The 57,671-nt window shown below is 57.9% G+C and carries 53 protein-coding genes (2 of these 53 running past the window's edge); 22 read left to right on the top strand and 31 right to left on the bottom strand.

The annotated features are described in order from the left end of the window. From ACJO3M_RS02820 to ACJO3M_RS02850, 7 genes are all read right to left on the bottom strand, one after another. Nucleotides 1-364 carry the start of a mechanosensitive ion channel family protein gene (locus ACJO3M_RS02820; RefSeq protein WP_406999519.1) on the bottom strand. Its footprint begins 749 nt before the window's first position, so the window shows 364 of its 1,113 coding nt (coding positions 1-364); the start codon lies at nucleotides 362-364; its stop codon lies beyond the left edge, outside the window. Continuing rightward, nucleotides 330-746, bottom strand: coding sequence for a PilZ domain-containing protein (locus ACJO3M_RS02825; RefSeq protein WP_406999521.1), 417 nt, complete (start codon nucleotides 744-746; stop codon nucleotides 330-332). Before ACJO3M_RS02825 ends, ACJO3M_RS02820 begins: the two co-directional genes overlap by 35 nt. A gap of 54 nt (nucleotides 747-800) precedes the next feature. Next, nucleotides 801-1,241 (bottom strand): universal stress protein, encoded by a 441-nt coding sequence (locus tag ACJO3M_RS02830; RefSeq protein ID WP_406999523.1) that lies wholly within the window; start codon nucleotides 1,239-1,241, stop codon nucleotides 801-803. 243 nt (nucleotides 1,242-1,484) lie between these two features. Then, complete coding sequence (locus ACJO3M_RS02835) at nucleotides 1,485-2,183, bottom strand: crotonase/enoyl-CoA hydratase family protein (protein WP_406999525.1); 699 nt, start codon at nucleotides 2,181-2,183, stop codon at nucleotides 1,485-1,487. A 232-nt stretch (nucleotides 2,184-2,415) separates the two neighbouring features. Further along, a complete protein-coding gene (locus ACJO3M_RS02840) occupies nucleotides 2,416-3,867 on the bottom strand; it encodes an NAD-dependent succinate-semialdehyde dehydrogenase (RefSeq protein ID WP_406999527.1) in 1,452 nt (483 codons plus the stop codon). Nucleotides 3,868-3,883: 16 nt separating this feature from the next. Beyond that, nucleotides 3,884-4,927 carry an LLM class flavin-dependent oxidoreductase gene (locus tag ACJO3M_RS02845; RefSeq protein ID WP_406999529.1) on the bottom strand — a complete coding sequence of 348 codons (1,044 nt, stop codon included), beginning with the start codon at nucleotides 4,925-4,927 and terminating at the stop codon, nucleotides 3,884-3,886. Nucleotides 4,928-4,952: 25 nt separating this feature from the next. Then, nucleotides 4,953-6,530 carry a BCCT family transporter gene (locus tag ACJO3M_RS02850; protein WP_406999531.1) on the bottom strand — a complete coding sequence of 526 codons (1,578 nt, stop codon included), beginning with the start codon at nucleotides 6,528-6,530 and terminating at the stop codon, nucleotides 4,953-4,955. Between the two features lie 356 nt (nucleotides 6,531-6,886). On the opposite strand from ACJO3M_RS02850, the gene ACJO3M_RS02855 reads away from it, so the two are divergent. Genes ACJO3M_RS02855 through ACJO3M_RS02885 form a run of 7 tightly spaced genes read left to right on the top strand, consistent with a single transcriptional unit; the run spans nucleotide 6,887 to nucleotide 12,066 of the window. Beyond that, the gene (locus tag ACJO3M_RS02855; protein ID WP_406999533.1) at nucleotides 6,887-7,486 is read left to right on the top strand and encodes an amino acid synthesis family protein; all 600 of its coding nucleotides are present in this window, start codon (nucleotides 6,887-6,889) and stop codon (nucleotides 7,484-7,486) included. A 17-nt stretch (nucleotides 7,487-7,503) separates the two neighbouring features. Further along, entirely contained in the window at nucleotides 7,504-8,334 is an 831-nt protein-coding gene (locus ACJO3M_RS02860; protein ID WP_406999535.1) for an alpha/beta fold hydrolase, read from the top strand. Beyond that, nucleotides 8,331-9,809, top strand: a complete 1,479-nt coding sequence (locus ACJO3M_RS02865; protein ID WP_406999537.1) for an aldehyde dehydrogenase — start codon at nucleotides 8,331-8,333, stop codon at nucleotides 9,807-9,809. The genes ACJO3M_RS02860 and ACJO3M_RS02865 overlap by 4 nt, the downstream gene beginning before the upstream one ends. 14 nt (nucleotides 9,810-9,823) lie before the next feature. Further along, a complete protein-coding gene (locus tag ACJO3M_RS02870) occupies nucleotides 9,824-10,330 on the top strand; it encodes a flavin reductase family protein (protein ID WP_406999539.1) in 507 nt (168 codons plus the stop codon). Nucleotides 10,331-10,353: 23 nt separating this feature from the next. Further along, the gene (gene pcaC / locus ACJO3M_RS02875) at nucleotides 10,354-10,734 is read left to right on the top strand and encodes a 4-carboxymuconolactone decarboxylase (protein WP_406999541.1); all 381 of its coding nucleotides are present in this window, start codon (nucleotides 10,354-10,356) and stop codon (nucleotides 10,732-10,734) included. A gap of 25 nt (nucleotides 10,735-10,759) precedes the next feature. Continuing rightward, nucleotides 10,760-11,500: a GntR family transcriptional regulator gene (locus tag ACJO3M_RS02880; protein WP_406999543.1), complete on the top strand. Its 741-nt coding sequence runs from the start codon at nucleotides 10,760-10,762 to the stop codon at nucleotides 11,498-11,500. Between the two features lie 8 nt (nucleotides 11,501-11,508). Further along, nucleotides 11,509-12,066: an NUDIX hydrolase gene (locus tag ACJO3M_RS02885; RefSeq protein ID WP_406999545.1), complete on the top strand. Its 558-nt coding sequence runs from the start codon at nucleotides 11,509-11,511 to the stop codon at nucleotides 12,064-12,066. A 46-nt stretch (nucleotides 12,067-12,112) separates the two neighbouring features. Here the strand turns inward: ACJO3M_RS02885 and ribBA are convergent, their stop codons facing one another. Next, nucleotides 12,113-13,207, bottom strand: coding sequence for a bifunctional 3,4-dihydroxy-2-butanone-4-phosphate synthase/GTP cyclohydrolase II (gene ribBA / locus ACJO3M_RS02890; RefSeq protein WP_406987315.1), 1,095 nt, complete (start codon nucleotides 13,205-13,207; stop codon nucleotides 12,113-12,115). 100 nt (nucleotides 13,208-13,307) lie between these two features. On the opposite strand from ribBA, the gene ACJO3M_RS02895 reads away from it, so the two are divergent. The 7 genes from ACJO3M_RS02895 (at nucleotide 13,308) to ACJO3M_RS02925 (ending at nucleotide 22,158) form a co-directional block, all read left to right on the top strand. Continuing rightward, complete coding sequence (locus tag ACJO3M_RS02895; protein ID WP_406999547.1) at nucleotides 13,308-13,598, top strand: DUF1330 domain-containing protein; 291 nt, start codon at nucleotides 13,308-13,310, stop codon at nucleotides 13,596-13,598. Nucleotides 13,599-13,830: 232 nt separating this feature from the next. Continuing rightward, nucleotides 13,831-16,263, top strand: coding sequence for a purple acid phosphatase family protein (locus ACJO3M_RS02900; RefSeq protein ID WP_406999548.1), 2,433 nt, complete (start codon nucleotides 13,831-13,833; stop codon nucleotides 16,261-16,263). 154 nt (nucleotides 16,264-16,417) lie between these two features. Beyond that, nucleotides 16,418-17,149, top strand: coding sequence for a UTRA domain-containing protein (locus tag ACJO3M_RS02905; protein ID WP_406999551.1), 732 nt, complete (start codon nucleotides 16,418-16,420; stop codon nucleotides 17,147-17,149). Between the two features lie 174 nt (nucleotides 17,150-17,323). Beyond that, nucleotides 17,324-18,337 carry a putative 2-aminoethylphosphonate ABC transporter substrate-binding protein gene (locus ACJO3M_RS02910; RefSeq protein ID WP_406999553.1) on the top strand — a complete coding sequence of 338 codons (1,014 nt, stop codon included), beginning with the start codon at nucleotides 17,324-17,326 and terminating at the stop codon, nucleotides 18,335-18,337. A gap of 68 nt (nucleotides 18,338-18,405) precedes the next feature. Further along, nucleotides 18,406-19,476, top strand: a complete 1,071-nt coding sequence (locus tag ACJO3M_RS02915; RefSeq protein WP_406999555.1) for a putative 2-aminoethylphosphonate ABC transporter ATP-binding protein — start codon at nucleotides 18,406-18,408, stop codon at nucleotides 19,474-19,476. A 38-nt stretch (nucleotides 19,477-19,514) separates the two neighbouring features. After that, a complete protein-coding gene (locus tag ACJO3M_RS02920; RefSeq protein WP_406999556.1) occupies nucleotides 19,515-21,230 on the top strand; it encodes a putative 2-aminoethylphosphonate ABC transporter permease subunit in 1,716 nt (571 codons plus the stop codon). Nucleotides 21,231-21,252: 22 nt separating this feature from the next. Continuing rightward, nucleotides 21,253-22,158 (top strand): EamA family transporter, encoded by a 906-nt coding sequence (locus ACJO3M_RS02925; RefSeq protein ID WP_406999558.1) that lies wholly within the window; start codon nucleotides 21,253-21,255, stop codon nucleotides 22,156-22,158. Here ACJO3M_RS02925 and ACJO3M_RS02930 read toward each other — a convergent pair. From ACJO3M_RS02930 to ACJO3M_RS02970, 9 genes are all read right to left on the bottom strand, one after another. Then, nucleotides 22,127-22,795, bottom strand: coding sequence for an HAD family hydrolase (locus ACJO3M_RS02930; protein WP_406999560.1), 669 nt, complete (start codon nucleotides 22,793-22,795; stop codon nucleotides 22,127-22,129). The genes ACJO3M_RS02925 and ACJO3M_RS02930 overlap by 32 nt on opposite strands. A gap of 79 nt (nucleotides 22,796-22,874) precedes the next feature. Beyond that, the gene (locus ACJO3M_RS02935; protein ID WP_406999562.1) at nucleotides 22,875-23,780 is read right to left on the bottom strand and encodes an alpha/beta fold hydrolase; all 906 of its coding nucleotides are present in this window, start codon (nucleotides 23,778-23,780) and stop codon (nucleotides 22,875-22,877) included. A gap of 108 nt (nucleotides 23,781-23,888) precedes the next feature. Next, nucleotides 23,889-24,407, bottom strand: a complete 519-nt coding sequence (locus ACJO3M_RS02940) for a DUF2141 domain-containing protein (protein WP_406999564.1) — start codon at nucleotides 24,405-24,407, stop codon at nucleotides 23,889-23,891. Between the two features lie 112 nt (nucleotides 24,408-24,519). Beyond that, nucleotides 24,520-25,902, bottom strand: a complete 1,383-nt coding sequence (locus ACJO3M_RS02945; protein WP_406999566.1) for an ABC transporter ATP-binding protein — start codon at nucleotides 25,900-25,902, stop codon at nucleotides 24,520-24,522. Further along, a complete protein-coding gene (locus tag ACJO3M_RS02950; RefSeq protein ID WP_406999568.1) occupies nucleotides 25,899-26,699 on the bottom strand; it encodes an ABC transporter permease in 801 nt (266 codons plus the stop codon). The genes ACJO3M_RS02945 and ACJO3M_RS02950 overlap by 4 nt, the downstream gene beginning before the upstream one ends. After that, nucleotides 26,696-27,631, bottom strand: a complete 936-nt coding sequence (locus ACJO3M_RS02955; RefSeq protein WP_406999570.1) for an ABC transporter permease — start codon at nucleotides 27,629-27,631, stop codon at nucleotides 26,696-26,698. The genes ACJO3M_RS02950 and ACJO3M_RS02955 overlap by 4 nt, the downstream gene beginning before the upstream one ends. A gap of 2 nt (nucleotides 27,632-27,633) precedes the next feature. After that, nucleotides 27,634-29,169 (bottom strand): ABC transporter substrate-binding protein, encoded by a 1,536-nt coding sequence (locus tag ACJO3M_RS02960; protein WP_406999572.1) that lies wholly within the window; start codon nucleotides 29,167-29,169, stop codon nucleotides 27,634-27,636. Between the two features lie 140 nt (nucleotides 29,170-29,309). After that, nucleotides 29,310-29,741, bottom strand: a complete 432-nt coding sequence (locus ACJO3M_RS02965; protein ID WP_406999710.1) for a DUF3010 family protein — start codon at nucleotides 29,739-29,741, stop codon at nucleotides 29,310-29,312. Nucleotides 29,742-29,787: 46 nt separating this feature from the next. Next, on the bottom strand, nucleotides 29,788-30,132 hold the full coding sequence (locus ACJO3M_RS02970; protein WP_406999574.1) for a PBPRA1643 family SWIM/SEC-C metal-binding motif protein: 345 nt from the start codon (nucleotides 30,130-30,132) through the stop codon (nucleotides 29,788-29,790). 226 nt (nucleotides 30,133-30,358) lie between these two features. On the opposite strand from ACJO3M_RS02970, the gene ACJO3M_RS02975 reads away from it, so the two are divergent. The 3 genes from ACJO3M_RS02975 (at nucleotide 30,359) to ACJO3M_RS02985 (ending at nucleotide 35,738) form a co-directional block, all read left to right on the top strand. Next, on the top strand, nucleotides 30,359-31,687 hold the full coding sequence (locus ACJO3M_RS02975; protein WP_406999576.1) for a PilZ domain-containing protein: 1,329 nt from the start codon (nucleotides 30,359-30,361) through the stop codon (nucleotides 31,685-31,687). 9 nt (nucleotides 31,688-31,696) lie between these two features. Continuing rightward, on the top strand, nucleotides 31,697-34,255 hold the full coding sequence (locus ACJO3M_RS02980; protein ID WP_406999578.1) for an EAL domain-containing protein: 2,559 nt from the start codon (nucleotides 31,697-31,699) through the stop codon (nucleotides 34,253-34,255). A 301-nt stretch (nucleotides 34,256-34,556) separates the two neighbouring features. Beyond that, nucleotides 34,557-35,738, top strand: a complete 1,182-nt coding sequence (locus ACJO3M_RS02985; RefSeq protein ID WP_406999580.1) for an AAA family ATPase — start codon at nucleotides 34,557-34,559, stop codon at nucleotides 35,736-35,738. A 17-nt stretch (nucleotides 35,739-35,755) separates the two neighbouring features. Here the strand turns inward: ACJO3M_RS02985 and uraD are convergent, their stop codons facing one another. Continuing rightward, nucleotides 35,756-36,271 (bottom strand): 2-oxo-4-hydroxy-4-carboxy-5-ureidoimidazoline decarboxylase, encoded by a 516-nt coding sequence (gene uraD / locus ACJO3M_RS02990; protein WP_406999581.1) that lies wholly within the window; start codon nucleotides 36,269-36,271, stop codon nucleotides 35,756-35,758. A gap of 500 nt (nucleotides 36,272-36,771) precedes the next feature. Here uraD and ACJO3M_RS02995 point away from each other — a divergent pair, with 500 nt between their 5' ends. Then, the gene (locus ACJO3M_RS02995) at nucleotides 36,772-37,527 is read left to right on the top strand and encodes a GntR family transcriptional regulator (protein ID WP_406999583.1); all 756 of its coding nucleotides are present in this window, start codon (nucleotides 36,772-36,774) and stop codon (nucleotides 37,525-37,527) included. A 34-nt stretch (nucleotides 37,528-37,561) separates the two neighbouring features. Here ACJO3M_RS02995 and ACJO3M_RS03000 read toward each other — a convergent pair whose 3' ends face one another. The 13 genes from ACJO3M_RS03000 to ACJO3M_RS03060 form a co-directional block, all read right to left on the bottom strand. Next, nucleotides 37,562-38,875 (bottom strand): glycerate kinase type-2 family protein, encoded by a 1,314-nt coding sequence (locus tag ACJO3M_RS03000; protein WP_406999585.1) that lies wholly within the window; start codon nucleotides 38,873-38,875, stop codon nucleotides 37,562-37,564. Between the two features lie 128 nt (nucleotides 38,876-39,003). Then, the gene (locus ACJO3M_RS03005) at nucleotides 39,004-39,891 is read right to left on the bottom strand and encodes a 2-hydroxy-3-oxopropionate reductase (protein WP_406999587.1); all 888 of its coding nucleotides are present in this window, start codon (nucleotides 39,889-39,891) and stop codon (nucleotides 39,004-39,006) included. Nucleotides 39,892-39,927: 36 nt separating this feature from the next. Beyond that, on the bottom strand, nucleotides 39,928-40,704 hold the full coding sequence (gene hyi, locus ACJO3M_RS03010; RefSeq protein ID WP_406999589.1) for a hydroxypyruvate isomerase: 777 nt from the start codon (nucleotides 40,702-40,704) through the stop codon (nucleotides 39,928-39,930). 86 nt (nucleotides 40,705-40,790) lie between these two features. After that, nucleotides 40,791-42,566 (bottom strand): glyoxylate carboligase, encoded by a 1,776-nt coding sequence (gene gcl, locus ACJO3M_RS03015; RefSeq protein ID WP_406999591.1) that lies wholly within the window; start codon nucleotides 42,564-42,566, stop codon nucleotides 40,791-40,793. Between the two features lie 63 nt (nucleotides 42,567-42,629). After that, nucleotides 42,630-43,127 (bottom strand): ureidoglycolate lyase, encoded by a 498-nt coding sequence (locus ACJO3M_RS03020; protein ID WP_406999593.1) that lies wholly within the window; start codon nucleotides 43,125-43,127, stop codon nucleotides 42,630-42,632. Nucleotides 43,128-43,147: 20 nt separating this feature from the next. Then, nucleotides 43,148-43,984 carry a bifunctional allantoicase/(S)-ureidoglycine aminohydrolase gene (locus ACJO3M_RS03025; RefSeq protein WP_406987317.1) on the bottom strand — a complete coding sequence of 279 codons (837 nt, stop codon included), beginning with the start codon at nucleotides 43,982-43,984 and terminating at the stop codon, nucleotides 43,148-43,150. A gap of 14 nt (nucleotides 43,985-43,998) precedes the next feature. Beyond that, on the bottom strand, nucleotides 43,999-44,946 hold the full coding sequence (gene puuE, locus ACJO3M_RS03030) for an allantoinase PuuE (RefSeq protein ID WP_406999595.1): 948 nt from the start codon (nucleotides 44,944-44,946) through the stop codon (nucleotides 43,999-44,001). Nucleotides 44,947-45,058: 112 nt separating this feature from the next. Then, nucleotides 45,059-46,309 carry a urate hydroxylase PuuD gene (locus ACJO3M_RS03035; RefSeq protein ID WP_406999597.1) on the bottom strand — a complete coding sequence of 417 codons (1,251 nt, stop codon included), beginning with the start codon at nucleotides 46,307-46,309 and terminating at the stop codon, nucleotides 45,059-45,061. A gap of 48 nt (nucleotides 46,310-46,357) precedes the next feature. Next, nucleotides 46,358-46,711: a hydroxyisourate hydrolase gene (gene uraH, locus ACJO3M_RS03040; RefSeq protein ID WP_406987153.1), complete on the bottom strand. Its 354-nt coding sequence runs from the start codon at nucleotides 46,709-46,711 to the stop codon at nucleotides 46,358-46,360. A 20-nt stretch (nucleotides 46,712-46,731) separates the two neighbouring features. Continuing rightward, nucleotides 46,732-47,490 carry an outer membrane protein OmpK gene (locus ACJO3M_RS03045; RefSeq protein WP_406999599.1) on the bottom strand — a complete coding sequence of 253 codons (759 nt, stop codon included), beginning with the start codon at nucleotides 47,488-47,490 and terminating at the stop codon, nucleotides 46,732-46,734. A gap of 114 nt (nucleotides 47,491-47,604) precedes the next feature. Then, on the bottom strand, nucleotides 47,605-48,837 hold the full coding sequence (locus ACJO3M_RS03050) for an NCS2 family permease (protein WP_406987319.1): 1,233 nt from the start codon (nucleotides 48,835-48,837) through the stop codon (nucleotides 47,605-47,607). Nucleotides 48,838-49,230: 393 nt separating this feature from the next. After that, nucleotides 49,231-50,532 (bottom strand): guanine deaminase, encoded by a 1,302-nt coding sequence (gene guaD, locus ACJO3M_RS03055; protein ID WP_406999601.1) that lies wholly within the window; start codon nucleotides 50,530-50,532, stop codon nucleotides 49,231-49,233. 224 nt (nucleotides 50,533-50,756) lie between these two features. Continuing rightward, nucleotides 50,757-51,479 carry a TetR/AcrR family transcriptional regulator gene (locus ACJO3M_RS03060; protein ID WP_406999602.1) on the bottom strand — a complete coding sequence of 241 codons (723 nt, stop codon included), beginning with the start codon at nucleotides 51,477-51,479 and terminating at the stop codon, nucleotides 50,757-50,759. 278 nt (nucleotides 51,480-51,757) lie between these two features. Between ACJO3M_RS03060 and xdhA the strand changes: the two genes are divergently transcribed. From xdhA to ACJO3M_RS03080, 4 genes are all read left to right on the top strand, one after another. Next, nucleotides 51,758-53,317, top strand: coding sequence for a xanthine dehydrogenase small subunit (xdhA, locus tag ACJO3M_RS03065; protein ID WP_406999603.1), 1,560 nt, complete (start codon nucleotides 51,758-51,760; stop codon nucleotides 53,315-53,317). Next, the gene (xdhB, locus tag ACJO3M_RS03070; RefSeq protein ID WP_406999605.1) at nucleotides 53,310-55,703 is read left to right on the top strand and encodes a xanthine dehydrogenase molybdopterin binding subunit; all 2,394 of its coding nucleotides are present in this window, start codon (nucleotides 53,310-53,312) and stop codon (nucleotides 55,701-55,703) included. Before xdhA ends, xdhB begins: the two co-directional genes overlap by 8 nt. Then, nucleotides 55,688-56,566, top strand: a complete 879-nt coding sequence (gene xdhC, locus ACJO3M_RS03075; RefSeq protein WP_406999607.1) for a xanthine dehydrogenase accessory protein XdhC — start codon at nucleotides 55,688-55,690, stop codon at nucleotides 56,564-56,566. The genes xdhB and xdhC overlap by 16 nt, the downstream gene beginning before the upstream one ends. 174 nt (nucleotides 56,567-56,740) lie before the next feature. After that, on the top strand, nucleotides 56,741-57,671 hold the 5' portion of the coding sequence (locus ACJO3M_RS03080; RefSeq protein ID WP_406999609.1) for an 8-oxoguanine deaminase. Its footprint extends 425 nt past the window's final position; only the first 931 of its 1,356 coding nucleotides appear in the window; it begins with the start codon at nucleotides 56,741-56,743; its stop codon lies beyond the right edge, outside the window.

Here is a 57,671-nt window from a genome sequence, read left to right on the forward strand (position 1 = left end):
GGACCGCCGCCCAGGTTAAAGCAAGAATGAGCAATAACGTCGTGAATTGCTGAATTCCGGCCATCCATGGCAAATCGTCTGGCGCCGCATTTAACGCCCCTGTCAGTGCCAGCAGGCAGACCACCACACCAAGAGCCCTGGCTGCAGCATCGAGAAACAATCTCGGCACCGCTCTCGACTCGGAGAAATGACGAACCAGTGCCAGAGCCAGCCGGTAGATTACAAACGTAACAACCACGGCAAGAATGGCCGATAACCCGGGCCATAACCATGCTTTGAAACCGAGCTCAAATACTTCCAATAACAAGCCTCCTTGAGCCCACTGATATCTAACCTGAAAAGATATCCGCAAACTGACTGCCATAGCGCTCAATCCATTCACGCGCCGCAGCTTCAATATCTATTTCACAGCCATCCCGGCAGAGTTCCCTGCGGAAGTGCTCTATCTGACAGACCTGCTCGACCATTTTGCTTTTAAAAGCCTCGGTTTCATCGCTGAACTGGATCCCGACCCTGTACCCCTTGCCACAGCGTCTGCATCTCACAATCTGGCCCGAAATCCGGTAGTCCTGTTGTAGTGAGGGAATCCCCAGCGCGACCGTTTCACCAGGCCGGAGCTTTCTTTTAAGACTGCAGGCCAAGCCACCCTGACTAATGTCACACAAGCTGGCTTCGTCGCCGTGGGAGCTATCATTTGAAAAAACAAGAATCGGGAAATCCGTGGGGTGACGTATAAAGCGCCGCATATGCATTCCCCCTTGCCGCTATACTCCCATGGCGAGCGAAAGCCCGGGACAGGTTTATGGCCCTACCACGGTAACGGGGCCGGTGGCGTGCCTGACTATCTTTTCGCTTACGCTGCCAAGCGTTAGGCTGCGCACCGCCGAGTAACCGCGTCGACCCAGTACCAGGTGGGTGCCGGGGTTGCTGTGTATATACTCGATGATTTCATGCGCCGGATCTCCGCTGAGTAGAATCTCTTCCGCGGAGTCAGCCCGACCACCCAGAGCCTCCTTGGTGGTATCGAACACTTTGCGGCCATATTGTTCCTTGGCAGCATCAACCTTGGTTTGCTCGTAGCCGGCAATCACCAGTGTCTCGGTCTGTGAATAAGGCGACACCGCTAACAGTTTCAGTGGATGACCCGTGGCATCAGCCAGGTCAGCGGCCATTTTTGCCGCGCTTAGCGATTGATCCGAACCATCACAGGCAACAACAATGCTTTGGGTACCTTTGTCCATGACGAGACCTCTTTCCTGTGCATGTGTTATCAGAGTAGCACTGATCTGGAGATCGCAACGTTGATCGGAGTCAACACAAACACTACTACCAGCAACTGGCAGCCCCCATTAAGGCCGCCAGCGGCCGCGATGATGCCGCCTGCCTTCATTTTCTGATGCAATGCCTGCAGGCGCTGAACGACACCTTTCAGAAGGGATAATTAACAGCCGGGCAACGACTCACCCGGCAATCCGGCAAGGCTCTCAGCCGTTCAACCCCAGACTCTCGGCATCCTGCTGGATACACCGGTCCAGCAACGCCAGGTAGTCCGCCTTGGCTTTCACCTTGGTTTCGCGGTGCGCGCGCATGTTGAGCTGCTTGAACTGAGTGGCCAGCGCCCCGGCCCGTTCAAGCAATGCGTCCTGGGGGACCACCTCGTCCAGAAAACCGGCTTCGACGGCACCTTCCGGGTTGTAGATTTCCGCATTCACCACCGAGCGGTAGAAGTGCGCCGGCGCCAGTCGATGACGTGCAATCTCGATGCCTGCATGGTGCATGGTCATGCCTATTGCCACTTCGTTCAGACCCAGCTTGAATGGCCCCTCGACCCCGATTCGGTGGTCCACGGACAACAGGATAAACGCGCCTTTAGCGATCGCATGACCACTGCAGGCACCAATCACCGGCAGGGGGAAGGCTGCCAGGCGACGCGTCAATGTGGAACCGACCTTGACCAGTTCGGCGGCTTCCTGAGGGCCCTTTTGCATCTGTTTCAGATCATAGCCAGCGGAGAATACGCCCGGCTGACCGGTCAGGATAACCACCGCCTTGTCCTGTTCCGCCTGATCCAGTGCGCTGTTCAAGCCCTCGAATACGTCATGACTCAATGCATTAGCTTTACCGTTGGTCAGCGTAATCGTGGCAATTCCGTCGTTCAGTTCATAACTAACAAGTTCGGTCACGGGTCCATTCTCCTGCGCGGCTGGCATTAAAGTGAGTGTTTGGATACACAGTAGGCACAAAGATCCCAGCACGCCCCTTTTCCGTCAAGTTGTTTGCTCTGATCAAACGGGCTGGAACCCCTGACCCAGCGTTCTGATACAGGCCAGGGGCTGATCGATATGGACATAGCGACGAACACCACGTGCTCCATATAGCACAGTGGCTTGATCGCGCCCATGGAAATGTCGCCGTTCAAAGCCCTCCCAGACAGGCGTATTTCAGCTCCGTAAACTCGTCAAGGCCATGGTGGGAACCTTCCCGTCCCAGACCCGACTCCTTGATACCTCCAAACGGTGCCAATTCGGTCGAAATCAGCCCTTCATTGACGCCAACCATGCCATACTCAAGTGCTTCGAGCGTTCGGAAAACGCGACCATAGTCCCTGGTGTAAAAATAGGCAGCCAACCCGGACGGCGTGTTATTAGCCAGCTCAATGGCCTCAGCCTCCGTTTCGAAACGGAAAACCGCCGCCAGGGGACCAAAGGTTTCCTCCGAAGCCACGAGCATATCTGCCGTCACGTCTGCCATGACAGTCGGAGCAAAGAAGTTCCCACCCAATTCATGGGCGTGACCACCAAATAAAAGCCGGCCCCCCTTGAGCAGACCATCATTGATGTGGCTCTTCACTTTCTCCACGGCTGCCGCGTTAATGAGCGGACCAATAGCGACACCATCATCCAGTCCGCTGCCGACTGTCAGGCCACTCACCCGGTCAACAAGTCTCTCCAGAAAGGCGTCATAGACATCCGCCTGCACCAGGAACCGGTTAGTACAGACACAGGTCTGCCCGGCATTGCGGAATTTGGAGGCTATGGCGCCATCCACGGCAGCGTCCAGGTCGGCATCGTTGAAAACGATAAATGGAGCGTTCCCACCCAGTTCCATGGCCGTTTTCTTGACCGTGCCGGCACACTGAGACAACAGGTACTTGCCGACCTGAGTCGAGCCTGTAAACGATACCTTCCGTACACGGCTATCCGTCGTCAGAACATCGCCTACTTCGGCGGGGCTGGAACAGGTAACCACATTTATCAAGCCTTCCGGTATACCCGCCTGCAGAGCCAGGCGGGCCAGGGCCAGCGCCGTCAGCGGGGTAGCCTCAGCTGGCTTGATCACAACGCTGCAGCCGGCAGCCAGGGCCGGCGCGCATTTGCGGGTAATCATGGCCAGAGGGAAATTCCAGGGCGTAATCGCTGCGACAACGCCAACCGGCTCTCGCGTCACCAATAGGCGCTTGCTGGTGTCAGGGGCCGGCAAAACTTCCCCCGCCATCCTTTTGCTTTCCTCGCCGAAGAACTCAATGAACGAAGCCCCATAGGCCACTTCACCACGTGCTTCTGCAAGGGGCTTACCCTGCTCGATTGTCATAATCCGGGCGAGGGCCTCGGTTTCATCCACGACCAGCTCGAACCAGCGCTTGAGCAGCCGGGCGCGCTCTTTCGCTGACACTTTGCGCCACGCTTTCCCCGCACGCTCGGCCGCAACTACGGCCTCGCGCGCGTCTTCCGCCCCCATATCCGCCACCTGGGCAACCGTTTCACCCGTGGCGGGATTGACCACATCGAAATTCTTAGCGCTCAGGCGCCATTCACTGCCAATCAGCGCAGCAACTTTTCCGCCGCTAACGAGATCCAATAGATTCATGGTACGTCCTCATTGATCAACCGAAGTGCGGCATCACCTCTTTGATGAACAGCTCCAGTGACCGCTTCTTCTCCTCGAAAGGCAGCGTGTTATCGGTCCAGTAGCTGTATTCGGTAATGCCCAGCTTTTCGTAACCCTTGAGCCGTTCTACCAGCTCCGAGGGCGTACCAATCATCATGTTGCGGTGCAGGCTGTCGAGAGCGAACTCCGGGTTGTCGGCCACGGTTTCTTCCGATACCGGTTCAAAAAAGCCATCCACTGCCTGCTGGTCATTCTTGAACCACGCCATGAAGTAGCGGTAGAAGCGATTGAGAGCTTCCGCACCGGGCCGCCAGCCATCTGGATCACTCTCCTCATGCACGTAGGTTTGGCGCAGGAACATCAATTCCGGGCGGTCCACTTCCGGGTGGTCGGCACAGGCGGTGTTGAACTTGCGAGCCAGATCGGCCACTTCTTCGTCGCCTTTCATCAGAGCCGTAACCATCACGTTGCAGCCGTTCTTGACCGCAAAATCATGGGAAGCCGGGTCCCGCGCGGCGATCCAGATTGGCGGCAGCGGTTGCTGCAGCGGTTTGGGTACGCTGGTGGTGGTCGGGAAGTTATAGACGTTGCCCTGATGAGCATAGTCGCCTTGCCACAGGCCGCGGATGGCCGGGACCATCTCGCGCAGAGCCTCGCCACCCTCAGAGGCCTGGAGGCCATCGGTCAGGCGATCGAATTCGAACTGATAGGCACCGCGGGCGATGCCGAACTCAAGCCGGCCGCCGCTGATGACATCCAGCAGTGCCGCCTCGCCCGCCAGGCGGATGGGATCCCAGAAGGGCGCGACAAATGTTCCCGCCCCCAAGCGGATTCGCTCGGTTTTGGCCGCCAGATAGGAAAGTTGGGCAATCGGACTGGGCGACGAGGTGAACTGCATGCCGTGATGCTCACCGATCCAGGCCGCCCGGAAACCGCCATCTTCGGCAATCTTCACCAGTTCGCAGAGTTCCTCGAACAGCTGCTGATGGCTCTTGTCGCCCGGATAGCGCTCCATATGAAGGAATAAAGAAAACTGCATTGTAGGATCTCCTCGGTATTCGTCGTTAAGACGCTTCAGATTGTTCAACTGCAACCACACCACCAACCTGCTCACTGGCCAGCGCCTTGAACATGCAATAGCACATCACTAGCAGGACCACGGAGAAAGGCAAGGCGGCCGCAATCGCAGCGGTTTGCAGGGCCTGCAAACCACCGGCCAGCAACAGCACGGCAGACGTCGCGCCCAGGCCCAACCCCCAGATCACTCGGTACGCTTGGGGCGGATGCGGATTGCCCTGGGACAGGATGGTGCAGATAACCAGGGTTCCGGAATCGGCTGAGGTTACGAACCAGGTCACGATCATTAACGTGGCCATACCAACCATGAAACTGGAGGCCCAAGGCACATCGAGAGCTTCGATAGTCTGGAACAACACCTGCGTCACGTTGTCGTTGGCGACCGTCGCCAGGTCGACACCGCCGAACAGTTGAAGGTGAAGAGCAGTGCCGCCAAAGATCACAATCCAGGACATCGCACCCAGAGTGGCTGCCATCATCCCGCCGAACAGCACTTCGCGAATCGTGCGTCCTCGCGAAATACGTGCAACGAACATTCCCACGTACGGGCCCCAGGACAGCCACCAACCCCAATAGAACAGCGTCCACCAACCCTGCCACTGGCTTTCGGGATCGGGATTGGTCCAGAACCCCATTGGCAACAGATTGCCCAGATAGTCACCTACGCTGGTGGTAAAAATGGTTAACAGGAAAACGGTGGGACCCGCCAGGATAAAGAACGCAAACAGGATCATGCTGAGGTGAATGTTCCATTCACTAAGGAACCGGATGCCTTTCTTCAAACCGGACACGGCAGACAATGTAGCTGCCACAGTCACACCCATGACCAGTAACACCTGATTGGTACTGGAAATCTCCATACCGAACAGATTGTTTAGCCCCGCGTTCATCTGTGAGACACCCAGACCCAGCGTGGTGGCCGTCCCGAACAGGGTGGCAAAGATCGCCAGCAGATCGATGGCATGGCCGATCGGGCCGTAGATGCGTTCACCGAGCAGCGGATAGAAGGCTGAGCGAATCGTCAGCGGCAGTCCACGCCGATAGGCGAAATACGCGAGGATGGTGCCGACCAGGATATAGACCGCCCAGCCGTGGAAACCCCAATGGAAGATCGTGACGCGAAGAGCCGTTTGTGCCGCATCCAGGGTATTGGGCGCAATCCCCTCCGTCGCCATGAACGGATTCCCCTGCAGGTGGCTCAAGGGCTCGGCGATACTCCAGAACAGAAGCCCCGTGCCGACCGCCGCGCTGAACAGCATGGCAAACCAGGTGAAATTGGAGAATTCCGGGCGCTCGTCGTCTTTCCCGAGGCGCAGTTTGCCGTAGGGGCTGACAACGATCGCAATGGAAACAAAGAGCACCACATTCACCGTGAGAATGTAGTACCAGCCAAGCTCACTCTCGATGTACTGCTTGACCCCGGTGTAGATCGTGTTGGCCAGTTCCGGCTGCAACACTGTGAACAGCACGAAAGCCGCCACCATGGTGATGGAAGCGATGGCCATCGTCTTATTTACCCCGGCAAAGAGGCCTTGCCCGGGCATACTGGGTTGAGGATTGTGCATTCAGGCTCTCCTGAGTTCCGTCGTTGGCGTTCTTGTTGATTTTCAGCGGCCTGCCGAGCGCTAACGCTCGTTTTTCATACACAGGCCATCTGAGGATCTCTCAAATATCTTGGTATACCATAATACCGAATGCAAATATTTTCTCAGACAGGAAACTTAAAAAATCAAGACGAAAAACATAACCTACTGTTTTTTATTAATTTAAAATTTACAAAGCAAGCTCAATCGGTAGCAGGAATCAGATCTTAACTACTCAAACATTGTCGAAACTCATTTTCTGTATTATGGTATACCAAAACCAAGGATCGCCCGACACACCGGCCAGGTCCGCGCCAAAAACCACGAGGAGAGCGCAAATGAGCTTAGAGATTCGCAAGATCGCCACCTTTCGAGAGACCACCTACATCGAAGGCGGTAAAAGGGGAGACAAGCCCGTAACCATGGTCGGTGTGGCGGCTGTGGTGACTAATCCGTGGGGTGGCCAGGGCTTTGTTGAAGACCTGTCGCCGGAAATCCGCAGTGGCTGTTCGGAGCTGGGCGAACTGATCGTCAGGCACATACTGAACGAAATTGGCAGCGAGCAGATCGAGGCTTACGGCAAAGCCGCCGTCGTTGGTGCTGAAGGGGAGATCGAACATGCATCTGCCATCATTCACACTCTGCGCTTTGGCAATCACTACCGGGAAGCTGTTGGTGCGAAGAGCTACCTGAGCTTTACCAACAAACGCGGTGCGCCGGGCACGTCCATCCAGATCCCGATGATGCACAAGGACGATGAGGGCTTCCGCTCCCACTACATTACCCTGGAGATGCGTATCGAGGACGCTCCGCGCGCCAACGAGATTGTCGTAGCCCTGGGCGCCTCGGACGGCGGCCGCCTGCACCCACGCATCGGCAACCGCTACCAGGATTTGAAGGAACTGGCCGAAGAAGCGGAACAGGCCGGCAACCAGTGAGCTTCAAGGGAGGTCAGATGAAACTCACTGACGCACAAAAGAGCCCCTCCGGGACCCGCTACTGGCGAGTCGGCCGGGGCGCGCCGGTCGTCCTGATCCACGGCGTTGGGCTGGATGCCACCTTGTGGCAGGCCCAGGTGGAGGCGCTTGCCGAGCATTATGACGTGATCGCCTACGATATGCTGGGCCATGGCGAGAGCGCCCTGCCAACAGACGACGCCACACTGGACGACTATGCCGACCAGCTGCGGGCCCTGCTCGACGATCTGAACCTGCCCGCCGCGACCATCGTGGGATTCTCGATGGGCGGACTGGTAGCGCGGGCTTTTGCCTTGCGCCATCCCGGCCGGCTAAACGCGATGGTGGTGCTGTCCAGTGTGTTTGAACGCAATGAGCGGCAACGCGCCGGAGCCCTCCGGCGGCTGGACGAGACCCGTAAACAGGGGCCGACAGCGAATGTAGATGGCGCCCTGGAACGCTGGTTCAGTCCGTCGTTTCGCGACGCTCACCCCGAGTGCATCGCTGCGGTTCGCGACCGGGTAACCAGCAACCACCCGGAAGGGTATTATCGGAGTTACGCACTGTTCGTGACCCAGGACAGTTTCGGACTGGATAAGCTCGCGTCGATCCGTGTGCCCGTGCTGATCGCCACCGGCGAGCTGGACCCGGGATCGACGCCCAAAATGGCGAGCGCACTGGCAGAACACCTGCCCAACGCCAGCGTGCACATTTTACACGGCCAGCGGCACATGGCCCCGGTGGAAGCAGCCAGTGAGGTCAACACCCTGCTGATCCGCTTTCTCGACAACGTCCACAACCATTCCCTGCAAGAGGAGACTCTCCAATGAACCTGGATTCGCTGACGATGTTCATTGATGGCGAGTGGCGGGGCGCCCGCTCCGGCGCCACCTTCGACAGTTACAACCCGGCCACCGGTGAGGTTTGGTGTCACGTGCCGAATGCTGACGAGACCGACGTCAACGACGCGGTCGAGGCAGCGAACCGCGCCTTCGAAAGTCGGGAATGGGCGGGCCTGACCGCCACCGCGCGGGGCAAGTTACTGTACCGTCTCGGCCAGTTGATTACCGACAACGCCGAGACGCTGGCCCAGCTGGAAAGCCGGGACAACGGCAAGCTCATTCGCGAGACCCGCGGCCAGGTCGGCTACCTGCCCGAGTTTTTCTATTACAACGCCGGCCTGGCGGACAAGGTGGTGGGCGAAACCCTGCCGCTGGACAAGCCGGATATGTTCGGTGCCACGGTGCGGGTACCCTTGGGCGTGGTGGCTGCCATCATCCCGTGGAACAGCCCGCTGTACCTGACCGCCATCAAGCTGGCCCCGGCCCTGGCGGCGGGCAACACCATCGTCATCAAACCCTCCGAGCACGCATCCGCGAGCCTGATCGAACTGATGCGTCTGGTGGAAATGGCGGGCTTCCCCAAGGGCGTGGTCAATCTGGTCACCGGCTTTGGTCCGTCCACCGGTGCCGCACTGACGGCCCACCCGCTGGTGCGAAAGATCGCCTTCACCGGCGGTGCCACGGCTGCCCGCCACGTGGTGCGAAACAGCGCTGAGAACTTCGCCAAGCTGTCCCTCGAACTGGGCGGTAAATCTCCTAACATCCTGTTCGAGGATGCGGACCTGGAAAGCGCCATCAACGGCGTGGTCGCCGGCGTCTTCGCGGCATCCGGTCAGAGCTGCGTAGCCGGCTCACGCCTTTTGGTACAACGCAGCATCTACGACGAGGTGGTCCAGAAACTGCACGATCGCGCCGCTGGCATCCGCATCGGCGACCCGGCAGAGACCAACACCGAGATGGGCCCCATCGCCACCGAAGCACAGCTGGAAACCATCGACCGCATGGTCACCCAGGCCAAAGCCGATGGCGCCAATCTGGTCTATGGCGGCGAACGCATCACAGACAGAGCCGGCTGGTACTACTCGCCCACTATCCTGGCCTGTGATTCCCACCAGATGCCCATCGTCCAGGAAGAAGTCTTCGGCCCGGTCGTGGCCGTTATCCCCTTCGATGACGAAGCGGAAGCCCTGCGCCTCGCCAACGATACCGAATTTGGCCTGGCTGCCGGCATCTGGACACAGAACGTGGGCCGCGCCCACCGCCTGGCCCGCGACGTACGCTCCGGCATCCTCTGGGTGAACACCTACCGGGCGGTATCGGCGATGGCCCCGATCGGTGGCTTCGGCGCCAGCGGTTACGGCCGCGAGTGCGGTATCGACGCGGTGCGGGACTACACCGACCTCAAGACCCTGTGGATCAACCTGTCCACAGATCCTATGCCCGACCCTTTCATTATGCGTTAATGCGGGAGAGAACCATGATCGAAACACAAGACTACAAGCAGGTCCTGGGTGCCTTTCCAAGCGGGGTTACCGTGGTTACTGCCATTGACGACGACGGTCGGCTGGTGGGATTTACCGCCAGCGCCTTTTCCGCGGTTTCCATGGAACCGCCGCTGGTATTGATCTGCCCGAGCCTGAACTCGGATTCCTATCCGGTCATCAAACGTATTGGCCGCTTTGCCATCCACATCCTGGGCCAGGATCAGCAGGCCATCGCCTACCGGTTCGCCGGCAAGGGTCGTGATAAAGGCGAAGGCATCGATTGGCACCGTTCCGAACTGGAAAATGCCCTGATCAACGGGTCGGCGGCCTGTCTTGAGTGTCGCATTTGGGAAGATTACCCGGGCGGCGATCACGCTATTCTGGTTGGCGAAGTACAAAAGCTGTGGTGCGGCGGTAACGAGGTCGACCCGCTCCTGTACTGCCGCGGCAAGATGGATCAACTGCCGGAGAACCTGCGCGCCCTGGCGCGCGCCTCCTGATTCACCTGAACGAGGACATTCTTATGTCAGAAGAACGTTTTGAACGCGGCCTGGCCAAACGCCGCCGGGTCCTGGGTGCGGACTACGTCGACCAGTCCATGCGCAACGCCGATGCTTTCAACCAGCCGCTCCAGGAACTGGTCACCGAATACTGCTGGGGAAACGTGTGGCAACGGGAAGGCCTCAGCGACCGTGATCGCAGCATGATAAACTTGGCGATGATTACCGCTCTCAATCGCCCACACGAGCTGCGCCTTCATGTAAGGGGCGCCATCAATAACGGCATGAGCGTTGATGAAATCCGTGAGGTGCTGATGCAGACGGCGATTTACTGCGGTGTTCCCGCCGCCATCGACGCCTTCCGTCAGGCCCGCGACGTGCTCAGCGAAATGGGCGAAATTTAGCCATTGCCTGTACCCAGGAGAAGAAATGCAACGGACCCCATTGGACGACAGCCTCAAAGTCACTCGCAATCAACCGACATTGCGGGAGATGGTGCTCGACAAGCTGCGCCAGGCCATCATGAGCTTTCAGCTTCTGCCCGGCGACCGCCTGGTGGAACGGGATCTCTGCGACAAACTGGGGGTCAGCCGAACCTCGGTGCGTGAAGCTCTGCGCCACCTTGAGGCCGAGGGTCTGGTCGAAAGCGAAAGCAGCCGTGGGCCCCGGGTTGCCGTCATTACCCTGGAAGACGCACGCGATATATACGAGTTGCGTTGCGTACTGGAAAGCATGGTGGTCCAGCTATTCACCCAGAAAGCCTCCCGGCAACAGATGGCAGAGTTCGATCACGCCTGGGAGATCCTCAAGGCAGCCCTGCGCAGCGGCGACACGGTCGCCATCGTCAATGCCGTGAGTGACTTCTACGGCGTTTTGTACGAAGGTGCGGGCAACCGCATCGCCGGACAGTTTCTGAGTCAACTGCAGGCCCGCGTCAACTACCTGCGCGCCACATCGGTGTCGCAGAAGGAACGCTACGTCGACAGCTTCAAGGAAATGACGAAAATCGTCGACGCCATTCAGGCACGGAATCCCGAAGCCGCCCATGAAGCCTGCGTTGAGCACATCAAGGCGGCCTCCAAGGTTGCCCTGGCAGCGCTCGCGGAAAAGCAGGGCAAAGCCGTTGACCCAATCACGCCCCCCCTTAGTCCGGCTCAAAGCCTGCGGTGAGGCAGCCTATGCCCAGGTACTGCACACAATGCGGCAGCGGCCCCCTTTCCCGGGGAGTTCCTGCCGGAGACACCCACGAGCGGGACTATTGCACCGCCTGTGGCGGCATTGTCTACGATAATCCCCGGGTTATAGCCGGCGCCATCATTGAACAGGAGGGGCGCCTGCTCCTTTGCCAACGGGGCATCCCACCTCGCGTGGGCACCTGGACGCTGCCAGCAGGCTTCATGGAACGTGGGGAATGCGTAGAGGAAGCGGCGCGGCGCGAAGTCTGGGAAGAAACCGGCATCGACGCTGAAGTGACCACCCCCTACTCCATCTTCAGTGTGCCGCCCACCAATGAGCTGTACATCATCTACCGGGCCAACGTGCTCGCCTGGAATGATCCCCCCGGTCACGAGACCCAGGCCGTTGACTGGTTTGCCCCCGAGCAGATTCCCTGGGAGCTGATCTTCTATCCAGCCATTCGCCAGATCCTGGAACGCTATATTGCCGAGCGTGCCGGCGGCACCTACGGCATCTACACCGGCAGCATGGAAACCGGCAACATTCACTTCATGCGCTGACCGCCCGGCAGGCAGCAGGCCTCCTGCCTGCCGGACCACTTCACCATTACGGCTCGACGATCTCAACCACTTCCAGATCGAACCCGGACAGCCCCTTATAGTTCAGCGGTGCGCCCATCAATCGCAGCTTGCGAATACCCAGGTCGGACAGAATCTGGGAGCCCGTTCCCACACTCGAATAGCGGATTGACGACGCATCCGGTGGCGGGGTGTTCTGCCGTGTCGCGCGCGACAGCAGGCTCTGGGAGGATTCATGGCTGGCCAGAATCACCACCGCGCCGTGCCCTGCCCGCGCCACGTTTTCCAATGCCGACCACAGGGACCAGGCCCTCGGCCCCTGGTAATCCGCCCCCACCAGGTCGCGCAGCGGGTCTACCGAGTGCACCCGGACCAGTGTAGGCTCCGGCCCGTTGACATCACCCATGGTCAAGGCCAGGTGCGCATCGCCGGTGATCAGATCCTCATAAGTGTGCAGGACGAAATCTCCGTGCGCGGTGGACAACGGTTGCTGACCGGTATGTTCGACAGTTTTCTCTCTCGCCAGCCGATACTGGATCAGGTCCGCAATGGTGCCAATCCTGATGCCGTGGCGTTGGGCAAAGGCCTCCAGATCCGGACGTCGCGCCATACTGCCGTCGTCGTTCATAACCTCGACAATCACCGCCGCCGGCTCCAGACCCGCCAGGCGCGTAAGATCGCAGCCCGCCTCGGTGTGGCCGGCGCGGCTCAGCACGCCGCCGTCGCGGGCCCGCAGCGGGAAAATGTGGCCCGGCTGGACCAGATCCCGGGGGTGAGCATCCGGGGCTACGGCGGCCTTCACCGTCGTCGCCCGGTCCGCCGCCGAGATGCCAGTTGTCACCCCTTCACGGGCTTCTATGGACACGGTAAACGCCGTCGCGAAGCTGGCCCCGTTATTGGCCACCATCGGCCACAGGTCCAGCTGTTCACAGCGTTCCCCGCTCAGCGTCAGACAGATCAGCCCCCGGGCATGGGTGGCCATAAAATTAATGGCATCCGGCGTGACGAACTCCGCGGCCATCACCAGGTCGCCTTCGTTCTCACGGTCTTCATCGTCCAGCAGGACCACCATGCGTCCGTTGCGGATGTCTTCAATCAGGCTCTCGGTCGGGTCGAAATTCATCATGTTCATCACTCTATGGAATCGATTGACACCGTCTTTGGTTCCCTGCAATCTTGGCATACCATAATACCAAATACCAAGGAAAATAAGGAAACCGAGGATGGCAAAAGCCTATTGGATCGCGAACGTCACCGTGACCGCCCCCGACAACTACGCCGCCTACCAGTCACTGGCCCCGGAAGCCTTTCGGGTGTACGGGGCCCGATTCATCGCCCGGGGCGGCCGTAACGACGCCCTTGAAGGCCGAAAAACGCCTCAGCGAACGGTGGTTATCGAGTTCCCCAGCTATCAGCATGCCTACGACTGCTACCATTCGGAAGCTTATAGCCAGGCAAGAAATGCGCGCCGGGATGCGGCGGAAGTGGACATTGTTATCGTTGAAGGGCTGTGACTCTGTCATGACGACGGGCTGGCCCGCGACCCCCTATGCAGTGCAAGGATCGCGGAAACCATTCCCTGTCACCTTCTTCTGGCGCTATAAAACCAAACCTTTTGGCATTCCTCCACGCAACCCAGTGTCATAAAGCCTTAAGCTATCCGCAACACAAACATCACTGTACTGACATGCTCCGACATTAAATTGGCATACACCAAAACTGGTATATACCAATAGGAGAGCCCAAATGTTCATCCGTTACCCGACCCTGCTGGCGCTTAGCGCCTCCGCGCTCATACTCGCCGGCTGCAACGATTCCAGTGAAACTGACTCTCCCCCCGTGAGCGGGGGCAATACGGATACTGAGATTCCGGATAAACCGGTTCAGGTGCCAGCGCCACAGTCTGACCTCAGCCCAAATTTCATTGTCCGGCCATATCTGCAAAACCCGGGGAGCGACACCATGACGGTGATGTTCGAAACCGAGGACAAGCAGCCGGAAGTGTGGGCGCGTGCATTCGGCTCCAGTGATGAGTTCCATAAAGTGAGCGCCGAAGTTCACTCAGGGGATGGACTCGTTTTTCGCAGCCAACTACAGAGCCTGACCTCTGACACGCTCTACGAGTACTATGTACTCACTCACGATGGCGATGGGAACCCGCAGGTCACTGAGCCGTTTGCCTTCAAGACCTGGCCCGACGCCGGCGACAACGTCACCGAAGCCAAGTTTATCGCCATCAGTGACACGCAGTTTGATCGCGAGATCTACGAGGTCGTGCTTAACAAAGTCGTCACGGATGGCTTCATGACGGCCGAATGCGATAGCGCAGACCCCGAAACCTGTGCCGAAAACATCGCCGCTATCACCATTTCCGGGGATGTAGTTCAAACCGGCGGTAACCGCTCCCACTGGCGCGATCAGCTGTTTGGACGCATGGCGGAGATCACCCCTTACGTACCGCTGATTACGGTGCCAGGGAACCATGACTATTACAGCAATGCGGAACTGCAGCTATACCGTACTTACATGTCGCCGCCAGACAATGGCTCGGTCGGCTACGAAGACCACTGGTACTTTCTGGACTACCTCGACCTGCGTCTGATCGGCCTCGACAGTTACCCTGTTTCTGGCGCCCACGGCAGCTTTAACCGAGAGACTCTGGCGGTGCAACGCCAGTGGCTTCGGGAGACCCTCAAAGATGCCGAAATCCAGAGCAAACAATTCGTCATGGGCATGTTCCACCACGGCTGCCTGTCAGAGTTGTGGAATGTCGGCGAGAGTATCGGCTCCTGTGAAATGGTGACCGAACTGGAACAATACAGCGAGAAGACAGGTGCGATCACCGGCCATTTCTTTGGCCACACCCATGCCTACTCGCGCGGACAATCACTGGATACACCTCATCTGTGGCTCAACGCCGCCAGCGCCTCCGGCTACATAGAGCCGCTGGATAACGCCGGGCATCAGAACAACCAGATCAGCGACTACGACACGTTCGAAGTGAGCCGCAGCGAATTCGGTTACAGCGTCCTGACGTATCGCTTTGGTGAGAATGCCGCAATAACCCTGCAACGCAAAAAAGGCGGCTACGACGGTGACACCGACTTCGACATCGTTGATGAAGTAACCTTTGCGGCAAGCCCCAACAGCAACCTGCCGCAAGCGACGAACGGCACCGGTGAGCTCCCCGCAACCGATATTGAACTGGCCATCCAGGTCGGGGCGCCGGAACAGACCCATGCAGTGCACTGGCAAATCTCGGAGGGCAATGAATTCAACGGCACGGTCTTTGATATCTGGGGCAACGACACACGCCGTCAAAACCTGTTCTACGACGAGCCAGCTCTGGTCGGCGGTGACGAGTACCTCGGGTACGACGCCATTGACACCCAGGAAGGCTCTGACATCTTTCGCCTTGATCTGTCCTCGATGCTGACCCGGAAAACGATTCGTCCGGGAGCGGACGATTACTACCGCTGGAACAAACGCTTCTCATCCCAGAACACACATACCTCGTCATACGACGAATACAATGGGCAGCCACGACCCACGCTGAACCTGAAACCCGGCACCACCTACCACTGGCGAGCTCGGGTGCGGGATAACACCATGAATTGGTCGGCCTGGAGCAACACCTACAGTTTCAGTCTGGAAGGCACCCGCACCGCCAACCTGCTGATCAATGGCGATGCCGAGGCTGGGGACCTGACAGGCTGGACACTCGCCAACGGCCTGGTCAGCGCCATCACCGCCGCCAACAACGGCGGGTTTGGCGCCTTCGAAGGGGACTATTATTTTGCCGGACGTGGCTTCGGCCAGGGCCAGCCCACGGAGTGCTGTACGGACATCGCAAGCCAGTTGGTGGACGTCGCTGAATACTCCACGGAAATTGACGCTGGCAAGGCATACGTCGAAATGTCGGCGCGAATGACCACCTGGGCCGGTGACGACAAGCCAGAGCTGCGAGTGGAACTACTGGATGCCAGTGACCAGCCGATCGACTGGGCCGGCTCAACGGCACGCACCTCCAGCACAGTGAAAAGCTGGGAAACGGTCACGGTGGATGGGTTCCTGCCAGCGGGGGCACGAAGCGTCAGGGTCTACATCGGCGGCGAGCGTAAGGCCGGCAGTGACAACGATGTCTATTTCGACAACCTGTCCCTGAACCTGCTGTACTAGTCTCCACAATCGCCAGGGCCTGCACCAGCACGACCTGGCGATTGTGACGCGCCCAACCCTATTGGCAACGTTCAAGGTCGTTGAAAGCCTGTCATAATTGGGCATCAAATGCCTGCTAGTCTTGAACGCTTTGTCTTCCATGGAGTCCGTTTGCATGCCTGAATCGATGCCTGGCACGAAGCTGGCCGCGCCGCTCTATCTGCGAGTCCGCGATGAGATCGCCGCCCGGATCACCCGCGGCGAAATGTCCCCCAACACCCGGCTGCCCTCCGAGCGGATCATTGCGGAAAATGCTGGCACCACCCGCGTGACGGCGAGGCTGGCCCTTTCCCAACTGGAGGCCGAAGGCCGTATCTACCGGTCCAACCGTCGGGGCTGGTTCGTGTCTCCGCCGCGGCTGGTCTACACCCCGGCCAAAGACTACAGCTTTACCGAGAACGTGACCTCACAGGGGCGTACTCCGAAAACAGAGACACTCGACGTTCAGGCCATGACTGCGTCGTCCTGGCTGGCCGCCAGAACGGGGCTGGCGGTTGATGATCCGGTGATAAAACTGCGGCGCAGACGGCATATCGACGGCCGCCCGGTGCTGGTGGAAAGCATTTACCTCAACGCCCGTCGATTACCGGGCATCGAAACCTTCGATTTCAACCAGTCACTCTGGAAACTGCTGCAGGAAGGCTACGGCGTCGACCTGGTGCGCAGGCACATCGAAATGTACCCCACCGCGCTGGTCAATCCTCACGCCGAGGCACTGGGAGTGAGCGCGGGCATTGCCGGCCTCTACGTTACGCGCTGCAGTCACGATGCAAATGGCGGCTTTATTGAGCTGGACGAGGAGTTCTGGCTCCACGACGCGCTCAGCATTCAGGTCGACGTTGGCTGACGTCCGGGACATTGACTCAAACACGATGATAGCCGAATCCTGCCGGGCTTCGGCCCTTTCCTTAACTGTCACGGGCGTGTCACGACACTGCAATGTATCGGGTTTACCTTGGTCGACAGCCATCTGGTATACACCAGAATAAACACCCCCATCAATGGAAGAGAGGAAAGCACCGTGAAAAGCCTGAAGAAAGCCATTGCTCTGACCTTAGGTACCTTTGCCGCATGCGCCAGCGCCCAGACCGAACTGACGGTATACACGGCCGTCGAAGCGGAAGACCTGAAAAAATATGCCGAGCGCTTCAACGAAGATCATCCTGACATCAAGATCAACTGGGTGCGTGACTCCACCGGCGTCGTGACGGCCCGCCTGATGGCTGAAAAAGAAAACCCCCGTGCCGATGTTATCTGGGGCCTTTCTGGTACGAGCCTGTTAGTACTGAAGAACGAGAACATGCTGGAGCCCTACGCGCCGAAAGGCCTCAGCGAGCTGTCGCCAAAGTTCCGTGACCGCGATGCCACCCCGTCGTGGGTTGGCATGGATGCCTACATGGCCGCACTGTGCGTCAACACCATCGAAGCGGAAAAACATGGATTGCCGATGCCGACCAGCTGGAGCGACCTGGCCAAGCCGGTCTACCAGGACCATGTCGTGATGCCAAACCCGAACTCCTCCGGTACCGGGTTCCTCGATGTATCAGCCTGGCTACAGATGATGGGTGAGCAAGAAGGCTGGGCATTTATGGACGGCCTGCATGACAACATCAGCCGCTACACCCACTCCGGTTCCAAGCCATGCAAGATGGCGGCATCGGGTGAAACCACCATCGGCGTGTCCTTCGCCTTCCGTGGCGCACGATTAAAAGATCAGGGCGCCCCCCTGGAAGTCGTGTTCCCGGAGGAAGGTCTGGGCTGGGAAGTGGAAGCCACATCCATCGTGAAGGGCACCGGGAATCTTGATGCCGCTCAAACCCTGGTGGACTGGTCGATCAGCCGCAAAGCCATGGAAATGTACAACGAAGGCTACGCCATTGTTGCCATGCCGGGCGTTGCCAAGCCGATCAAATACTTTCCGGATAACGCCGAAGAGCTGATCATCGATAACGACTTCGCCTGGGCGGCCACTCACCGCGAAGAGATCCTGGCGGAATGGCAGAGCCGTTACGACAGCAAATCCGAAGCAAAATAACGGCCTGATCCCGGCCTGCGGGCAAGTGGGCCGGAATCAACATTTGCAGCCTGAAGGAGTCAATATTCATGAATCAGACCATTCAAGGTAGTCGCCTGGTTGTTAAAGACGTCGGCAAACATTTCGGAAACTTTTGCGCGCTGAAGAACATCAACCTGGAAGTCGGGCCCGGCGAGCTGGTGTGCTTTCTCGGCCCCTCCGGGTGCGGTAAAACCACCCTGCTGAGAATCATCGCCGGCCTGGAACAGCAAACGTCCGGCCAGCTCATCCAGGGCAACACAGATGTTTCCCGAAAATCGCCTAAAGAGCGGGATTTCGGCATCGTGTTTCAGTCCTACGCCCTGTTCCCCAACATGATGGTTGCCGACAACGTCGCTTACGGCCTGCGCAGTATCGGAATGCCGAAAGCTGCGATACGCAGGCGCGTGGATGAGTTGCTGGCGACGGTCGGGCTGTCGGACCAGGCCCGCAAATACCCCGCACAACTATCTGGCGGCCAACAACAACGGGTGGCTCTGGCCAGAGCCCTGGCACCCAGCCCGGGGCTGTTGTTGCTGGATGAACCACTGTCTGCACTGGACGCAAAAGTCCGAAGCCACCTGCGTTCGGAAATCCGCCAGCTGCAGAAACAACTGGGCGTAACGACGATCCTGGTCACCCATGATCAGGAAGAGGCGCTGGCAATGGCGGATCGTGTCGTGGTTATGAACAACGGCGTCATTGAGCAGGTGGGCACGCCCATCGAGATCTACCAGGAACCGGCTTCGGCCTTCGTTGCCGACTTTATCGGTTCCATGAACTTTATGGATAGTGCTGCCGTGGGCGGTCAGCGGGTACGGGTCGGCAACCGGGAGCTGGATGTGCATAAACCGATGCCGGCCGGCCACGACCGTGTCCGGATTGCGATTCGTCCGGAGGACGTTCACCTTCAGCCAACAGGCGCCAATGGCTGGGAAGCCAGCGTGGACACCATGGATTACCTTGGCGCCTTCATCCGCACCGGGGTCACCCTGTCCGGTTGCGGCATGCGCCTGGTGGTTGACGTTGATCCTCGCTCAGCCCGTCAGTTGGCGCTGTGCTGCGGCGCGCGAGTGAATGTGACACTGCCCTCGGATGCGCTTCACTGCTTCGCAGCCTGAATGCACTTTTGTTCCCCAAAAACTGTAGTAACCTGCCCATGATTCTGTCCGATACCGTCCAAAAGTCAGCTTTCTTCTCCGGCATTTTCAAGCGCATCGGCGAGCGCTGGCTGTTTCCGATTCTGTTGCTTGCTGGCTGTGGGGTGCTGACGCTGCTGGTGCTGGCACCGCTGTACACCCTGTTGTCCAAAAGCGTTGAAAACAAAGCCGGCGAATTCGTCGGCCTGGAAAACTTTGCCCGATATCTCGGCTCCGGTGGCATCGAATCGGCGTTCTTCAATTCTCTCTGGGTTGCAGGGCTGAGTACAATTCTGGTGGTTCTGCTCGCTTTCATGGCGGCCTGGGCACTGACCCGTACCCGCCTACCGATAACCGGCTGGGTTCGTGGCGTACTGGTACTGCCGATCCTCGCCCCGTCCCTGTTGCCGGCCATCAGTCTGGTGTATCTGTTTGGCAACCAGGGCATCCTGAAAGGCTGGCTGTTCGGCGCCGAGATCTACGGCCCGATAGGGATCATCATGGGATCCTGCTTCTGGACCTTTCCGCACGCCCTGATGATTCTTCTGACTGCCATGGAGAATGCGGACGGCCGCCATTACGAAGCGGCCACCGCGCTCAAGGCCAGCCCCTGGCGCACGTTCTGGACGGTTACCATACCCGGCGCCCGCTACGGTCTGGTCAGTGCCGCCTTCGTGGTGTTCACCCTGGTGATTACCGATTTTGGGGTGCCGAAAGTGATTGGGGGCCAGTTTGATGTGCTGGCAACGGACATCTACAAGCAGGTCATCGGCCAGCAAAGGTTCGAAATGGGTGCCGTGGTCAGTGTGCTGCTATTGCTACCGGCACTGCTGGCCTTCGCCGCCGACCGCTACGTTCAGCGCAAGCAGTCCGCCAGCTTTACCGCGCGCTCGACCCCCTTTCAACCCACGGTGAACCGTCGCCGCGATCTGCTGGGCGGATTGATGCTGACACCCACCATGGCGTTCATTTTCGTCATCATCGGCATGGCGGTTTACGCATCTTTCGTGACCTTCTGGCCCTACAACCTCGACCTGAGCCTGAGAAACTATCAGTTCGATCTGATGGACGGCGGTGGCTGGGGGGCCTACACCAACAGTCTCCAGATGGCCCTGGGAACCATGGTGCTCGGTACGGTGCTGGTGTTCTTCAACGCCTGGCTGGTTGAGCGTACCCCGCAGCCCAAAGCCACAAAGAGTGCATTCCAGTTTCTGTCTCTGCTGCCGCTGGCGGTTCCCGGACTGGTGCTCGGGCTCTCCTACATATTCTTCTTTAACCACCCGGACAACCCTCTGAACTTCATCTATGGTTCATTATTCATCCTGATCCTCTGCACGGTGACGCACTTCTATTCCGTCTCCCACCTCACGGCGATGACCGCGCTCAAACAGCTGGACAGCGAATTCGAGGCCGCGGGTGAATCCCTGAAAGCCTCGCGCTGGAGGGTATTGGTGACCGTCACACTGCCGCTCTGCCTCCCGGCCGTGCTGGATGTGGCGCTTTATCTGTTCGTGAATGCCATGACGACGGTCTCTGCGGTGGTGTTTCTTTATGGGCACGATTCGCAGCTTGCGTCGGTTGCCGTACTGAACATGGACGAAGCCGGCGACATCGCCCCGGCTGCCGCTATGGCCGTGCTAATCACCCTCACCTGTGCCGGCGCCAAACTGGTGCAGGGGCTGCTCCGGTTCTGGCTGGATCGCGCCACGAAACCCTGGCGCCGGGGGACTGCATGAAGCGCAAACAGGGATTTGGCAGATGACCATCACCGCCACCCTGATTGTCCTGCTTTCAGCCCTTGCCCATGCCGGCTGGAACCTGTTCGGCAAAAGCGTCAGTCCCAGTGGGGCGTTTTTCTGGTACTGCACCTTATGGGGTGCAGTCATCACCTTGCCGGTGTTGGTTTTCTATCAGTCTGCGCTCACGGAGTTTACGCCGGCCATCTGGTGGATGGTGCTGCTGACCGGATTCTTCCAGGCGACCTACCTCAGTTCACTCGCCGCGGCCTATCGCTATGGTGAGATGTCCATTGTCTACCCCCTCGCCCGCTCATCGCCCCTGATCATTCTGTTAATCGGAGCGGTTTTTCTGGGAACGGTTGATCGAATCAGCCTGGCCGCGGTTGCCGGCATTCTGCTGATTGTAGCGGGATGCATGGTTCTGCCCATGCGACATCTGAAAGAATTCAGCTGGTCCAATTACCTGAACCTGGCCACGCTGTTCGCGTTGATGGCAGCCGCTAGCACTGCTGGGTATTCACTGGTGGATGACGCCGCCACCCGCTGGATCCGGGCATTGCCGGGTCACGGACTCAGCCAGGGTGAGACAGCCCTGCTGTTTGTGGTGCTGCAGGCCTGGTCCACGTTAGTGTGGCTGTCCGTGATCATTGCCCTTCAGGCCAGGGAGCGCCAACTGATGCCCGTTCTGGCCGCGAACTGGCGCAGCACGCTGGCCGCCGGCGTTCTGATCCTGGGTACCTACGGGCTGGTGGTCTGGGCCATGGCCTATGCCGACGACGTCAGTTACGTGGTCGCATTTCGTCAGATCAGCATCCCCATCGGGGTGGCCATGAGCTGGTTTTTCCTGAAGGAAACGCTCCATGGCCCGAAAATATTGGGAGTGGTGATCGTTCTTATTGGCCTGACGCTTGTGGTGCTCGGTTAATCGTCGACCATTGACGCCTCCGGGCGCACTCATGCAGCGTCGGGTCCGGGTTAACCGCAACGGGGTGGTCCGCACGTTCCAATAAGGGCAAATCGTTGTGGGAGTCCGAGTAGAACCAGATAGCCTCCGGATGCTCTGGCCGACGGGCCAGCCATTCATCCAGAGCGGTTACTTTTCCCTCCCGGAAAGGTCGTCGCTCGCCAATCTGGCCGGTCAGTTGATCGCCACTCCAGAGCACTTCAATGCCAATTCCGCAGGGAATGTCGAGCTCGTCGGCCACAGGCTCCACCAGGTGTTCGCCCGTGGCCGAAATAATCAGCAGATCATGCCCTTGGGCACGGTGCCACTCGAGCCTCTTTTTCATCGTCGAACAGACTCTGGGGCGAATGACTATCTCGATAAATTGCGCGACCACCCGGTCTACGTCAGTCCTCGACCAGCCTTTGAGAGGGTAGAGGCAAAACCTCATGTACTCTTCAAGATTCAGCGTTCCTGCGTGGTACGCCTCGAGAAACTGTGCGTCCCTGTGCGCAGCACCGCGATCCGGATTGAATCCCCGGTCGCGAAGAAATGCGGTGAAAAGGTTTGAACTGTCCCCATGGATCAATGTGTCATCCAGATCGAATATCGCTAACATTCCGGCCTCCTACTGGTATAGACCAGATGATTCCATAGCTTTATGACAATCAGGTTTCCGGGTTTGCAGCGCTGGTGAGCTAGGCGGGCTTTAACACCTCGCCAAGCGTCCTGATACAAGCCAGAGGTTGGTCGATTAAAGGCACATGGCCGCTGTTCTCAAGCGTCACCAACCTCACGTTGGGCATCAGATCCACCATGGCAGCCTGACCGGGCCAGGGGTACATTTCCGAGCGACGGCCCGCCATCACCGTGGTGGGCACCGTCAGTTCCGGCAGAAAAGAGCGGAAGTCATACTCCCGTTCAGCGTAAGCCCGCATGTGCTGGTACAGGGTGTACCAGTTGTCGACCGGCACCAGTTGATGAGCAACGCCGGGGATGCGCATCAACCGCCCCGCAGCCCATTTCATCCAGCGACGGCTGAGGGCAACTTCCATGAAGTCGGCCAGATCCTCACGAAACTGCAGGCGCAGGGGCCTGGGCAACTCCGCAAACGGCGTCTGCGGATCAATCCTTTCAAGTTTCTCCAGCAGTGGCCACCAACCGCGGATTCTCTGAGGCCCGTGCTCGCCAAAAATGCCCCAGGGCCAGCCCGGGCCATGGGCGATGCGAGGCGACTGATCGATATGAACGTAGTGACGAACAGCACGTGAGCCAAACAGCTCCATGTAGCGCAGTGACGTGCTCGCGCCCATGGAAATGCCCCCTAACCCAACCGGCTCGCCAACGCTATATTCGCGAATCACAGCGTCGAGATCCCGGGCGTGGCTGGTCAGCACACAGGGTTCGCTGCAGGTCAGGTGGGAAGATCCGCCAAACCCTCGCAAATCGGGAAGAACAAAACGGAAGCGATGCGCCAAAGGCAACACAATTGGCAACCAGTGGCGGCTGTCCATTCCAAAGCCGTGAAGCAGGATGATCACTGGACCCCGCCCCACTTCCCTTACCTTCAACCTGGCGCCATCGTGTGCTGTAACTCGTGCCATGTCTGTGTGGACTCCGCCTGAATGAAGGCGCCATTGTCCACATGGGAATGATCGTCGCCATGGGTTGGAGGGCCAGAATCCGGAAAACGGGGCTGGCTGTTTTCTGGTTCAGTAATTCAGTTTAATCGTCAGATCCAGGTTTCGCCCACCATACGAAAAGCTGGCTTCCTCGAACGAAGGCGCACTCATCGAAACCGTTGCGCCGCTTGAAAAACCGTAGCCTTCCGTGGGCACCCCTAGCCAGTTAGTGGCAAGCTTCCCATCCATATTTTCATCATGAATCACGGCCAACGCATAGGTTCCCGGGGGGATATCCAAAAAGTTGCAACGGGCCTGCGTATCCCGGATGGCTATCATCGTGATATTGGTCGCGGATTGCAGAAATTCAGTAGGGAAACCCTCTGGTGATTCGAAAAGCGCGCAAGCTACCGTCCCTGTGCTGTTTCTGATGTCCAGAATTCTCACGTGAATTCCGGGGCAGGATGGTTGGGCAAAGACGATGGCGGGAAGACTCGCAAACATCAGCACTGTCCAAAATGCGACAGCCTGAAACCCCATGGGAAGCCGCTTCACCGGATGCCAGACGGTGCGAGCCAACACGACCTTCCGATTGGCTGACTCACTCATGGCCTTACTCCTCATAGCTCTGATGGCAAGTGCAGCAAGGAAAATTTACGTGTTTCTTTTATTTCAGCGTAGACAGCGACGAAACCGCCGTCCAGATTTGTGTTGAACCTGTTCAGCGATCAAGCGAGATGACCCGGTCACAGCTTTTCTCGATGAGCTCCGGATGATGGCTCACAAGCATTACCGCACACCGGGTTTCCCGGGCTATATTGACCAGCCAATGGGTGACATCCCGTGCCGTCATGGGGTCCAGCCTGGAGGTCGGCTCATCGGCGAACAGGAACACCGGGTCCAGAATCATCGCGCGTAGTATGCAGAAGCGTTGCAACTCGCCTCCGGACACGCCGTCAGCCTTTCGATCCAGCAGTTCGTCCGTAAGCGCAAGCCGCGTCATCCAGCTTTTAACGACGCCTGAACTCACGCCATATTTTGCGACCACATCCTGCAACAGTACCCGCAACGTAACCGACTGCGAGACCGCCGCCGTCGGATCCTGATAAAGCTTCTGCCAACGGTGGGCGGGAGTCTGCTTCAGCCGCGTCACGCGTCCTGCCAGCGGCGCGCGCAACCCCAGCAACGTGTCGCCCAGCGTGCTCTTGCCGCAGCCACTGTCGCCCACCACGCCAATTACCTCTCCGGCGTGCACGGTCAGTGACAGATCCCGCAGCAGGGCCCGTTTTCCGTGCCCTACCGAGAGACCTCTGGCTTCAATCACCGGTGACTGGTCGATCTGTTGTGCGGGGCGATCCGGCCACTGGCTCGGGTCGGCTGCCATCAATTCACGGGTGAAAGTATGCTGAGGCGAAGACAGGACCGTCTCGCACCGCCCCTGCTCCACAATCTGACCCTCTTTCACGACCATCAGTTGGCCGCCAATTTGTTTCGCCACCTCCACATCATGAGTGATGGTCAGCAACGCCCCCTTCGCCGATTGCACAAGTAGCTGTCGCACCACCTGGTCACGACGGGACACATCCAGGCCTTTGGTAGGCTCATCCGCCAGCAACAACGGGGCACCGCCGGCCATGGCACAGGCAATCGCCACCCGCTGAGCCATACCTCCCGAGAGCTGATCCACCCGCTTTTCAGCACTGGATTTAAGGCCGAGCTCCGCCAGCGTTTGCCGCGCCTGTTGCCGGGCTTCAAGTGCCCCGCGACCGCACACAAACCGATAGGTTTCCGCCAGTTGGTTCACACTCGTCATCAGTGGATCCAGGGCATTCCATGGTTCCTGGGGGAGCATGCTGAGCTGCCGCCCCCACCACTGCCGACGGGACCTGGCCGGCGTTTCCGAACCGAACAGCCAGACATGCCCCCGGCTTACGAGGGAATCGGGAAGATTCCCCATGATGGCCTGGGCCAGCAGGCTCTTACCTGATCCTGTCTGCCCCAGAATCGTAAGCCGCTCACCCTCCCCCAATGCAAAGCTCACCGGAGCAACCAGAGTACGGGAGCCGACATGAACCGACAGGTTCTCAACACGAATAATGGTCATGATTCGCCCCTCCCTCCGATCAGGTGAAAGCTGAGAATCAACAGCGCCAGAGCGATCAACGGCTGGACCAACAGCCAAGGGGCATCACTGTAGTAGGGAAAATGCTCCACAATCATCAGACCAAGCTCGGCAGTGGGCGGCTGGATACCAACGTAGACAAACCCGAGCGCAGCCATCATGAGAATGGCGTTGGCAGCGCCGAACGCGGCGAGTGTCATTAACTGTGGTGCGATGGCCGGCCAAAAATGACGCTTGAATCGATACCATTGGCCAAAGCCAAGCAACCTGGACGCCTCAACCTCCGGCGAGTGGGCCAATCGTTGAGTGATCACCCGGGTTACCCGGAAATATTCGATCCACTGAATCAGTGAGATGGCCAGGTAGAGCATCCAGAAAGACCCTGGCGAAATCGCCGCGAACAACAGCACCAACACCAGTCCGGGCAGGGCCAGGATCAGCGTTGTCAGCCCATCAAGCAACCGGTCCAGCCACTTCGGACCGATGGCGGCCGCAACCCCGAGGCTCACGCCCAGAAACGCGGCTGTCGCGACGCACAGCAAGGCCATGGTCATTGAGCGCTGCAGGGCATCGGCCAACCGGACCCACATATCCCGACCAAAGTGATCCGTACCAAGCCAGTGCTCGGCCATCGGTGCCGCCAGGATATGGGACAGGTTCTGCGCACTGGCGTCCACGCTACTCAGGGCCGGGGCCATGACGGCATAGAACACCAGTGATGACAACAGGCCAATACCCAGGGCCTGGCTTACGGACGGCTTTAACTCACGAAGCCTCAACTGATTGCCCTCCCGCGTGGATCAAGGAAATGGCAGGCAATGTCCACCAGCGTATTGATGATCACAAACAGAGCGCCCATGGCCAGAGCCGCCCCCTGAATCACCGGGATATCGCGGCCAAAGACCGCATGGGCAAGGCCGTGACCAATCCCCGGCCAGGAAAAGAGCGATTCAATCATCACCATGCTTTCCACCACCGTGATCATCTGCACCCCGAAAAATGCCACAACCGGAGCCGACAGGTTACGCACGCCATGGCGAAGAAAGGTACGTCGGGCTGACAACCCCTTGGTCTGGGCGAACTCATAGTAGGGAGCGTTGATCACTCTGATGGTTTCATTGCGGATTACACGACTGGAGATGGCAGCGAGGCTCACCGCCAACGTCATCGCGGGAAGAATCAGGTGCTTCGGTTCACCAAAGCCTGCGACCGGCAGCCAGTTCAGATTCAACGCAAAAATCATCACGGCGATCAGACCAATCACAAATACCGGTACTGCCCGAATACCGGTTGAGAGCGCCAGGGTCAGCTGATCCAGCCAGCCACCCCGGAAGGCGCTGGCCGTACCGACGGGAATCGCAATCAGTGCAGACAAGACGACACCGGCCGCCGCCAGCACCAGCGAGTGACCAAGCATGTGCCAGATTTCCCCGGCCACGGGCAGGCCACTGACCAATGACGTGCCCAGATCCAGAGAGGCCAGATCCACCAGCCACTGCCAATAGGCATCCCAGGCACCGGTATCCAGGCCCAGCTCCTCACGAACCAGTTCAGCGGCCCGGGCATCCACCGCATCCATGCCATACCGGCTGGCCGCAATCCGATACGCCACATCGCCGGGCAGGGCCCGCATCATGACAAACGTCAGTGTGCCAACACCCCAGCACACCGCCAGTAACTGCAGAAGTCGTTTCACAAGCAATCGGCCCATGGTTACTTCCAGGCCAATTCGTTAAGGAAGAAGCTGCGCTCGTAGGGATCAAAACGGAAGCCCGTCAGGCGCCGGCTTACCGATGTCTGCTGCACATAACTGGCAACAGGAATCAGTGGTTTGTCGTCGTAAACAGACTGTGCCACGGCCTGAGCCTGCTGACGGTAAACCGCATCGTCGGATTCCCGGATCATGGAGTTCAGCGTTGCCTGGATGGTAGGGTTCGACCAGTTCATACTGCCCCAGTCACCACCCTTCCCAGACCCGAAATCCCGAATCATGATCGCCAGGGGGTCGGCGATGGTGCCATAGTTGCGGGCGATAAGGGCCACTTCCAGAGAACCGTCCTGATGGCCGGCGGGAATACTGCTGGAGTTGGTTATATTGACGTTCAGCTTGACTCCCAGCCGTCGCCATTGATCCTGAACAGCGGTTGCCACGGTTGTCAGTTCCGGGCGATCGGCGTAAGTGATCAGGTCCAATTCGAACCGGTCGCCATTCTTTTCCAGCCACCCTTCTGCATTTTTTTCCCAACCCAGGCCGGCCATCAGCGCTTCGGCCCGGGCCAGGTTGAAGCCGGCTTCGCCGGTGTCCAGGTGCCAGGCCCCCATATGCGCGGGAAACAGTTGAGTCGTGCCAGCTCCCGGCGTGCGGAGTATCGCCGTTGCTATGCCGCTGCGGTTAATGGCGAGGCTTAGTGCCTGACGCGCGTCCCCATCCGACAAGTAAGGGTGCGCCAGGTTCAGTTTCAGAGCCAGGGTGCGCGGCAGCTCGGAGCGGACAACCTGAAGATTCGGCAGGCGCTCCAGCATCGGCACGGCGGCCGGATCGAGCCCGAACACCAAATCACCCTGACCACTGCGGGCCTGCAATACCCGGGCCTCCGCGCGATGCCCCGTCAGATAACGGGCGTATTCAACCTCTGCGACCTTACCCCAATAGTCCTGGAAACGCTGAACAACCAGGCGATGCGGTACCGCAATTTCGTATACCTTGTAAGGTCCGGTGCCGATCAGAGCTTTCACGCTGCCCTCTTCATCGTAGGCCCCGGGAGCGAGCATAGCGGTGGAATAGTTGGCAAGCACCCCACCCAGAGGACGATAAGGTTCGGCCAGGGTGATCCGGAGAGCTCGCTCCCCCACCGCCTCAATCCGTTCTATCGGCACGCCTTGCAACGCACCCGGCCTGGTTCGGGCCAGATTGAGGTGTTCCGCAACCACCCCGGCCGTCATGGGGGTGCCGTCGTGGAAGACAACGCCCTCCTGCAACTGGATATCCCAGATCCGATTGCCCTCGCGCTGCGACCACTCCGCTGCCAGCCCCGGTATCAGCCGGCCAGTTTCATCAACATTGAACAGAGTTTCCAGAACCTGCATCCGGGTAAAGATATAGCCGCTGCGCGTGGGATCCAGGCTGGAGAACTCAAAAGCGGCCTGGATATTCACAGTGTTGGCAGGGGTTGGCTGGGCTTGGGCTACAGAACCGGACAGAATCCAGAAAAAGCCCGGAATAAGCAGAATGCGGCAGAACCAGGACATGTTGACGAGCGCCTCTTTAAACGGGAACGAGGCGACGAATGATATGTTATAACATTATCAAATTAAACCACCGAAAGTCGAAAGCCATCGCAGCCTTCGACATCTACGTATAACGAGGCCGCTCCGCTGACTCCAAGGCGCTATTTCGCCATGTGCCCCACATAGGCTGCGATAAAGGCGGTTTCCTGAAAGATCTTCAAGCCGGTCTCGGCGAAAGGAATCGGCAGCGGATTGGCTGCCAGCGTGGACTTGATCTGCGCCGGCGGGAGCAACCTGACCTCCAGCTCACTACCGTCAATCAGTTGAATGGCTGCCTCCAGCTTGAAGCTGATGGCGCCACCGGCAAATTTGCCTTTCGGCATCCGCTCCTTGATCACGACACGGGTCACCCCGTGCTCTGCCATCAACTCAGCAAACGCCGCCTGGAACTGTTTCAGGTCTTCCCGGGTGTGGTGTTTGTTCAGCGACAGTTTTCGCACCTTGCACTCCGGCAAGCTGAACTGCCCCCGATCCAGGTTCAGCATACACACCACGGCATCGCTGCCGGTCAGCTCCACTCCGCAAATAATCATAGCGTTCCTCTCTTCACCTTCGTCACCTTCATCAACCCCATCGCCCTCAGCCACAGCACTTCTTGAATTTCAGGCCACTGCCGCAGCTGCAAGGGTCATTGCGGGAAGGCAATTTCGCCGTGGTAACGGTCGCCGCTTTGTTCAGGAGCGCGGTCAGTTCGGCAATGGATTCAACAGCGCCCTCACGATTATCAACCGTAATGTTCGCATGCAGTTTGGCTTCAGCCACCCGGGCTTCGATCTCCTGCTTGCGAGCCTCACTGGTCACCACCAGCGTTAGCGGGTACTTCTTGCTGCCACTCTTTTTAATGGCCTTGGTCTGAAAGCCACCGTGAGCGGTGTGGTGCTGGCGCGCGTCCTGCCGGCCTTTGTAAAAAAATTTGTCTGACATGCTGAGATCCTGATGATCGGAAGAATACCCTGGCGCTCCATGGCGACCGCTGGGCGAAAACGTTTTAGCATGCTTACGGGATTGGTTATATAGCCAGGAGCAGAAATTCAATGTGGCCCGTTCTGAAGGTGCGTGGGGCCGTTGGAAAATGGCGGCATTCCCAAGTTTGGTCCAGACTAGAAGTTTAAAGTAAGTATCAGATTCGACAGGGTGTCGGGAGCCAGCGATGATAAGGATGCATGGAGAGTATCGCCGGCATTTGCGATCCGGGATCAGGGTCCCGGTGATTCTGAGTTATGCCAATCACACCATTGAAACCCAAACACTGGACATATCGGCTGGCGGGTTACGCCTGAAAAGGCCGGATCGGGTGTATATCCGCCCCTGTGAGGTCATTGACGTGGACTTCCCCGGCAAGCCCGGTATGAAGGTAACGGCAACGGTGACGCACACCGGCAGATCTCACATTGGTTTGCAGTTCAATCGCAGACGTTTTTCCGAAAACGAGCTGAGCAAGCTCTATGGCACCGCCCCCACCTGGCAGCGTCTGACTGCCAGAAGCAAACGTGCACTCTGGAGAAACAGCCGCCGGTTTGCGGTGTTTCTGGCCAATACCTATCTGCGCACCTTCGTTCACGCCCTGGCCAGACCGCATTTCCTGTTCGCGGTGTACGGCAACAAGCAGCAGGTAGGCTCCTATTTTACGCCCGGCATGGCAAAGCGTATGCCGCCCAATATAGTGCTTGGCTTTATTCGCAATGCAGACATGAGAGGCCTGCTGGTCGCGTCGCAGTTTCTGGAGCATGAGTTACAGGAAGATCCCGAAAAAGTCCGGCTTTACCTGGATCAATTGCAACGGGACTACCCCGATGTGCAGCGGATTGCCCTGGTTGGACGACTCCCCAACTTCGCCATGAAAGCAGGGATCGAAATTAACGAACCGCTGGTGGATGGGAGCCTGGGAACGAGGTACATGATCTGGGACGTGGCGCGGCAAATGCGCGAGCGCCCCCAATACAGCCAGCAGACCAGCATTGTCGTGCTGGGAGGCGCCGGGCGCATCGGCAACGCAGTGTGTCAGGATCTCACCGGCATGTATGACAAGGTGATCGGCTTTGACCCGCGCTATGAGGAAGACAGGGAAATCACCACCGAACGGGGGACGGTATTGCAGACCTCCTCTTTGGCCTATCTACAGGACGAAAAGCTTTTCATCGGTTTAACCCATCATGGCGATGCCATCCTGGAACTCCAGCAGCACATAAGCCCGGGAGCCCTGATCGCTGATGACACCCACCCCTGCATCAGCCTGACAGCCCGGGAACGCCTACGGGTGCGGCAAATCACGGTGGAAAAGGTGGTGTTGTCCCACGAAGAATTCCTGATGTGGCCACGCATGCCAGCCTGGAACAACCGGGATATTCCCGGGTGTTTGGTCGAGGCACTGGTCCTGCTTCGCCAGCCGGATGCGGGGGAAGGCGATTTCTCCGCCTTTTGTCAGGAGGCCGAGTTTCTCGGTTTCACCGGCCGCCTGATCAGTCCCCTGGACGAATAGGAAGGCACCATGGCGAAACTCCACAAATGGTCAGCGGGATTCGTTGTGATATCCCTTTTATTCGCTATTACCGCCAGTGGCAAGGAACTGACAATTCAGGATGACGCTGTCCGTTTCAGCTTGAACCACCACATCGAGTACTTTCTGGACAAAGACCTGCCCCTTGATCAGATCCTGCAACGGGAACAGTGGCATAAAAAGCACAATGACAGCGTATTGAACCTGGGCTTCACCGGCCAATCAGTATGGCTCAGGACATCCCTGACCATCCCGGAACCGTTGACCCGCCAGTGGTACCTGGTGATTCCATATCCACTTCTGGAGGAAGTGGATCTCTACATATTGCGTGATAAACAACAGCCAGCAATCTACCACACCAGTCGCCAGGAGACCGAGAATCAGCGGGAACGGGCCCACAGTTACCAGGTGGCCCTGCCACTACCGCGTGACCTGAACGGCCAGGTGGAATTATTCCTGCGAGCGCGATCGGCCACGTCACTGCAAGTGCCGCTCGAGCTTTGGCGTGAGGACCATCTGCTGAATCGATTTTCACTGGAGAGCCTCTATTGGGGAGCCTATTTCGGCGTTTTGTTTGCCCTGGTGGTCTACAACCTGTTCCTGTTTCTCTCTATCCGGGATTCAGCCTACGGCTATTACGTGCTGTACATCGGCTCGATCAGCCTGCTGATGCTCTGCATCTCCGGGGTCGGCAGCGCCTGGATCTGGGGCGGGCAGCCGTTGCTGACCCGTTATGCCCTCCCCATCAGCACTGCACTTGTGTCTCTGTTTGCCTTGATGTTCGCACGCAGCTTCCTGAAATGGCAGGAAATATCTTCCCGCTGGGATCGCAGCATGAAGATTGCGGCCGTACTGGCCGGGTTGCTGATCGTCTACACATGGGCTTCCCCCATACACGGTGCGCTGTTCGCGGGCCTGCTGGGCACGCTGGTGATTGTGCTGCTCATCTCCGTGGGCCTGGCGGGTCTGAGAGCCGGCGTCACCATTGCCCGTTATTTCGTGCTGGCCTGGACTACCTTTGCCCTTGGGACCGCCCTGTATTTACTGAACGTCTTCAACTTTATCCCGGTGAACGTCGTCACCAACCATGCCATGCAGGTCGGCTCTGCCGCCGAGGTGCTGCTGCTTTCGTTCGCGCTCGCCCATCGCATCAAGGACGAGCGGGCACGCAAATTGGCCGCACTGCGAAGGCAGCAATTGGCCGAGCGACAGGTCCGGGATCTGGAAATGCAATCCCTTGAACAGGCCATGCACGATTCGACCACCAGGATGCCCAATGCCTCCCTGCTCAATCAGCAGTTACAGACAATGATGAGCCAGAACAAACAGGTCGCACTCACACTGGTCCACTATCCACAGATCAAGGACATTGCGTCCAGCATGGGCCACAGGCTGGCGGAAGAAATGTTTTGTCAGTTGATGAATAAGCTCAACCATACGCTGGCCGGGCAGGACGGTGTGATCTGCCTGGAAAGTCGGCAACTCGCCTACATTGCGATTCCCGAATTCGGATCAGCGGCATTCCTGATTGACGTCAAGCAGTTGGAGGGCCCACTGGAGCCCTTGATCAACCAGATGGTGGGTAATCATGACATCTCTGTCCATTCCGTCAGGCTGCCTGTGTTCATGAACCTACACTGCGGCGTGGCTGTTGCACCGGAGCATGGCGACAGCGCGGAGATTCTGTATCAACACGCCTCGGCGGCACAGGACCGCAGTGAATCAAGCAAGGTTCCGGTGCAGGTCTATAATGACGAGATTTCCGATTTCGCGCGTCGCCGCCTGAATCTGGTGACGGCCTTGCCGCCGGCCATCGAAGCGGGCGAACTGGAGCTTTACCTGCAACCGCAAATGAACAGCACCGGCCAGGAGCTGGTGGGCGCGGAGATACTGTTGCGTTGGCACAGTCCGCGCTTTGGGCCAGTGCCCGCCGGGGAAGTGATCGAAATCGCAGAAAATGCCGGTTTGATGGATCTGCTATCGCGCTACATCGTGACCCAGGCCTGGAAAACCATGCAAACGCTGCAGGAACGACAACTGAACATTACCTGCAGCATCAACCTGTCGGTTCAGAATCTCACCAACAGCCACTTTGTGTCCTTCGCACTGGCGGGAATCAGGGAACACGGCATTCCAATGAATCGCGTGATCTTCGAAGTGACGGAAACCTCCATGATGCACAACATGGACGCAGTGATCGGGTCCCTGCTTCAGATTGCCAACAGCGGCTGCATGATTGCCCTGGATGATTTTGGCACGGGCTACTCCTCCCTGGCCTATCTGAGCCGCCTGCCCATCCACGAGCTGAAAATAGATCGTTGCTTTATAAGCCAGATGGCTTCCAACGAGAATGACTTGAGAATTGTCCAGAACACCCTGAAACTCGCACGCACCCTCAATCTGGAAGCCGTAGCCGAAGGCGTGGAGGACAATAGCACCAGGGAGCTTCTAACCCAGCTGGGCTGCCACCGGCTGCAGGGCTACCTGTTTGCCAGGCCGATGCCGTTGGAGAAATTCTGCGATTGGGCAACGGCGCAAACGACGAACTGAAATGAGGTACTTGCCGTTGATAATGAACGCCGGTACAGCCGAGACGCCGGCCTTCTGGTAGGTCGCTTCATCTTCCCTCACAGCACCAGCGTACAGGTCAGAATCAAGCACCGGTCTGGCTTTCGTTAAGTCATCTTGTTCATGGTGGCTCCTATGAATAATCGGGCTGCTCGCGCACAATTGAAGGGTCACTTACTTCCAAGCGGACGCAGGATAATCACAGCCATTTTCCAGTGATGAGACCAGGTGTTCTCCCTTCAAAACGTTATGACAGCAGCCAACCCTAAGAGACCTTGAGCTTATGATCAAAGCTTTTGCCGTATCCAACTACCGCAGCCTGAAAAACATTGTCTCTCCCCTATCTGGCCTCAACGTGGTTACCGGGCCCAACGGGTGCGGCAAATCCAACCTGTACAAGTCGCTGCGATTGCTGGCCGAAACTGCGAAAGGCAATCTGATCTCATCGATTGCGCGGGAAGGAGGGCTTGATTACACCTTCTGGGCCGGGCCCGAGAAATTCACCCAGGGTATGAAAGACGGCTCCTCTCCGGTGCAGGGCTCTGCCAAGACACAAAACACCCGCTTGAGGCTGGGCTTTGTGGGTGAAGACTTCGGTTACGCCATTTTACTGGGGATGCCGGCGCCCCAGGGATTTGCGGGTTACCAGGACCCGTCCATGTTTCAGTTTGACCCCGAGATAAAGCGTGAATGCATCTGGGCAGGCGACGTCTGCCGGCCCAGCAGCTGCCTGATCGACCGGATCGGGCCCGTGGTGAAAGTGCGCTCCGGCCGCAAATGGGAGGTCTATAACGCCCACCTCAATACCTACGAAAGCATTCTGAACGAAATCAGTGATCCGGTTGCCGTGCCTGAGGTCCATGCCGTCCGACAAACCATCCGCAACTGGCGCTTCTACGATCAGTTCAGAACCGATCCGCAATCCATCATCCGCACTCCGCAGATCGGTACACGCACCCCGGTGCTTGATCACGACGGCCATAGCCTGGTGGCCGCCTTGCGGACCATACACGAGATTGGCGACCGGCAGGCCTTGTATGAAGCGATTGAGGATGCGTTTCCCGGGGCCACCATCAATTTCGAAGCAGACTCCGGCAACCGTTTCCTGTTGCAGTTTCTGCAGGATGGGCTGTTGCGCCCCTTAAACCAGGCGGAACTGTCAGACGGCACGCTTCGTTATCTGTTGTTGGTGGCAGCGTTGCTCACGCCCAGACCGCCTTCCCTGCTGGTGTTGAATGAGCCGGAAACCAGCCTGCACCCGGATTTGCTTCCGGCCCTGGGGCGCCTGATTATCCGTGCCTCACGGGAAACCCAAGTGTGGGTGGTGTCCCACGCGCCACGCCTGGTTGCCACTCTGGAAGGGGACGGTGACTGCAACTCTATTGCGTTGAATAAGAATTTGGGCGAAACGCTTATCCTGGGTCAGGGACTGCTGGATGCGCCGCCCTGGCAGTGGGCGGATTAATAGCGAGGAACACGGTGCTACATTGCCTGCAGGCGGAACAAGGCAATCTTGTTGATTTCGCTCAGTGCGCGCTGGAATTCCTGCTCGGGGGAGTTGTGCATGCGTTCTTCGAACGAGGCCAGTATCTGGTGTCTGTTACTACCTTTTACGGCCATGATAAAAATGAAGCCAAACTTGTTTTTATAGGCCTCATTAAGCCTGACGAAGCGCGTAAACTCTTCCGGAGTACACTCCTGAATACCTGCACCCGCCTGCTCGGAAGTACTCGAGGCCGTAAGCTCTCCACGCATAGCAGCTTTGCCTGCCAGATCCGGGTGAGCATTGATCAAGGCCAACTGGGCTTCCCGATCCGCGTTGAGAAGGATGTTTGACATCCGCTCGTGCATGACTTCGATCTCGTCAACTTTTTCATCCACGCCCATGTCATAGGCCTGCTCTGCTACCCATGGCGAATGCTCATAGATGTCAGCAAAAGCTGCAACGAAGGCCTCTCGCCCGAGGCTGGATGGAGTCAGGGTTCGAAAACGGCTCATTCTTTGCTCCTGATATCTGAATGAATAACGCCCGGTCAGCCTGCATCGAAAGCTGGCACCCGCACATCGTATACAATATTCATAGAATATATGATGTTTCAACCGCCGGCAATTCTTTTGTGGGTCCGGAGAAATCCTGGCCTCAACACAGGCCATGGCCACTGAGCCCAAGCCTGGCCATCACTTAAGCGTGCGATAACCAACCCAACAAACTGAATACAAAACTAATTATAACTGTATCCATAAAACGACAGTATGTGCTATGCTTTCATCAGGTCTTCGTGGCCAGGGGCAGGTTTTTCAGTACCAGTCGTGCCTGCCCCGCTGTTTCACACGCCTGACTTACACACTCGATTTGCCTCAGTGTGTTTTTACCCGCCTTCAGGCGGGTTTTTTTTAGGTGATTACGTGGCTCGATCAGGTTCGGCTAAACGGCGTCGTTTCTCGTATACTATTCAGAATCAGATTCTGTACTTCCACTACCTCATTCGCGAGATATTATGAACAAACAAGCGCAACCCACCAAAAGCCCGAACCGAACCGGAAAAAAACGGACCGGGACGACAAGCGAGACGATATACGCCCACATGTTCGACGCTATTCTTGAGCATCGCCTGGCACCCGGCACCAAATTGAGTGAGGAAGCGTTAGGGGAAATTTTTGGTGTCAGCCGCACGATTATCCGGCGAGAGTTGTCGCAGTTGGCACATGAAGGTGTCGTCTCCATTCGCCCTAACCGGGGCGCGATGATAGCCAGCCCGAGCGTGGAAGAGGCCCGTCAGATTCTGTACGCACGGCGCCTGGTTGAACGTGCTATTACAGAGTTAGCGGTCCAGAACGCGACTGAACAGCAGCTCGATGAGCTGCGGGACATGGTGGTGGAAGAGCAAAATTGCTTTGCTCGCGGGGATCGGGGTGCGGGTATCCGCCTGTCAGGCGAATTCCATCTGAAATTAGCGGAGGCGGCGAACAATACGCCCTTTATCGGTTTCCAGCGCAGCCTGGTTTCTCAGACCTCGCTGATCATCGCCCAATACGAAAAGGGCACCCGCTCCCATTGCTCCTATGATGAGCACAATCAGTTGCTTGATGCCATATCCGCCCGTGATACTGACAAAGCGGTGTCATTGATGATGCATCACATGGATCATATCGATGCAAAACTGAACTTTGATGACGACAGTGCAACCGATGACTTGCATGCGGTGTTCTCGCACATAGGCCTTGCCAAGGGAAAGGCCCGTTCCAAGCAATAGACGCGGTTAGCTTTAGATCGTGTTCCGAGTTTCCTCATACGGACCTTGGGAGCACCAGTAAGGCGCGGAAATCATTGACATTGGTACGAGTGGGACCCGTGACGATCAAGCCATCGAGCGCCTCGAAAAAACTGTAGGCGTCATTACCGGCGAGATAATTCGCAGGGTCCAGCTTCAGGGCTTGAACCCGGGACCAGTCGTTAGGCCCGAAAATAGCGCCGGCGTTATCCTCGGAGCCGTCGATACCGTCCGTGTCGATGGCCAGAGCGTAAATATTGGGCGCACCCTGAAGGACCGTGATCGCTCCCAGGAGGTATTCGACGTTGCGACCTCCGCGCCCTTCGCCGAGCACAGTGACACTGGTCTCGCCACCCGACAGTATCAGGAGCGGTTCTTTGACTTCTTTTTGAAGCTTCAAAGCTAGTGCCGCATGATCACGCCCCAGCTCTCTCGCCTCGCCTTCAAGATCGTCACCCAACACACGTACGTCCACACCGGCTAACTCTGCAGCAGCCCCCGCTGCACGAAGCGCATCACACGCCCTGGCCTGAACCACGGCACGGTCACGCTCAAATTCAGGCGAGTGCGGCTTGGGCGCGGTATCGTCGCTGACCAGATGACGACGCACAGCATCTGGAATTTCGATCGAATACCGTTCCAGTATTTCCAACGCATCGAGTGGCGTTGTCTCGTCTGGCAGGGTCGGTCCTGAGGCGATCAGCGTAGGATCGTCGCCGGGCACATCGGAGATCAGATAAGTAACCACCTCCGCCGGATGAGCTGCGGCAGCCAATCGCCCGCCCTTGATGCGCGAGAGATGTCGCCGCACCGTGTTGATCTCACGAATCGGCGCCCCACAACGCAACAGTACTTTGTTGATTGCTTGCTTCTGGTGCAGCGTCAGTCCTGGAGCAGCCAGCGTCATGAGCGCGGAACCACCCCCCGAAATCAAGGCAATGACAAGATCGTTCGCGGTAAGCCCGGTCACTGCATCGAGCATACGCTGAGCCGCCTTCTCGCCCAACTCGTCAGGCATCGGGTGGGAGGCTTCCAATACCTCGATGTGCCGACAATCAGCGCCATGACCGTAACGAGTGACGACGAGGCCGGAGATTTCGGCGTCGGGGTAGTTATCAGCCCATGTGCGCTCAAAGGCTGCGGCCATGGCAGCGGCAGCTTTGCCGGCTCCGATCACTACCGTGCGTCCGGATGGGCGCGACGGCAGCTGATCAGGCGAAAACAGGGTGTCAGGATGTACGGCGGATACGGCAGTTGCGGCCAGCTGTTTGAGCCAGGCATTCACTTCTGTCGGATCGTCAAAAGACAGCGAACTGGACGGGGCGTTCATTAGCGGCTCCTCGCAACGGATAGAAAATAAAGAAACGGGCCGGCCCGGCAGCGCGCAGCCATGACAGACGCCGATACGACGTCTGTCATGGACCATCAGGATGCGCCGGCTGCTGCCGGGGTGACTGATTAGCTGCCGATTTCGTGGTCAGCCAGTTTTTCCAAAGCCCTGACAATGCCTGCGTGATCCCAATCCGCACCATTGTTGGCTGCACAAGCCTGGAACAGTTGCTGGGCGTTGGCCGTGCCAGGCAGAGACAGGTCAAGGGTGCGCGCGCTTTCCAGGGCCAGGTTGAGATCCTTCTGGTGCAAGCGAATCCGAAAGCCCGGCTCAAAGGTGCGATTGATCATGCGCTCTCCATGCACATCAAGTATCTTCGACTGGGCCAGACCACCCAGCAGGGCCTCACGGACTTTCGTCACGTCTGCCCCGGCTTTTGAAGCAAAAAGCAGGCCTTCAGCAACCGCCTGGATCGTCAAAGCTACAACAATCTGATTGGCAACTTTGCAGATCTGACCGGCGCCGTGCTCGCCAATATGGGTGATCGTCTTGCCCATGACCTCAAGGACTGGCAGGGCCCGGTTAAAGCCTTCGGTGGAGCCGCCGACCATGATGGTCAGCGTCGCGTTAACAGCGCCACCCTCGCCGCCGGACACTGGGGCATCGACGTATTCACCGCCGGCCTCGGTGATGCGCTTCGCGAACGCCTGGGTTGGGATCGGCGCGACAGAGCTCATATCGATGACCAGCGTGCCTGGTTTGATGCCTTCCACGATCCCCGCTTCGCCAAGCAGCACTTCCTCCACATCGGGGGTGTCCGGAACCATCGTGATGATAATCTCCGCCTGTTCGGCTACCGCCCTGGGGCTATCAACCTCTTTCATGCCCTTGGCGGCCAGACCTTCGTCCAGAGTGCCGTACTTAACGTAGGTCACCAGCTCGTGGCCTGCGTCCAACAGGTGTCCGGCCATGGGCCGTCCCATAATCCCGAGACCAATAAATCCAATCTTGCTCATAATCCTCTCCTTACTCACTTTTGTTGTGGTTTGGCTCTATCGTGCGCTGTCCAGCCAGCCGAGCCCCTCGAGCGTCGTCGCTGCTGGCTTGTATTCGCAGCCGATCCACCCCTGGTAGCCCAGGCGGTCAAGATGGGCGAACAGGAACGGGTAATTGATCTCTCCCGTACCGGGCTCGTGGCGACCCGGATTGTCGGCCAACTGCACATGGCCGATGCTTGCAAGGTGCGTCTCCATGGTTCGGGCCAGGTCGCCCTCCATGATCTGCATGTGATAGATGTCGTATTGCAGCTGTAAGTTGTCGCTACCCACTTCTTCGAACAACGCCAGCGCCTGCTCAGTCCGGTTGAGGAAGAAGCCGGGGATGTCGAGGGTATTGATTGGCTCGGCGAGCAACAGAATGCCTGCCGCTTTCAGCTTTTCGGCGGCATATCGCAAATTGCCGACCAGAGTCTGACGGGCCTGCTCTTCGCTAACTCCCTGGGGTTTGATACCCGCGAGGCAGTTCAGCTGCTTGCAACCGAGAACGGTGGCGTAATCAATCGCTTTCTCTACGCCTTCCCGAAACTCTTCAACTCGATCCGGATGACAGGCAATACCGCGCTCGCCGGCGGCCCAGTCCCCTGCCGGAAGATTGTGCAGCACCTGTGTGAGGCCGTGAGCGTCCAGCCGCTTTTTGATGTCTACGGCAGCGTAATCGTAGGGGAAGAGGTACTCTACTCCGCTAAAGCCTGCCGCCGCGGCGGCCTGGAAGCGATCGAGAAAATCCTCCTCGGTGAACAGCATGCTTAAATTAGCTGCAAACTTAGGCATTTTGGGTCTCCTACTCGTCCATTTTTAATGCTTCGCCCCCTGACCCTGATGCGTTCCCTCAGGCCGGGGGCGGGTGATTGCGATGCTTAGGTCAGACTGGCAATTGAGGTCGGCGCATCGGTTACGTTCTCAACCAGGGCTTCGAACTCGTTGACACCGTCAAGATCGGTGCCCATAGCGATGTTTGTGACCCGTTCAAGAATGATCTCGACCACCACCGGCACGCGGTGTTCGCGCATCAATTCGCGCGCCTGCTCAAACGCAGGGCCAATGTCATCGGGCTTGGTGACCCGCAACGCCTTGCAGCCGAGGCCTTCGACAACCGAGACGTGGTCGACGCCATAGCCGTTTATCTCGGGGCAGTTAACGTTCTCGAATGCCAACTGCACGCAGTAGTCCATGTCGAAGCCGCGCTGCGCCTGGCGGATCAGCCCCAGATAGGAATTGTTCACCAGGACATGTATGTAGGGCAGGTTGAACTGTGCCCCGGCAGCCAACTCCTCGACCATGAATTGGAAGTCATAGTCCCCGGAGAGCGCGACGACCTCAGCCTCGGGATCGGCCCGGCATACGCCGAGGGCCGCGGGAATGGTCCAGCCCAGTGGCCCGGCCTGGCCGCAGTTGATCCAGTGCCGCGGCTTATACACGTGCAGGAACTGCGCCCCGGCAATCTGGGATAACCCTATGGCGGTGACATACCGGACGTTCTTGCCGAACACCTTGTTCATCTCTTCATAGACGCGCTGCGGCTTCACTGGCACGTTGTCGAAGTGAGTCTTGCGCAGCAGGGTCCGCTTGCGGCTCTGGCACTCCTCGGCCCAGGCGCTGCGATCCTTCAGCTTGCCGGCAGCGATCCACTCTTTGGCGACTGTAATGAAGAGTTCCAATGCCGCCTTGGCATCAGAGACAATCCCGTAGTCTGGCCCGAAGATACGGCCAATCTGGGTCGGTTCGATGTCGACATGGACGAACTTCCGGTCCTTGGTATAGGCGTCAACGTTACCTGTGTGGCGGTTCGCCCAGCGGTTACCGATACCCATCACGAAGTCAGAAGCCAGCATCGTTGCGTTGCCATAACGATGGGAGGTCTGGAGCCCCACCATACCGGCCATTAACGGATGGTCGTCGGGAATCGTCCCCCACCCCATCAAGGTCGGAACGACAGGGGCGCCGGTAAGCTCGGCAAACTCAACCAGGAGGTCGCTGGCATCCGCATTAATGACGCCTCCGCCGGCAACAAGCAGGGGCCTGTCAGCCTCGTTCAGCAGGGTCAGCGCTTTCTCGATCTGCGCCCGCGAGGCGGCCGGCTTGTAGGCTGGCAAGGGTTCATAGGTGTCTGGGTCGAATTCAATCTCACTCATCTGCACATCAATAGGCAGGTCAATCAGGACCGGTCCGGGACGGGAGCTGCGCATCAATTGGAATGCATGCTGAAAAGCGCGAGGCACCTGAGCCGGCTCAAGAACGGTAATGGCCCATTTGGTAACCGGTCCCGCAATGGCCTGGATATTCACGGCCTGGAAGTCTTCCTTATGCAGCTTGCTTCGCGGCGCCTGCCCAGTGATGCAAAGAATGGGAATGGAATCGCCGGTGGCCGAGTACAATCCGGTGATCATATCGGTGCCAGCAGGTCCGGAAGTACCGATACAGACGCCAATGTTGCCGGCTTTTGTGCGGGTATAGCCCTCAGCCATGTGGGAAGCCCCTTCCACGTGGCGGGCCAGGACGTGGTCAACCCCTCCAACCTTGCGCATGGCGGCATAGAACGGGTTGATGGCCGCTCCTGGGACGCCAAACGCAATATCTATCCCCTCTTTCTTCAAAACGTGAACGGCAGCTTCTGCTGCAGTCATGATAGTCATGGTGTTTCCTCCGAAATAATGTTGTTTTTGTAGTTGAAACAGTCCTCGTCCCCAGCCACTGGATCAGTTCGTTTGGCTGAGGAGTACTCGCACCTCCAACGGATACTCGTCGCAGTTGTTCCCCGAACCGCCGCGATCGACAACCAAAAACTCCCCTTCCCGATCCAGCACTGACTGAACTGCGTGCCAGGTACCGGCTCGGTAATTCACCCCCTGCAGACCGTCTGTAACAAAGGCGCGAACCTCATCAGGGCTTATCGTTTCGCCTGGCGGCGCCACAACAATCAGAAAGCGCTCCCCGTGTAAGGGCATAAATGCCTGACTGCCTTGCGGGTGGCGCTCAAGGAAAGAGATTTCCAGGGGTAACGTCACCGGTTGGCTGACGAAGATACTCACCAGAACCCTTGCCTCGTCGCCGAAGACCTCGACTTTCGCCAAATCATGGTGGCGCTGGGTGCGCCCTCCATTGATGGGAAAAGAACTGGCCGTGCGCCTGTCAATGACATCTCCGAAATCGGCAAAGGCTTCGGGGCTCAGCGGTTGTGCCTGGAGTTCCAGCATAAAAATGTCCTCGTCTCAGCTCAGCGGGAACCGAATCCGCCAAGTTTCATGTGCCGATTGACGTCCTTGTAAAGCAAGTAGCGGAAAGGGCCCGGACCGCCGGCGTAGCACGCTTGCGGGCAGAAGGCGCGAAGCCACATATAGTCACCCGCTTCGACTTCGACCCAATCCTGGTTGAGGTGGTATACAGCCTTTCCTTCCAGAACGTAGAGGCCATGTTCCATCACATGAGTCTCGGCAAAGGGAATGACCCCACCGGGTTGGAAGTTGACAATATTGACGTGCATGTCGTGGCGGATGTCCTGGGGATCAACAAAGCGTGTCGTGGTCCAGCGCCCCTCGGTTCCCGGCATCTCAGTGGGCGTTACATCATTTTCATTGGTTACAAAGGCCTCCGGCACCTCGATACCATCCACCTCTTCATAGGCTTTTCGCACCCAGTGAAAACGCAGCGGAGTATCCTTTTCGTTGTATACCTGCCAGGAGGTCCCCGGCGGGATGAAGGCGTAGCCGCCCTCTTGCATCCGGTGCTGATGGCCGGCAATCGTCAAGGCCATCTCACCCTCAACCACAAACAGAACCCCTTCCGCGCCAGGGTCCAGTTCTGGCCGCGCGCTGCCGCCTCCCGGGGACACTTCCATGATGTACTGGGAAAAGGTCTCGGCAAATCCGGACAGCGGCCGTGAAAGCACCCATAGCCGGGTTTTATCCCAATGTGGCAATGCGCTGGCGACGATATCCCGCATCACGCCCCTGGGAATGATCGCGTAGGCATCGGTAAAAACGGCGCGGTCAGACAGCAACTGAGTCTGGGGTGGATGCCCGCCAGCGGGAGCGTAATAGGTATGTTTGTTCACAGATCGGTTGCTCATTACTGCTCCTTGGATGAAAACGGGGAGTGGTGTTCAGCCCAGTGGCGTGCAATATCCACACGTCTCGTAACCCAGACACGATCATGGGCTTCTATGTGATCGAGGAATCGTTGCAGGCCCCGGAAGCGCCCTGGCCTGCCTATTAGCCGGCAGTGAAGGCCGATGGACAGCATCTTCGGCGTATCCCCTCCCTCGGCATAAAGCACGTCGAAGGCGTCTCGCAAATAGCTATAAAAGTCCTCTCCCGTGCTGAAGCCGTGGGCAGAAGCGAAGCGCATGTCGTTAGTATCCAGGGCATAGGGCACAACCAGGTGAGTGTGCATTTCGCCCTGGCTATCACGCTGGGAGGTCCAGAATGGCAGGTCGTCCCCGTAGTAGTCGCTGTCGTAGAGAAAGCTTCCTTCGTCCAGCACCAGGCGCCGGGTGTTCTGGCTGTCGCGACCGGTATACCATCCGGCCGGCTTCTCACCGTAAAGGTTCTGGAAAATTTCGATCGCTCGGCGCATGTGCGCGCGCTCTACGCTTTCCGGCACGTTCTGGTAGTGAATCCAGCGCCAGCCATGGCAGGCGATTTCGTGGCCCAGCTCTTTGAAGGCATGGGCAAGTTCGGGGTGACGCTCAAGCGCCATTGCCACTCCGAACACCGTCAGCGGCATCCCACGGCGCTGAAACTCGTTCAGCACTCGCCACACCCCGACCCGCGAGCCGTATTCATAAATGGACTCCATGCTCAGATGCCGACTGGAATAGGCTTCGGCCCCGGCGATTTCAGACAGAAACTGCTCCGAATGGGTATCACCATGCAAAACGCAGCTTTCTGCGCCTTCTTCATAATTGAGAACGAACTGCACGGCGATACGGGCCCGGCCAGGCCAATTAGCCTGAACCGGCGAGGAACCGTATCCAATCAGGTCCCGGGGGTAGTCATCAGGGTTAGCCGGATTCATCTAGCAACTTCCTTCTTGCGCTCTGGCTGGCAGGCTGCTCGTGTCTGCATCCCTGCCAGCGTATGTTGTATACGATTATTATAGTACATTGTATCCATAACTGGCGCAACATTCACTCAGCCCAGTTTTTGATAACTTCGCGCTCCTCTTTGGTCATGTTCGTCGTGTTGCCCAAGGGCATGTAACCATTCGCCACGACTTCCTTGATCTTGGCTTGATGGCTGAGAATCTGGCTAACCGCATCAAACGCAAATCCTGCCGGCGGTGCTGAAAAACCGGGATGCTCAGGCTGTTTGGAGTGACAGCCCAGGCAGTGCTGTTCGATAGCTGCGCCCACGTCTTCTGCCAACAATGGTTCGCTCACTTCAGGCTCCGTACTGGCTCCAGTGTTTGCCTGCGATTCAGCTACCTGTGACTCCTCTTTCTGCGCCCCAACCGTAGGCGCCGCTGCCCAGACGGTCAGCAGGACCAGCACGCCGCCAGTCACCAGGTAACCGGGCTCGGTTCTGCCTGTGTGCTTCAGTACAAAAAACTGGCGGATGACAGCTCCGGCAAAGATGAGCAGCGACATAACCAGCCATGCCTGAGCCGATGTATACGCAAAGGCATAGTGGTTGCTGATCATTAACAGAACGACCGGAAGCGTGAAGTACGTATTGTGGACGGAACGTTGTTTGCCGCGCTTGCCATCAAGCGGGTTGGGCTCCTCCCCCGCCTTCATGGCATTGACCATTCGGCGCTGGCCCGGAATGATCCAGAAAAAGACATTCGCGGACATGGCTGTCGCCATCACGGCCCCGGTCAAAAGGAAAGCGGCACGACCGGAAAAAAGCTGAGTACTGAGATACGCGACAACCACGACCATTACGCCGACCGCAATACTCAGCATGCCGTCCCGCTCCATGCTGGGACTGATGCGTTTGCACAGCTCATTGTATACAACCCAGCCAAAGACCAGGAAAAGCAGCGCAACGACGTTGGCCTGCCATCCGCTTAATTCAGCAGCCCATTTCCAACTACTGTTCGGGTTAACCAGATAGAATTCCGGATTGACCATGTAGAGTATGACGAATAGCGCGAAACCCGACAGCCAGGTGGTGTACGATTTCCAGAAAGACCAGTGCAGGTCTGCCGGCAAGGTACCTGGGCTAGTGGCGTACTTTTGGTTGTGATAAAAGCCGCCTCCGTGCACGGCCCACATCTCGCCAAAGACCCCCTTCTTCTTGCAGTTTTCGTCCTGGGGCGGCTTGAGGCTGTTATCCAGCATCACGAAGTAGATTGACTCACCAATCCACGCAATTGCCGCAATCACATGAAGCCACCTCAGCATTAAATTCCCGAAGTCCAGAATGAAAGCTTCCATAAGCCTGTTCTCTTACTGTGCTGTTGTATTGATTGATTATGAAAATACTCAGCTACCGCGGTAGGTGGAGTAGCTGTAGGGTGAAAGCAAAAGGGGCACATGGTAGTGCTGTGAGGCGTCAGCCACGCCGAAACGCAATGGGATTACATCGAGGAAACGCGGCTCGGCGGCTTCAACGCCCTGGTGCCTGAAATAGTCACCGACGTGAAAGACCAGCTCAAACTGGCCTGCCGCAAAGGACTCTCCCTCAAGAATGGGAGCGTCGCAGCGGCCATCATCATTGGTGGTCACTTCTTTCAGCAAGGTGCGTGACTGGCCCTCCAGTCGGTAGACCTCAATACGAATACCTTGCCCGGGGCGACCAAGTGAGGTGTCCAGAACGTGTGTGGTAAGGCGTCCCATAAAACTCTCCTGTAATAGTGTCAGAAGTGGAATTTGACCAGTGCGCTGATAGCGTTCTCTGTATCTATGTTCGGACTACCGAATTTATTGCGCCAATAGGAGTACTCTATCCCGGCATACAACACACCGGCGTTTCCCGTGAAATGGCCAAGATCCAGTTTGAACTGAGGATTAATGTGTAAGTCAGCACTCTGACCGCCGCTTACGCCTGACGAATAGTCGACGAAGCCGTCGAAGAGAAACGCAGCGCTGCCCAATGTGAACGGCGCGCCCCATGTCACGGTTAATTGCCAATCATCTGGCGTATCGAAATCCGTGTTGTTTTCGACGTAGTAAGCGTTCGTGTTGAAGTACTGGAAGCCAGGGATATCCCAGCCCAGCCCTACCCCGTACATGTAATTGTTGGCCCCTACCCCACCATCAAACTCATATTGGGTTGCCAGGAAAACGTCTGTTACCGGCCCGAAGCCCAGGTCCTGGCCGCTAAGCCAGCTCAAGCTCAAGCGTGGCGCAAACTCCCCATAAGTGTTGTCACCGTTACTTGAATCCCCCTGAACCTGATAGCGATCAATGAAGAAGAACGTATCCCCCCAGTTATGGGCCGTTACGTTTTCGAAGGTAAAGACAGTCGCAGACTCTTTCCGGGAGCCAAAAATTTCATAGTCGTCACTGTAAAGGAGCGAGACACTGGAGCTGCCGAAAAACTTTTCAGCATGGACAGCCGGGGTGAAAGCGAAGAAAACACAAGTCATCAGTAAGACTTTTTGCAACAACTTCATCTTGCTACCTCTCATTGTTGTTTTTTAGGTGGTATGGATATCGTATAGAACTGAATAAGCATCACTTTGCGGCCGCACCTGGCCGCCGATTCGGGTCATCAGTGCACCTTTCGCTCACAGGAAGGCAAACTTGGCGATAAACACCACGCACAACACATAGAGGCTAACGGAGACTTTTTCCCGCTGTCCGGTGAGTAGCTTCAACGTGGCATAGGTAAGAAAGCCCAGTGCAATACCATTGGCGATCGAGAAGGTCAGAGGCATCATCACCACGGTAATGATTGCCGGAATAGTGTCGGTTATGTCTTTCCAGTCAATGTGAGCCATGCCGCTCATCATCAACATGGCGACGTATATCAGCGCGCCCGCAGTAGCATAGGCCGGGATCATTCCTGCCAGGGGGGCAAAGAATGTCGCCAGAAGAAACAGCACGCCGACTGTCACAGCCGTCAGGCCGGTACGGCCGCCAGCGGCCACGCCTGAAGCGCTTTCAACATAGCTGGTCACGGGCGGGCAACCAATAAAGGCCCCCGCGACACTTGATGTGCTGTCCGCTTTAAGCGCTTTGGAAAGGTTCTCTATCTTGCCGTTCTCACCGACCAGATGCGCTCGGTGCGCGACGCCCATCAGCGTTCCCGCTGTGTCGAACATGTTCACGAAGAGAAACGCGAGGACAACGCTGATCATGCCCACGTTGAGCGCGCCAGCAACGTCCATCGCCAGCCATGTTGGCGCGAGGCTCGGCGGGGCGGACATAAGACCGTTGTACTCCACCAGCCCCATGCTCCACCCGATCGCCGTCACGCTCAGCATGCTCAGCAGGATTGCGCCGAAGACGTTGCGATGGCTGAGCACGGCAATCAATAGAAAGCAGATTGCGGCAAGCAGTGCCGGAGGTTCACCAAAAGACCCCATCGTAACCAGAGTTGCGGGACTGTCGACGACAATCCCGGCTGTCTTCAGGCCAATGAGCCCGAGAAACATTCCGACCCCTGCCCCCATGGCAAAACGCAGGCTCATCGGAATGCTGTTGAGCAACCATTCACGAATACGCGACAGACTCATAATCATAAAGAGAATGCCGGAGAGGAATACGGCACCCAGGGCAACCTCCCAGCTATGGCCCATCTCGCCGACCACGGTATAGGTGAAGAACGCGTTGAGCCCCATGCCAGGCGCCAGTCCCACCGGCCAGTTGGCATAAAACCCCATGAGCAGACAGCCGAGAGCCGCCCCGAGACAGGTGGCAACGAACGCAGCACCATGATCAAGGCCGGCCGCGGCCATAACATTCGGGTTGACGAAGATAACGTAGGCCATGGTGACGAACGTGGTCAGGCCTGCCATCAGCTCGATCTTGACTGAGCTGCCATGCTGGCTGAGCTTGAAGATGCGTTCGAGCCAGTCCGTTCTCGCTGACGCTCTGAGTGAGCGTTTCTGCTGATCGATGTTTTCCACAAGGTATTCCTCATCATTGTTGTTTTCTATCACCCAGAGCAGAACTCTTGAGGCAGGTGATGGCTGATCTATCCCCATCTGGATTTCCTGTCCCACAGGTCAGGAAATGACATCTTCGATTATGCGTTTGTATACAATAATTGCAACACAATTCTTATAACGATTGTACACAAGAGAAAAGAATAAGCGACAGATGTACGGCAGGCGTGCAAACTCAGCGGGAACAGTTCCGTATTCAGTCGTTGATCCGATCGGGTGTCGGACCTCTATTGCACCAGGCCCCTATCGCCGATGAACAGATACACCGGCGCTAAAGGTCTCCTTCACCACACGGTCATCTCCAAGGATCATAAGGGCGAAGAGCTTTTCCTCCAGGCTCCTGGCGCGGCTCAGGCGGCGGCTGATCAGGGGCGTGGCATCGTAATCCAGCACCACAAAGTCCGCCTCTTTCCCGGGGCGCAAGTTGCCAATCCTGTCGTCGAGGTAGAGGGACCGGGCTCCGCCCAGGGTAGCGAGGTACAGGGCTTTAAAGGGGTCCAGTTTCTGTCCCTGCAGTTGCAGCACCTTGTACGCTTCGTTAAGGCTTTGAAGCTGGGAAAAACTGGTGCCCGCTCCCACGTCTGTGCCCAGGCCAACGCGCACACCATGTTCCTCCAGGCGTGCCAGGTCGAGTAAACCGCTACCCAGAAAAAGATTGGACGTCGGGCAAAAAGCAACCGCCGAGCCAGTGTCACCCAGTCGCTTACACTCTTCATCGTGCAGGTGGACACCGTGGGCAAACATCGATCGCTCGCCGATCAGGCCATGGTGGTCGTATACATCAAGATAGCCATCCCGCTCTGGAAACAGCTCCTTAACCCACTCAATCTCCTTCCGGTTTTCAGAAATGTGGGTATGCATATACAAGCCGGGGAATTCTTTAAAAAGCTTGCCAGCGAGCTCAAGCTGCTCATTGGTGCTCGTCGGGGCGAAGCGGGGCGTCACCGCATAGGATAAACGTCCTTTTCCGTGCCAACGCTCGATCAGATCCTTGCTATCCGCATAGCCTGATTCCGCCGTATCGACCAGATAGTCCGGGGCGCAGCGGTCCATTAACACCTTGCCCGCAATCATCCGCAGGTTCAGTTTGGAGGCCTGCTCGAAAAAGGCATCCACCGATTGCTTGTGGACGGTTCCGAAAACCAGGGCCGTCGTGGTTCCGTTCCGCAGCAGTTCGCTGAGGAACAGGTCGGCCTGGGCACGGGCATGCTGGGGATCATCAAACCGCCCTTCGCAAGGAAAGGTGTAGGTTTCCAGCCAGTCCAGCAACTGGGCGCCGTAGGAACCTATTATTTCCACCTGCGGATAATGTATATGAGTGTCGATAAAGCCCGGGGTTATCAGGGCATCGGCATAGTGGACGACGTCGACGTCAGGAGACAGTGAAGGCAACAGGCTTTCCGCCCTGCCAATGTCAACGACAATACCGTCCTCGACCACTAGCAGGCCGTCTTCGAAATACTCGTAGGACTCTTCCGCGCCCACCAGACGCGGGTCGGCAATGCTGTGGAGGACAGAGGCACGGTAGGCTTTGCGATGGGACATGGTCACTCTCGTCAGTTTTGTTGTTGCATTGTTTTTTGCTGTCGCATTGTTTTTGTTGTCGGCGACTGGATTGAGTGTACTGAAGAGAATTTAAACAGGATGGGCGTTTCGGTCAACAAAAACTGACCAATAAGTCAGGAATTTTCAGTACTTCAAGATTGGGGAGGCAGGCAACAGCGGCAGGCCGAGCCTGATAGAGGTACGTTCGGGACTGATCGAGTGCGCTATTCAGAACCTGTCGATTCGGCAGGTTGTCCTTGTGGGATCTCCAGGCCGCAACCGCGCAGAATGACCGACGTCAAAAAATCCGCCGCATGCTTATAGTCACTCTCTGTGTATTCGCACTTGTCCTCAATAGCGAGGATTTGGACTTCAAAGTCGGCGTAGTGTTGTGTTGACGACCAGATCAAGAGGATGAGTTGTACCGGATCCACCGGCGCCATTCGACCAGCGTCTATCCACTGCTGAATGACGTCTGCTCGCGCCCTCACCCATTCCCGCATGGTTGTGGACAGATGATCTTTAAGGACCGGCGCCCCCTGAATGATTTCCAGAGCGAACAAGCGCGACGCCAGTGGATGAGTCCTGGATAGCTCTACTTTGGCGTGAATGAAGCTGGCCAGGGTTGTGGCAGGATCGTCTTCTGGCTTTATCTTCGAAAACATTTCATTCCAACGCCCCATGATGTCATCCATCAACGCATAGTAGATGCGCTTTTTATTGCTGAAATAGTAAAGCACGTTGGATTTCGGCAGACCTGCCCTATCGGCAATGTTCTGAACAGTCGTGGCGCCGAAACCGTTCAAGGCAAACTCGTTTTCAGCTGCTGCCAAAATACGCTCACGGTTGCGTTCGCGGATACGGCCAGGGCGCACTTTCTTGCTTTTGCCACCTGAGGAAGGCGCACGCTTTGTTTGGGGAGCTTCTAATTCAGTTTGATTGGTCATGGTGTCGAGTAGGTTCGGATTAGGGCATCGAGGTCCCGACGATAGCTGATCTGTGCACGGCAATCAAAGAAACAGCAGCCGCACAAAAAACTGGACTATTTGGTCAGGAAAATGTAAAAAGAATAACGGTCCCAAGTGACGCTTGGCATCCGTTAGGCGGAACTGCCTGCGCAATTATTAAAACAAATCAAGGGCTTGTGTCGATCTCTCGTAGGCTTGGTCTCAGCAGGAGAAAAGCAGAGCGAGACCGGTGCAAGTGCAGAAGAGCGGGAAAATTTGTGATCAAATTCTACTTGAACGGCCAACTACAAAAACTTAACCAAGTCGACCCGAATCTAAGCATCCTCGACTGGCTGCGCACCAAAATGCGCCTGACAGGCACAAAAGAAGGCTGCGCCTCTGGTGACTGCGGGGCTTGCACCGTTGCGATCGGCTCGCCCGACCCTATGCAGTCCGGACAGCTCCGCTACGACAGCGTGAACAGTTGTATTGCGCTCGTCGGGAGCCTGCATGGCAAGCATCTGGTCACCGTCGACGCGCTAACGCAGGAGCCGGCCCATCCGGTACAGAAGGAGATGGTGGAGTGTCACGGCGCCCAGTGCGGCTTCTGCACGCCAGGCATCATCATGTCGCTGTTTGCCCTGCATACGGAAAGTGCGGCAAGCGGCTCCGCGCCCGGCGACGAAGCCTTATTGGAGGCGCTGTCCGGGAATCTTTGCCGCTGCACGGGGTACCGACCAATCATCGAGGCCGGGCGCCGGGCCTGTGTTCAAACATGGGAACCCGGCACGGGTAACGCCGTCCTGAACCGCGGCAGTGCGCTCAGTGGTCCCGTTAACGCGGACTCGGGCGCTCCCGGACCCGGTCCTGGCGGTCCAGCCTGGCTGCAGAATCCCGAAATAATCGCCGATCTGCTAAGCCTGCAGGGAAGTGCCGGCGAACTCGCTGACGAACAGGGCTATCGATACGACGCACCAGCATCCCTGGACGCCCTGCGCGGGTTGCGTCAGCAATTTCCCGAGGCAAGGATGATTGCGGGCGGCACCGATCTGGCTCTCGAAATCACCCAACAACTGAAAGACCTCAAGCACCTGATCGGTCTGGGTGGCATAGAAGAACTCCAGGAAATCCATGAGGACGAGGACGGGATTTACCTGGGAGCCGGAGCCACCTACCGCGCCATGTTCCACAAGCTCGAAGGGCGCTGGCCCCATTTCGGACCGATGCTGGAGCGCCTGGGATCACGCCAGATCCGCAACCGCGGGACTGTCGGAGGCAATATCGGGAACGCTTCACCTATCGGCGATATGCCTCCCGCACTGATTGCACTGGGAGCGGAGCTGGATCTGGACAGCGTCGATGGCACCCGGCGGCTTCTCCTGGAGGACTTCTTTCACGGTTATAAGCAGACCGATCTCCAACCTCACGAATTCATTCGCGGCGTCTGGATTCCGAACCCGGCGCCCGACGAGAAGTTATTCATCTACAAAGTCTCCAAGCGCATCGACGACGACATTTCCGCCGTACTTGGCGCATTTTGGCTCAAGCGTGACGGGGAGCTGATCAAAGACTGTCGGCTGGCCTTCGGCGGAATGGCGGCGACGCCAAAGCGGGCGAATGGCGCGGAAGCGGCGCTTCGCGGGCAGCCCTGGAACGATGCCACGGTCGCTGCCGCGATTGCGGCGTTGGAACTCGAATTCGAGCCCATGACCGACGTGCGGGGGTCCGCTGCCTACCGCCTGCAGGTGGCAGGCAATCTACTGCGCCGCGCGTTTCTGGAAAGCACCCAAGACACCACCCATACACACCAGCCGCTCATGGTGACTGATTATGCGTAAACTCCCCCATACTTCGAAGCCCACCACAACGGCGGAAGGGCTGACCGGCACCCAGGCTTTTCACGACAGCGCCTGGAAACACGTTCGAGGCCAGGCACGCTATATAGACGACCTCCCGGAGCCCGCGGGGCTTCTGCATGCAGCCGTTGGCCAGAGCACGCATGCCCATGCCCGTATCACGGCAATGGACCTCAGCGAGGTTCGGGCCTACCCCGGCGTAGTCTCAGTCATGACCGTCAAGGACGTGCCAGGCCATACCGATATCGGACCGGTCTTTCCCGGCGATCCTGTCCTGGCTGGCGATTTGGTTGAACACGTGGGTCAACCGTTGTTTGCCGTTGCGGCAACGAGTCACCGTGCGGCCCGGCAGGCGGCTCGGCTTGCGAAAGTCAGTTATGAGCCCCTTCCCGCAGTGTTGACGGCTGAGGCCGCGCTTGAAGAGCAGCTGTTCGTCCGTCCCGGACACACCCAGCAGTGTGGTGACCCGGACAAAGCGCTTACCGAAGCGCCGAATCGCTTGCAGGCTCAGATGCACGTCGGCGGACAGGAGCATTTCTATCTTGAAGGACAGGCGTGTCTGGTAGAGCCGACCGAAGACGCGGGCGTGTTTGTTCATACCTCCAGCCAGCACCCTTCCGAGGTGCAAAAGCTGGTGGCGGAGGTCCTTGATCTCCCGATTCATGAAATCCAGGTAGAAGTTAGGCGAATGGGTGGTGGTTTCGGCGGTAAGGAAACCCAGGCTGCGCCTTTAGCCTGCATCGCAGCACTGCTTGCCCGGCGCACGGGGCGGCCAGTCAAATACCGGATGGCGCGCTTCGACGACATGGTACAAACGGGCAAGCGACACGATTTCTTCAATACCTATGACATCGGCTTCGATGACGAGGGCGTGCTGCAGGGTGCGGACATCGTGGTGGCCGGCCGCTGTGGCTTCTCACCCGACCTGTCCGATGCCATCGTCGACCGCGCAATGTTTCACGCAGACAACGCCTATAGCCTGGGTCAGGCACGAGTCGTTGGTCACCGCTGTAAAACCCATACCGTTTCCAATACGGCCTTCCGCGGCTTCGGTGGTCCTCAGGGCATGATGATCATTGAGCGGGCGATGGACGACATCGCCCGCCATCTCGGCGTGGATCCGCTGGACGTCCGCAAGCGCAACCTGTACGGCCCTGGCCGTGACGTGACCCACTACGGCCAGACCATCGAGCAGCACGTTTTACCAGAGCTGATTGACACACTCGAGACCAGCTCGGACTACCGTCAGCGTCGTACTGAAATTTCCAGGTTCAACAAGGAGAATTCGGTACTAAAACGTGGTTTGGCGCTGACGCCTGTGAAATTTGGCATTTCCTTCACGGCAAAGCACCTCAACCAGGCCGGCGCATTGGTGCACGTCTATACCGACGGTAGCATTCATCTCAATCACGGCGGCACCGAAATGGGCCAGGGGCTGTACATCAAGGTGGCTCAAGTCGTGGCCGCGGCATTCCAGGTAGACCTGGACCGGGTGAAAGTGTCCGCGACACGTACTGACAAAGTACCCAACACATCACCGACGGCCGCATCCTCAGGCACCGACCTGAACGGTATGGCCGCTCTGGATGCCTGCGAGAAGATAAAGCAGCGTCTGGTCGACTATGCCGCCGAAACCTACGGTGTCAGCGCTGATTCGGTATGGTTCGAAAACAACCAGGTTCATGTCGGCGAGCAGCAATTTGGCTGGGCGGAATTCGTGCAGCAGGCTTACATGGCACGGGTATCGCTGTCCTCCAACGGATTCTACAGCACACCCAAGATTCATTATGATCGTGCCACCGGTCAGGGTCGGCCCTTTCTTTATTTCGCCAATGGCGCAGCCTGCGCGGAGGTGGTCGTTGATACCCTCACCGGAGAGTACAAGGTCATGCGGGTGGATATCCTCCACGATGTGGGCCAGTCGCTCAATCCGGCCGTGGACATCGGCCAGATTGAAGGGGGCTTCGTTCAGGGCATGGGCTGGCTGACCACCGAGGAGCTGGTTTATAGCGACGAAGGTCGGCTCTTGTCCAACGGCCCGGCGACCTACAAAATCCCGGCCGTCTCTGACGCCCCACCGGATTTCCGGGTAGCACTGCTGCCCCACAGTCCAAATCGGGAAGCCACTGTCTTCCGCTCAAAGGCGGTGGGCGAACCGCCCCTCATGCTGGGCATGGCGGTATGGTCTGCGCTGCGCGACGCCGTCTCGAGCCTGGGGGACTACCGCTACAGCCCGCCCCTGGATACGCCTGCGACGCCAGAGCGGGTTCTCCAGGCTATCACTGCAACTGAGCGTTGGGTCGCAACACAACCCACGCCAGCCCAAGGAAAAGCAGCGCAAGGGGAAGCGACATGCAAGAACGCCTGACCTGGATCCAAGCCGTTGCTGACTGCGAGCGTCGTGGCCAACCCTATGTATTGGTTACGGTGCTAGGGGTAACAGGTTCTGTTCCGCGGGAGCCGGCCAGTAAAATGGTCGTCACCCGGGAACACAGTTACGACACCATCGGCGGCGGTCACCTGGAATACCGGGTGATCGCCCGTGCCCGCGAGCGCCTGGCAAACCACGAATACAGCTACGAGCTGGCGCATTTCCCCCTGGGCGCCAGTCTCGGGCAGTGCTGTGGTGGCAGTGTGGCCGTGCTGCTGGAAGCCCAGACGGGAGGCGATGCCCGCCTTGTGGTCTTTGGTGCGGGTCATGTCGGCCAAGCCCTGATGAGCATCGTGGGTGAGCTGCCCTGGCAGATCACCTGGGTCGACTCCCGAGCTGACAGTTTTCCGACTGAGGTCCCCGCCAACACCACCGTCCATTGTACCGACGATCCGGTTGGGGATGTCCCGGACCTGTGCAGCAACGCCCATGTGCTGATTCTTACCCACAACCACGCGCTGGACTATGACCTCTGCCGGGCGCTACTAGAACAGGATGAGGTGCTTACCATTGGCCTGATCGGTTCGCAGACCAAGGCAGAGCGCTTCCGCCAGCGCCTTGGTCACCGCGGGTATGCTCAAACAGATATCGACCGTATTCGGTGCCCCGTCGGGCGTAGTGACATCCCGGGTAAGCGGCCAATGGAAGTTGCGGTGTCCATTTCCGCCGAACTCCTGAGTCTGGTCGCCTCCGATTCCGCGGCGAAGCCATCACGACGGGGGCTTTCCTGGGGTGCGCTCAAAGCCCTGACGAAGGAAGCGAACCCCGGCGAGGCTGAGGTAACGACGCACCAACCGTGACTCAGAGGCTAACCTGAAACTGGTGCCGGTCCCGGGCCGGCGCTCGGCAGAGCGCTGGCCCGGCAAACGCTCCGCTGTTGCCACTCCTATTTTGATTACAATTTTTCTTGACAATTAATACATAACTGTATGACATTGTCATGAAACAATGTATACAAAAATAGAGCTGACAGCATGACCGAGATAGGCCACAGATTATGGATTCGCAATCCGCTTGCCTGCACTGACCCAAGCGCTGCCGGGGGCATTGTCGTCGCAGGGGCAAGAATTGTGGAAAAGGTGGCCGGGGGGCAACAACCTCGCCAGCCCGTAGATGAGACCTTTGACGCATCAGAGCATGTCCTGTTACCCGGCTTGGTAAATACCCACCATCACTTCTACCAGACACTGACCCGTGCCTATTCCCCGGCGCTCAATAAAGAGTTATTTCCCTGGCTGACCACACTTTATGATGTCTGGGCCAATCTCGATGATAGCCAGATGGCCCTGGCCAGCGAATTAGCCATGGTCGAGTTGCTGATGTCGGGATGCACCACCGTAGCCGACCATCACTATGTCTTTTCCGGAGCGCTGGTAAACGCTATCGACTGCCAGGTCGAAACCGCGCAACGTCTCGGCGTACGCGCGGCCCTGACTCGCGGGTCGATGAGCGTAGGACGCGACGATGGCGGCCTGCCGCCGCAGACAGTGGTGCAGGATGAGCAAACCATTGTCGATGACAGCCAGCGCCTTATCGACCGTTACCACCAGCGTGTTGACGGAGCCATGACCACCATTGCCCTTGCTCCTTGCTCACCGTTTTCAGTAAGCCGGGATTTGATGCGTGAGAGTGCACAGCTCGCAGAGGGAAACGACGTTCGCCTACACACGCACCTTGCCGAGACTGAAGACGAGACCGCTTACTGCCAGAAGCTGTTCGGCATGCGCCCCCTGGATTACCTCGAGGACTGCGGCTGGCTAACCAATCGCACGTGGCTGGCTCATGGCATTCATTTCAACGACGGGGAGATCCAGCGCCTCGGTCATGCAGGCACTGGTATAGCCCACTGCCCCTCGTCAAACATGGTTCTGGGCTCGGGGCTGTGCCGCACCCTGGAACTTGAAG

Origin of the sequence: Marinobacter alkalisoli (genome assembly GCF_045449795.1) — a bacterium.
GTDB lineage: Bacteria > Pseudomonadota > Gammaproteobacteria > Pseudomonadales > Oleiphilaceae > Marinobacter.

Coding starts and splice junctions, on each gene's coding strand:
- ACJO3M_RS02825 (WP_406999521.1), bottom strand. CDS start 746: ATGCGGCGCTTTATACGTCACCCCACGGATTTCCCGATTCTTGTTTTT.
- ACJO3M_RS02830 (WP_406999523.1), bottom strand. CDS start 1,241: ATGGACAAAGGTACCCAAAGCATTGTTGTTGCCTGTGATGGTTCGGAT.
- ACJO3M_RS02840 (WP_406999527.1), bottom strand. CDS start 3,867: ATGAATCTATTGGATCTCGTTAGCGGCGGAAAAGTTGCTGCGCTGATT.
- ACJO3M_RS02845 (WP_406999529.1), bottom strand. CDS start 4,927: ATGCAGTTTTCTTTATTCCTTCATATGGAGCGCTATCCGGGCGACAAG.
- ACJO3M_RS02850 (WP_406999531.1), bottom strand. CDS start 6,530: ATGCACAATCCTCAACCCAGTATGCCCGGGCAAGGCCTCTTTGCCGGG.
- ACJO3M_RS02855 (WP_406999533.1), top strand. CDS start 6,887: ATGAGCTTAGAGATTCGCAAGATCGCCACCTTTCGAGAGACCACCTAC.
- ACJO3M_RS02860 (WP_406999535.1), top strand. CDS start 7,504: ATGAAACTCACTGACGCACAAAAGAGCCCCTCCGGGACCCGCTACTGG.
- ACJO3M_RS02865 (WP_406999537.1), top strand. CDS start 8,331: ATGAACCTGGATTCGCTGACGATGTTCATTGATGGCGAGTGGCGGGGC.
- ACJO3M_RS02870 (WP_406999539.1), top strand. CDS start 9,824: ATGATCGAAACACAAGACTACAAGCAGGTCCTGGGTGCCTTTCCAAGC.
- pcaC (WP_406999541.1), top strand. CDS start 10,354: ATGTCAGAAGAACGTTTTGAACGCGGCCTGGCCAAACGCCGCCGGGTC.
- ACJO3M_RS02880 (WP_406999543.1), top strand. CDS start 10,760: ATGCAACGGACCCCATTGGACGACAGCCTCAAAGTCACTCGCAATCAA.
- ACJO3M_RS02885 (WP_406999545.1), top strand. CDS start 11,509: ATGCCCAGGTACTGCACACAATGCGGCAGCGGCCCCCTTTCCCGGGGA.
- ribBA (WP_406987315.1), bottom strand. CDS start 13,207: ATGAATTTCGACCCGACCGAGAGCCTGATTGAAGACATCCGCAACGGA.
- ACJO3M_RS02895 (WP_406999547.1), top strand. CDS start 13,308: ATGGCAAAAGCCTATTGGATCGCGAACGTCACCGTGACCGCCCCCGAC.
- ACJO3M_RS02900 (WP_406999548.1), top strand. CDS start 13,831: ATGTTCATCCGTTACCCGACCCTGCTGGCGCTTAGCGCCTCCGCGCTC.
- ACJO3M_RS02905 (WP_406999551.1), top strand. CDS start 16,418: ATGCCTGAATCGATGCCTGGCACGAAGCTGGCCGCGCCGCTCTATCTG.
- ACJO3M_RS02915 (WP_406999555.1), top strand. CDS start 18,406: ATGAATCAGACCATTCAAGGTAGTCGCCTGGTTGTTAAAGACGTCGGC.
- ACJO3M_RS02920 (WP_406999556.1), top strand. CDS start 19,515: ATGATTCTGTCCGATACCGTCCAAAAGTCAGCTTTCTTCTCCGGCATT.
- ACJO3M_RS02925 (WP_406999558.1), top strand. CDS start 21,253: ATGACCATCACCGCCACCCTGATTGTCCTGCTTTCAGCCCTTGCCCAT.
- ACJO3M_RS02930 (WP_406999560.1), bottom strand. CDS start 22,795: ATGTTAGCGATATTCGATCTGGATGACACATTGATCCATGGGGACAGT.
- ACJO3M_RS02935 (WP_406999562.1), bottom strand. CDS start 23,780: ATGGCACGAGTTACAGCACACGATGGCGCCAGGTTGAAGGTAAGGGAA.
- ACJO3M_RS02940 (WP_406999564.1), bottom strand. CDS start 24,407: ATGAGTGAGTCAGCCAATCGGAAGGTCGTGTTGGCTCGCACCGTCTGG.
- ACJO3M_RS02945 (WP_406999566.1), bottom strand. CDS start 25,902: ATGACCATTATTCGTGTTGAGAACCTGTCGGTTCATGTCGGCTCCCGT.
- ACJO3M_RS02955 (WP_406999570.1), bottom strand. CDS start 27,631: ATGGGCCGATTGCTTGTGAAACGACTTCTGCAGTTACTGGCGGTGTGC.
- ACJO3M_RS02960 (WP_406999572.1), bottom strand. CDS start 29,169: ATGTCCTGGTTCTGCCGCATTCTGCTTATTCCGGGCTTTTTCTGGATT.
- ACJO3M_RS02965 (WP_406999710.1), bottom strand. CDS start 29,741: ATGATTATTTGCGGAGTGGAGCTGACCGGCAGCGATGCCGTGGTGTGT.
- ACJO3M_RS02970 (WP_406999574.1), bottom strand. CDS start 30,132: ATGTCAGACAAATTTTTTTACAAAGGCCGGCAGGACGCGCGCCAGCAC.
- ACJO3M_RS02975 (WP_406999576.1), top strand. CDS start 30,359: ATGATAAGGATGCATGGAGAGTATCGCCGGCATTTGCGATCCGGGATC.
- ACJO3M_RS02980 (WP_406999578.1), top strand. CDS start 31,697: ATGGCGAAACTCCACAAATGGTCAGCGGGATTCGTTGTGATATCCCTT.
- ACJO3M_RS02985 (WP_406999580.1), top strand. CDS start 34,557: ATGATCAAAGCTTTTGCCGTATCCAACTACCGCAGCCTGAAAAACATT.
- uraD (WP_406999581.1), bottom strand. CDS start 36,271: ATGAGCCGTTTTCGAACCCTGACTCCATCCAGCCTCGGGCGAGAGGCC.
- ACJO3M_RS02995 (WP_406999583.1), top strand. CDS start 36,772: ATGAACAAACAAGCGCAACCCACCAAAAGCCCGAACCGAACCGGAAAA.
- ACJO3M_RS03000 (WP_406999585.1), bottom strand. CDS start 38,875: ATGAACGCCCCGTCCAGTTCGCTGTCTTTTGACGATCCGACAGAAGTG.
- ACJO3M_RS03005 (WP_406999587.1), bottom strand. CDS start 39,891: ATGAGCAAGATTGGATTTATTGGTCTCGGGATTATGGGACGGCCCATG.
- hyi (WP_406999589.1), bottom strand. CDS start 40,704: ATGCCTAAGTTTGCAGCTAATTTAAGCATGCTGTTCACCGAGGAGGAT.
- gcl (WP_406999591.1), bottom strand. CDS start 42,566: ATGACTATCATGACTGCAGCAGAAGCTGCCGTTCACGTTTTGAAGAAA.
- ACJO3M_RS03020 (WP_406999593.1), bottom strand. CDS start 43,127: ATGCTGGAACTCCAGGCACAACCGCTGAGCCCCGAAGCCTTTGCCGAT.
- puuE (WP_406999595.1), bottom strand. CDS start 44,946: ATGAATCCGGCTAACCCTGATGACTACCCCCGGGACCTGATTGGATAC.
- ACJO3M_RS03035 (WP_406999597.1), bottom strand. CDS start 46,309: ATGGAAGCTTTCATTCTGGACTTCGGGAATTTAATGCTGAGGTGGCTT.
- uraH (WP_406987153.1), bottom strand. CDS start 46,711: ATGGGACGCCTTACCACACACGTTCTGGACACCTCACTTGGTCGCCCC.
- ACJO3M_RS03045 (WP_406999599.1), bottom strand. CDS start 47,490: ATGAAGTTGTTGCAAAAAGTCTTACTGATGACTTGTGTTTTCTTCGCT.
- ACJO3M_RS03050 (WP_406987319.1), bottom strand. CDS start 48,837: ATGGCAGGCCTGACCACGTTCGTCACCATGGCCTACGTTATCTTCGTC.
- guaD (WP_406999601.1), bottom strand. CDS start 50,532: ATGTCCCATCGCAAAGCCTACCGTGCCTCTGTCCTCCACAGCATTGCC.
- ACJO3M_RS03060 (WP_406999602.1), bottom strand. CDS start 51,479: ATGACCAATCAAACTGAATTAGAAGCTCCCCAAACAAAGCGTGCGCCT.
- xdhB (WP_406999605.1), top strand. CDS start 53,310: ATGCGTAAACTCCCCCATACTTCGAAGCCCACCACAACGGCGGAAGGG.
- xdhC (WP_406999607.1), top strand. CDS start 55,688: ATGCAAGAACGCCTGACCTGGATCCAAGCCGTTGCTGACTGCGAGCGT.